This is a genomic window from Moraxella sp. CTOTU49097, from assembly GCF_032064105.1.
In the GTDB taxonomy this organism is placed as follows: domain Bacteria; phylum Pseudomonadota; class Gammaproteobacteria; order Pseudomonadales; family Moraxellaceae; genus Faucicola; species Faucicola osloensis_B.
On sequence record NZ_DAMBOA010000004.1, the window covers coordinates 134,648 to 180,868 of the forward strand.

Sequence of the window (46,221 nt, forward strand, 5' to 3'; positions counted from 1 at the left end):
ATGGTAAAAACGGTCTATCATGTCTTATCAACATGAACACGCTGCCACAAAAAATTACTTTACGCCCGCTACCTGGTTTACCCGTAGTGCGCGACTTAGTGGTAGATATGAACCAATTCTATGAGCAATATGAAAAAGTTCATCCGTACTTGATTAATGACCAGCCAGCGCCACCGACTGAACGTTTACAATCACCTGAAGACCGTGAAAAGTTAAACGGTCTATATGAATGTATTTTATGTGCGTGTTGTTCAACCAGCTGTCCATCATTCTGGTGGAACCCAGACAAGTTTTTAGGTCCATCTGCGTTGTTGAATGGTTACCGCTTTGTAGCAGATAGCCGTGATACTAGCACTCAGGAACGTTTAGCACGTTTAGATGACCCATTTAGCTTGTTCCGTTGCCGTGGCATCATGAACTGTGTATCAGTTTGTCCAAAAGGCTTGAATCCTACCAAAGCGATTGGTCACTTACGTAACATGCTGCTAGACCAAGCAGGTTAGTACCACAGTTTAGTGACAAAAAAGCTCTGTATCGACAGGGCTTTTTTATTGGGATGTGATAAATTAATAGTAATTGGCTATCTATTAATTAAAGTAATAAATCATATCCAAATACCATAATATTTTTTATACCTTTTCAGCCTAATGAATGAGATAAATTATCATTAATTTTGTATAATATACGATAGGTATCTATAGGGAATATTCATTTAGGTCTTCTAAGGAAGGAGAAAACTAACTTTCACCTTACTCTTCTTTTACTGCCATTTGATAGCCATTTATCCACACGCCAAGCGGCGTGAGTCGCTATATTTAGTAAATGAATGGTAACTATTACCTTAACAAAATTTTTTGTTAATTATAAAAATGCTAGGCTATTCCCTAAAATTTTTATTTCCACCTTTAAATACTACAGTAGAAAGAATCATGGCTAACCAAAACCAAACTTCTGTCTCATCTGCTCAGTTTACTGAACTATCAGCAGATAACGCAGTCTATCTTGAATCACTCTATGAACAGTATCTTCAAGATCCACAAAGCGTTGATGAAAAATACATTCCTTACTTTGCGCAGTTTGCCAAAGAGGATGATAAAAACGCCCTTCACCATACTATCCAAGACCAATTTTTGCTATTAGCTCGCAACACCACTGCCCACAAAGTTACCGGTCAATCAGGGGCAGGCGCCGTCAGCCCTTCTGAAATTCGCGAATTTGCGGACAACCAAATGGGCGTGCAGAAACTGATTACCAGTTATCGCCGTCGTGGTCATCGTATTGCTAATCTAGATCCCCTAGGACTCATGCCACGTCCAGAAGTTGAAGAATTGACTTTAGCTTACTATGGCCTATCTGAAGCGGATTTAGACACTGTCTACCCTGTCAGTGACCTAAATATCGGTAAAGACAAAGCCACACTACGTGAAATTATTCAAGTGTTAGAGCGAGTTTATTGTAGCAGTATCGGTGCAGAATATTTCCATGTGACCACCGCCAAAGAAAAACGCTGGATTGAAAAGTACCTAGAACAAAATCTTGGCTATGTCAAATTTGACAATGAAAAACGTAAATCTATCCTTGAGCGTTTGACAGCAGCGGAAGGATTAGAAAAATACTTAGCGCGTAAATATACCGGTGTGAAACGTTTTGGTCTTGAGGGTGGCGAAAGCTTTATCCCGATGGTCAATGAGATAATTCAGCGTGCGGGTGAAAACGGTACCAAAGAAATGGTTATCGGTATGGCGCACCGTGGACGTTTAAACTTATTAGTAAATATCTTAGGTAAAAACCCTAAAGATTTGTTTGATGAGTTTGATGGTAAAAAACAACCGACCGTGGGTTCAGGTGACGTAAAATACCACAATGGTTATTCATCTAACGTAATGACACCGGGCGGCGAAGCGCATTTGGCATTGGCATTTAACCCCTCGCATCTTGAAATTGTATCGCCTGTATTGATTGGATCAGTGCGTGCCCGCCAAGTACGCCGTCAAGATAAGACGGGTGATGCCGTTTTGCCAATCGTGGTACACGGTGACGCCGCGTTCGCCGGTCAAGGTGTCAACCAAGAAACTTTCCAAATGTCACAAACCCGTGCGTATTCAACAGGTGGTACGCTGCATATTATTATCAATAACCAAGTCGGTTTTACCACCAGCCGCTTAGAAGATGCGCGTTCAACTGAATACTGTACCGACATCGCCAAAATGGTACACGCACCGATTTTTCATGTAAACGGTGACGATCCAGAAGCGGTAGTATTTATGGCGCAGCTTGCCCACGACTATCGCCGAACTTTCCACAAAGATATCGTGATTGATATGTACTGTTACCGTCGTAACGGTCACAATGAAGCGGATGAACCTTCAGCCACTCAGCCACTGATGTATTCGGTCATCAAAAAACTACCAAGTACTCGTGAACTATTTGCCAATAAATTGGTTGCCGAAGGCGTTATTAGCAAAGCAGAAGCTGTGGCATTTGAAGATGACTACCGTGAGTCACTCGATAAAGGCGAATATGTTGCTAGCGCCCTCGTGCGTGAGCCAAATAAAACGCTGTATGTAGATTGGACCCCTTATATTGGGCATAAGCTTGAAGACAATTGGGAGACGGGCGTTGATATCAATCAATTAAAAGCGTATGGCGAAAAAATGGCGCAAATTCCGGAAGGCTATGAGCTACAACGCCAAGTACAAAAAGTGGTTGAACAGCGCAAAGCCATGCAAACCGGTCAAGAGCCATTGAACTGGGGCGCGGCAGAAACCTTGGCTTATGCGTCACTGGTCGAAGAAGGCTACCCTGTGCGTATTACGGGTGAAGACGTGGGTCGTGGTACTTTCTCGCATCGCCATGCAGAACTGTTCAACATGAAAGACGGCAGTATGTATGTACCGCTTGCCAACATGAGCCCTAACCAAGCACGCTTTGACATTTTTAACTCATTATTGTCAGAAGAAGCAGTGTTAGCGTTTGAATATGGTTACGCAACGACAGTACCCAATGCGCTAGTGATTTGGGAAGCACAGTTCGGTGACTTTGTCAATGGCGCACAAGTGGTCATTGACCAATTTATTTCTTCAGGTGAAACCAAATGGCAACGTCTATGTGGTCTGACCATGCTATTACCACACGGCTATGAAGGTCAAGGTCCTGAGCACTCATCAGCGCGCCTAGAGCGTTTCTTACAGCTATGTGCTGAAGACAATATGCAAGTGGTAACCCCAACTACACCTGCACAGATTTTCCATGCCCTACGTCGTCAAGTGGTTCGCCCAGCGCGTAAGCCGCTGATTGTGATGTCACCAAAATCACTGCTACGTCATAAATTGGCGGTGTCAACGCTTGAAGAGCTTGCGCAAGGTCAGTTCCAAACCGTGATTCCAGAGATTGACCAACTTGATAATAACCAAGTGACGCGTTTAGTGTTGTGTGGCGGTAAAGTATATTATGACTTGCTTGAAAAACGTCGTGAATTGGGTCTGAACCATGTGGCGATTGTGCGTATCGAGCAGCTATATCCATTACCTGAAGCGCGTATTTTGGAAGAAGTGGCGAAATATCCAAACCTTGAAGGCATTGTCTGGACACAAGAAGAGCCACGTAACCAAGGCGCTTGGTACTATCTAGCACCGCACTTATTCCGTTTGATTGCACCGCCAAAACCCGCGACTCGTCCGACAAAAGCTTACTTGCTAGAGCCAGTTGCTCGCCCACCATCGGCGGCACCTGCGGCAGGTTCGATGCAAATGCACATAGAGCAGCAGCAAAAGGTTATCAACGAAGCATTGGGTTTGCCAAAGAATGAAGATTCAACCGAAGATAAGCTAGAAGCTAAAGCGGAAATCGCAGAAAAACAAGCGACTGACTAAGCGTTTTAAAGGATTAGTACCCAATAGATGCGTACTAATCCTTCTTGGTTTTTGGTATAGGCAATTGTGCCGAGTGCTAAGACAACAATGAATTTAACCCATTAAAAATGAAAGAATGTGAAATTAACTAGGAGTTTTCCATGAGTGAGATTAAAGTCCCTGTATTCCCAGAGTCCGTTGCTGACGGTACAATTGTTGCTTGGAATTTTAATGAAGGCGACCAAGTAAGCCGTGACGCTGTATTGTGTGAAATCGAAACCGATAAAGTTGTGATGGAAGTGGTGGCACAAGCTGATGGCGTGCTTAGCAAAATTCTCAAACAAGTTGATGACACAGTGCTTTCTGCTGAAGTCATCGGTGAGCTGACTGAAGGCGCAACCGCGGCTGCACCAGCAAGCCAACCTACTGAAACCCAAGCACCGGCTGCCCAAGCTGAAGCCGCACCTGCAGCTGCACAACAAGCACCTACCGCTCAAGCGACTTCTGAAGCAGATTATAAAGACCAAAGCCCAGCGGTTCGTAAAGCAGCGAATACCACAGGCGTCAATCCTGCAGATGTTGAAGGTTCAGGTCGTGGCGGCCGTGTGACCAAAGAAGACATGGCAAACCCAACCTTAAAAGCCAACAATGCAATTAAAGCAGACAACGGTCAAGTAGTTGCCAATGCCGTCGGTCAACGTGCAGACAAACGTGTGCCAATGACGCGTTTACGCGCCCGTGTTGCTGAGCGTCTGTTAGCCGCTACCCAAGAAACTGCGATGTTGACGACGTTTAATGAAGTGAACATGAAACCTATCATGGACTTACGTGGTGAGTTCAAAGAGCGTTTTGAAAAACGTCACGGTGTAAAACTAGGCTTCATGTCATTGTTTGTAAAGGCTGCTACTGAAGCGTTAAAACGTTTCCCAGCGGTAAATGCCTCTATTGATGGTAGCGATATCGTTTATCATGGCTATTATGATGTAGGTGTTGCGGTATCTAGCGACCGTGGTCTTGTGGTACCGGTATTACGTGACACCGACCAAATGGGTATGGCAGATATTGAACGCGCGATTGGTAACTATGCGTCAAAAGCGCGTGAAGGCAAATTAGGCATTGAAGACATGACGGGTGGTACTTTCACCATTACCAATGGCGGCGTGTTTGGTTCACTCATGTCAACCCCAATCATCAATCCACCACAAACAGCGATTTTGGGTATGCACGCGACTAAAGAACGCCCAATGGCGGTTAATGGCGAAGTGGTAATTCTACCTATGATGTACTTGGCATTGTCGTATGACCACCGTTTAATCGATGGTAAAGAAGCCGTACAATTCTTGGTCACGATCAAAGAATTGGTTGAAAACCCAGCGATGCTACTTCTCGATTTATAATGAAAAAAGCCTGTATTGGCAAAGGTTGATACAGGCTTTTTTGTTTAACAACTTTAACAATAACAATTCAAATTTTTGGTGAAGATTATGAAAGAAAGCTATGATTTGGTAATTATCGGTGGTGGCCCTGGTGGATATGAAGCAGCTATCCGTGCAGGCCAATTGGGTATGAGCGTGGCTTGTATCGAAAAACGTATTAATAAGGGCGAGCCAGCGTTAGGCGGTACCTGTTTGAACGTTGGTTGTATTCCTTCAAAAGCATTGCTAGACAGCTCACATCGCTATGAAGCAACCAAGCATGATTTAGCCGACCACGGTATCACCACAGGTGAAGTGGCGATTGACATCAGCAAAATGTTAAGTCGTAAAGACGCTATCGTTAAACAATTAACCGGTGGTGTAGCTGCATTGTTAAAAGGTAATGGTGCTGACTGGCTACAAGGTACAGGTAAATTACTTGATGGTAAAGGTGCGGATAAACACGTTGAATTTACCCCACTAGATGGTTCTGCGCCTACCACTATTACCGCTAAAAATGTGATTTTAGCCTCTGGTTCTGTGCCTATTGATATCCCTGTTGCCCCGATTGATAACGAATATATCGTTGATTCAACGGGTGCTTTAGACTTTACCGAAGTACCTGCGCGTCTAGGCGTCATTGGCGGTGGTGTGATTGGTCTTGAACTGGGTTCAGTATGGCGTCGTTTGGGTAGTGAAGTGGTAGTATTTGAAGCCATGCCAGAATTTTTAGCAGTGGCAGACAAAGCCGTGAGCAAAGAAGCGGCAAAACTACTAAAAGCCCAAGGCATGGATATCCGTATTGATACCAAAGTTACTCAGGCTCAAGTAGAAAATGGTCAGGTACTTGTATCGTTTGACGCTAAAGGTCAAGCAGGACAAGAAACCTTCGATAAACTCATCGTTTGTGTGGGTCGCCGTGCTTATAAAGAAAACCTACTTGGCGAAAATTCAGGGGTAGAGCTTACTGAACGTGGTTTGGTAGCGGTGAATGACTTCTGTCAAACCAACCTTGATGGCGTCTATGCAATCGGTGACTTGGTGCGTGGTCCAATGCTAGCACATAAAGCGATGGAAGAAGGCATGATGGCAGTTGAACGCATTCATGGTGAAAAAGTTCAAGTCAATTATGACACCATTATTAGCGTGATTTACACACACCCAGAAATTGCATGGGTTGGCTTAACTGAAGAACAAGCCAAAGAGCAAGGTCATGAAGTCAAAACGGGTCAATTCAGCCTAGCCGCCAATGGTCGTGCGTTAGCCGCTGGTGAAGGCCAAGGCTTCATCAAAGTGGTTGCCGATGCCAAAACTGACCGTTTACTGGGTATGCATGTCGTGTCAGCGGGTGCAGGCGATATCGTTCATCAAGGCATGATTGCGATGGAATTCGTATCAAGCATTGAAGATTTGCAGTTGATGACGTTTGCTCACCCAACCATTTCTGAAGCAGTACACGAGGCGGTGCTGTCAGCGGATGGTCGTGCAATTCATGCAATTCAACGTAAGCGCAAATAACCTAGTGCACAAGTAATTTGGCTCACAAGTAACTTAGTTTACAAGTAAATGGGCTAATTAGCTTATGCATCAATAGTTTGAATAAGGTAAGTGAGCTAACCTCATTATCAACTAGGTTAGCTCACTATTGACCACACTATTCAAAAATAATTTTAAAACAATGTAAACCAAAACCGAGAGGATAAATTCATGAATTTACATGAGTATCAAGCCAAAGAATTATTAAAAAGCTATGGATTGCCCGTACAAGAAGGTATCATCGCTAAAAATGGTGACGAAGCCGCCGCAGCGTTTGACAAAATGGCAGGCAACGCCGGTGCCGTGGTTGTTAAAGCCCAAGTACATGCCGGTGGCCGTGGTAAAGCGGGCGGCGTAAAAATCGCTAAAACGCGTGAAGAAGCCAAACAAATTGCTGAAGAATTAATTGGTAAAAACTTGGTAACTTACCAAACTGATGCCAACGGTCAACCTGTTAACAGTGTGCTTATCGCCGAAGACATGTACCCAATCGCAACTGAATTGTACTTAGGTGCAGTCGTAGACCGTTCAGCCCGTCGTGTGGTATTTATGGCGTCAACTGAAGGCGGTGTTGAAATTGAAAAAGTTGCCGAAGAAACCCCAGAAAAAATCTTGAAAGTAGAAGTTGACCCACTGGTGGGCTTACAACCTAGCCAAGCTCGTGAAGTGGCTTTCAAACTGGGTCTCAAAGACAAACAAATCAACGAATTTGCCAAATTGATGACAGGTGCTTATAAAGCCTTTACGGAAAATGACTTTGCCTTATTTGAAATCAATCCACTAGCGGTTCGTAAATCTGGCGAATTAGCCTGTGTTGACGCCAAAATCGGTATCGACTCAAATGCGCTTTATCGCCTACCAAAAGTCGCTGAACAACGTGACAAATCACAAGAAAATGAGCGTGAATTAAAAGCCTCAGAGTTTGACCTAAACTATGTTGCACTTGAAGGTAACATCGGCTGTATGGTGAATGGCGCTGGTCTTGCAATGGCAACCATGGACATCATCAAACTATACGGCGGTCAACCCGCTAACTTCCTAGACGTAGGCGGCGGTGCGACCAAAGAACGTGTGGTTGAAGCGTTCAAATTAATTCTTGAAGACAAATCAGTCCAAGGCGTACTCATCAATATTTTTGGTGGTATCGTACGTTGTGACATGATTGCCGAAGCGATTATCGAAGCGGTGAAAGAAGTCAACGTCACCGTGCCTGTGGTTGTTCGCCTTGAAGGTAATAACGCTGAAAAAGGTGCGCAAATCCTACGTGATTCAGGTCTTAAATTAATTCCTGCTGAAGGTCTTTCTGAAGCCGGTCAAAAAATTGTTGATGCGGTTAATAATGCCTAATGAAGAAAGTATAGGTATGAGCGAGTAGGGCTATGTGCCCTACTGGTTAATCGTTTAAATCAAACATAAAAAGTAAAAGGAAAAACAATGAGCGTATTAGTTGGAAAAGACACTAAAGTATTAGTGCAAGGTTTCACAGGTAAAAACGGTACTCTACACTCAGAGCAATCAATTGCTTATGGTACCAACATCGTTGGCGGTGTTACCCCAGGTAAAGGCGGGACAACCCACCTTGATCGTCCAGTATTTGATACCATGAATGAAGCAGTAACAGCAACGGGTGCCAATGCCTCTGTTATCTTTGTACCAGCACCATTTGTATTGGACTCAATCGTTGAAGCGATTAACTCTGGCGTAAAATTGATTGTGGTCATCACCGAAGGCGTACCTACCCTAGATATGCTAAAAGCCAAACGTTACCTAGAAAACGTCAACGCTGACCTACAAGCCAAGGGCGAAGAAATCATCCGTATGGTAGGTCCAAACTGTCCAGGCGTCATCAGCCCAGGTAAATGCAAAATCGGTATCATGCCAGGTCACATTCACCAAGAAGGTAAAGTCGGTATCATCTCACGTTCTGGTACATTGACTTATGAAGCGGTGGCTCAAACTACTAAACTTGGCTTTGGTCAATCAACCTGTATCGGTATCGGTGGTGACCCAATCCCAGGTATGAACCAAATCGATGCATTAAAATTGCTTCAAGATGACCCACAAACCGAAGCGATTGTATTGATCGGTGAAATCGGTGGTACGGCTGAAGAGGAAGCGGCTGCATACGTTAAAGACCACGTGACTAAACCCGTCATTGGTTATATCGCAGGTGTCACAGCACCAAAAGGTAAACGTATGGGACATGCCGGTGCGATTATCTCAGGTGGTAAAGGTACAGCAGAAGAAAAATTCAAAGCCTTTGAAGAGGCTGGTATTGCTTATACCCGTGACCCTTCAAAAATCGGTGAAAAAGTAAAAGAAGTCACTGGTTGGTAATCATCAGCTATGTTGACTAATCAAAAGCAGATAATCATTGGGTTATCTGCTTTTTTATTATCCGCTGGTGTTAGCAAAATACCCTCAATCAATGTCAATAATGCGTTTAAAATATTCCGGCAGATAAAATATTTGCCATAAAAATATGTTAAGCTTGATATAAACTATTTGAACAACTTGTCTTATTAAGAGTCACTATGTCGAAAAAAATCACTCACGCTGTTATTCCTGTGGCAGGGTTTGGTACGCGTATGCTACCACTATCAAAAGCCGTGCCAAAAGAGTTACTACCACTTGGCAATAAACCAGCCATTCAATACGTCGTTGAAGAAGCGATTGCCGCAGGTTTAACCAATATTGTCTTGGTCAATCATGCGCAAAAAACCGCCATTGAAAACTATTTTGACATCAATAGCGAGCTTGATACCCAGTTACGCGGTAAAGGTAAAGCGGCGCTAGCCGATAGTTTAAACTGGCTACCTGCAGGGGTCACGGTTACCAGTGTGCGCCAAGGCAAACCGTTAGGATTAGGGCATGCCGTCTTGCAAGCCCGTCCCATTGTAGGTGATGAACCGTTTGCTGTGCTGTTACCGGATGTAATTTTAAACCCCTATAACACTGACTATACTCAGCAGAATTTAGCCTACATGCTGCAGCAGTTTGCCAAGCAGCAGCATTCACAGATATTGGTTGATCCAGTGAAAGAAAGTGATATTCATAAATATGGCATTGCCAAGTTAGCCAGCACACAAATGGTAGCAAAGTCTGAACAAAACCAGTCGTTTGCTGTGACGGGGTTTGTGGAAAAACCCAAAGCTGAAGATGCGCCCTCTAACTTAGCTGTCGTTGGGCGCTATGTATTTAATAATGCTATTTTTGATTATCTAGCCAACACGCAGCCAAGTGTGGGTGGGGAAATTCAGCTGACCGATGCCATTGATGCGCTTATTAGCGCGCAAGGGGTAGACGTGGTTAGCATGGTGGGTAATAGCTTTGATGCAGGTGATATGAGTAGCTACTTGCAAGCCGTGGGTTACTTTGCCACCCAATTGGGTCACTCAATTGGGCATTGAAGCGTTTCAACATACAGCAAATTAATATAGGGTCATAGGCGAATGTCAACCGATACAAGTGCGAATCGTACATGGCAAACACTGTCTGCTCAAGCAGATAGTATGCCCACGCTTAATCAACTGTTTAGCCAACAATCCAATCGCGGCTTACAGTACCGCGTTGCCGCGTGCGACATGATCATGGATTTTAGTAAACAAAAAATTGATGAAGCGGTGCTCAGCAATTTAATTAAACTGGCAAATGAGCGTGAGTTAGCGCAAGAAATCCGTCGCCTGATGACAGGCGAAATCGTGAATGATACTGAGCATCGTCCTGCACTGCATACCGCACTAAGACAGCCGCAAGGCGAGCAAGTTTGGGTCGAAGGTATCAATGTCATTGAGCAGGTGCATACCAGCTTACAAAAAGCGGAAAAGTTGGTGGAGCGGATTCGTAATGGGGTCTGGCGTGGTTATTCTGGTCAGGCAATCACCGATGTCGTGAATATCGGCGTCGGCGGATCAGATCTAGGGCCAGTGATGGCAACAACGGCACTAAAAGAATGGACAGATACCCCTATCAGTGTGCATTTTGTCTCCAATATGGATGGCACCCAGCTCGATAGTTTGCTTAAGGTATTAAATCCGCAAACCACGCTGTTTATTATCTCGTCGAAATCATTTTCCACCATTGATACGCTGTCCAATGCCAAGACGGCGATGTCGTGGTTGTTAGCCAGTCATGATAACAAAGCCACTATTTTGCGTCGTCATTTTATTGGGATTTCTACCAAAGCGGATAAGATGTCAGAATGGGGTATCCATGTCGATAACCAACTAATGCTCTGGGATTGGGTTGGGGGTCGATTCTCCATGTGGTCGGTGATTGGACTGGCGATTGCCATAAAAATTGGCATGCATAATTTCTATGAGCTGCTAGCAGGTGCTTATGATATGGATCGGCATTTTGCCACCGCCGATTTTGCTCAAAACATGCCTGTGTTGTTAGGGCTACTCGGTGTTTGGAATAGTACGTTTTTACACATTAACGCCCATACGGTGTTACCTTATGATGGTCGGTTATCTTTTTTTCCCAACTACTTAACCCAACTTGAGATGGAGAGTAACGGTAAATCTGTTAATCGCCAAGGTGAGGCAGTGACTTACAGTACTTGTCCGATTTTGTGGGGTGATATTGGCTCCAATGCGCAGCATGCGTTTTATCAGTTGCTGCATCAGGGCACACAGGCAGTCAGTTGTGATTTTATTGCGCCCATCAAACGCTACGCAGATGCCCAAACAATCAATAAAAACTTGCTTGAGCAGCACGGACTTTCGCTTGCCAACTGCCTAGCGCAAAGCCAAGTGCTCGCGTTTGGTAATGCCGCCATCAAAGACAGCAATAATGGTATGGATAAATTCAAACATTATCGTGGCAATCAGCCGTCAACCACCATCCTACTCAAACAGCTGACCCCAAAAACGTTAGGGTCACTCATAGCACTGTATGAGCACAAAGTATTTGTTATGTCAGTCATTTGGCAGATTAACCCATTTGACCAGTGGGGGGTTGAAGTGGGTAAAGTGATGGCTAATGCCGTGTTTGATGCCTTAGTATCAACGCAAGAATTATCGCCGCAACAAGCACAGCCATTTGACAGCTCAACCAATCAGTTACTAAATACCATTAAAACAACCTTTGCAAGCTGATGATAGATAGGGATAAAAGAAGAAAATAATGACAAAAACTGTATATATAATTGGCAGTACCAATGAATCCATCAATGCCTGTATTTTGCTTGCCACCCTTGAATATCAAGTCAGGCTATTGACCGATGAAGATAGCCTTCAGCAGGTCATGAATGATTACCAGTTTGATCGGCAGATGGTGCTGCTGTGGCAGTTGTACCAATCTCAAGGCAACATCATTACCCAGCCTTTGCCAACCCATGATTTTTCAGCCTATGTCAGCGCAGATGATATTTGGTTGTTTGTCGATGGTGTATCAGCGCAGGCGCTTGAGCAATTTGGCTCATTTCATTTTAACCCAACGACCCAGATTATCATCAGCGGTGTCAAAGCCATGGGTGAGATTGAACAATTCGCGCGCAAATTGACGACTACTTGGGTGTATTATCTTCCGTTTATTTTTATGAAAGACGGGGCGAATTTTAGTTCTTTTTTCCAAGCCGATTTGGCACTGATTGGTGAAAAAACGCAAGGCAGTAGCGCGCACAACAACATTTTGCTGTTCTTTATTGAAAAAAGTGACAAGCACTTTATTACGGATATCAAAACGGCAGAATTTGCGCGCAGTAGTATCATGGGAATGCTAGCAACACGCTTGTCTTTCATGAACGAAATGGCGCGTCTCGCCGCCAGTGAACAGGTCAATATCAAACAAGTTGAGCAAATCCTTGGGCTTGATAAACGCATTGGTAAAGATTATCTCAAAGCGGGTTGGGGCTTTGGTGGCAAGTCATTGCCGCTGGAATTGGATTTTTTGATTGATGGTTTTAAGCACAATCAAGTAGAGACATCGCTGCTCGAGGCGGTAAAATCCATTAATGAAGACCAAAAAGAACTGATTTTCCGTGAATTTTGGCAATATTTTGATGGCTTTATCGAAAACAAAACGGTGATGATTTGGGGTTCAGGCTATCGTAATGGTACAGGACGCACCACCCATTCAGCGTTTCACCCACTCATTAAATTGTTATGGTCATACAATATCAAGACGATTGTGTATGCCAACAATACCAAAGAAGAATTGTTAGAGTTATACGGTAATCATCCGCTGTTTTCCTTGACCGACGATGCCTATGCGCCGCTTACACAAGTGCAAGCGTTGTTTATTGTCAATTGGTCGCTACCGATCAAGCCGGATATCAATCGTTTAAATAACATTGCATTACCCATTTTTGATGCAAAAAATACGTTAACCGAACCACAAATTCAGCAGCTCGTTGGTTTTTATACGGGTATAGGCTGTAAAAAATAGGCAAAACAATGACCAATCAAAGCAAAAAAATCTTAGTCACGGGCGGGGCAGGTTATATTGGCTCGCATACATTAATTGAGCTAATTGCCGCAGGATTCACCCCTGTAGTGTATGATAATTTATCCAATAGTAGCCAAAATTCGTTGGCGCGTGTCCAGCAAATTGTAGGGCAGTCCATTGAGTTTATCGAAGGCGATATTTTGGACACACAGCTGCTTGCCAAAACCTTTGCCGCGCATGACTTCACTGCGGTAATTCATTTTGCAGGGCTAAAGGCGGTCGGTGAATCGGTTGCCAAGCCACTGTGGTATTATCAAAACAATGTCGCAGGCACGCTCAATCTACTCGATGCGATGAAAAACTCCCAAGTAAAAAACTTGATTTTCTCGTCATCAGCAACCGTGTATGGTGACCCAGAAGCCTTACCGATTGTCGAATCCTCACCGCGTTCTGCGACCAATCCGTATGGGCAAAGCAAGCTGATGATTGAACATATGCTCGAAGACTTGGCAAAATCAGATAACCATTGGCAATTAATTTCACTGCGCTATTTTAATCCCATTGGTGCCTACCATACCGGAACCATAGGTGAAAATCCAAATGGCATTCCAAACAATTTGATGCCGTATGTCAGCCAAGTGGCAGTGGGTAAGCTGCCGCAGTTAAGCGTGTTTGGCAATGATTATGATACCGTGGATGGGACAGGCGTGCGAGATTACATCCATGTGGTTGATTTGGCAAAAGGGCATGTCGCCGCTTTACAGTATTTGGAACACCAAACCCAGCTCGGATTTGAGCCGATTAACTTGGGTACAGGTAAAGGAACATCTGTATTAGAATTGGTCAATGCCTTTATCAAAACCACTGGTCAACCCGTGCCTTATAGCGTAGCACCAAGACGACCTGGCGACATTGCCAGTTGTTATGCCAGTAGTGATAAAGCCAAGCATCTGTTGGGCTGGCAAGCTGAGTTTGATATCGAGCGTATGTGTACCGACACCTGGCGTTGGCAAAGCCAAAACCCTAATGGCTATGACGATTAAGCACCCCTTTAATATTATTGAACATTAACGAATATTAACGACGGTTTTATGACCGTCTTTTTTATCGGTAGGTTTTATCAAAGATGAGCATTTTTATCATAAAACTTAGCCAAGGTTATGATTTTACTTGACCCTAGGCCCGCTTCAGCGATAATAGGGGATTAGATAAATTATGATTTTTATTTGTTTTACCCTAGCGATTGTTTAGCGAATTTCTTTTTTCTTATTGTCCCATTGAGCCTGTTATGACCATTAGCGCACCTGAATTTATCCATGAAACTGTTTTGCTAAAAGAAACGGTGGCAAGTGTGCTCAATGTAACTGTAGCGCAGTTAGCAGCAGAAACCGTCAAAAAAACGGGCACCTTTGTCGATGCGACATTTGGGCGCGGTGGGCACAGCCGATTGCTGTTAACTTATTTGAATAAAGACAGTCGTCTGCTTGTTTTTGATAAAGACCCCCAAGCCATACAAACGGCGCAAGCATTGGCAGCCAGTGATGCGCGCGTGATAGTGATTCATGATAGTTTTGCCAAGCTGCAAGAAAATCTACAGCGATTAGGGATTGAACAGGTCGATGGGATTATGGCAGATTTGGGCGTGTCCTCGCCGCAGCTTGATGACGGTAGCCGCGGCTTTAGCTTTATGCGCGATGGGGCAGTGGATATGCGCATGGATACCACCCGCGGCGAATCGGTCGCCCAATGGTTAAAACGCGTGGATGAAACCGTGCTTGCCGATGTGCTGTATAACTATGGCGAAGAACGACACAGTCGCCGTATTGCAAGGGCAATCAAACAAATGGAACACTACGATTCTACCCTGGCGCTGGCAGAAACCATCAAACAGGCGCATCCCAATTGGCAAAAAGGCAAGCACCCTGCCACCCAAAGTTTTCAAGCCATGCGTATTTTTATCAATAATGAACTCGGTGATATTGACAGCTTTTTGGATCAATCGATCATGGCGCTTAAGATAGGAGGACGCTTGGCGGTGATTAGTTTTCATTCGCTAGAAGACCGTATCATCAAGCAGTTTTTGCAAAAACACAGTAAAGGTCAATATCCTGAAGATGCCAATTTGCCGATGCCACCCAAACGCCCCAAGCTCTTATCTAAACCTGAGCGTGTCGCTCCGTTGGATACGGAAATAAAAACCAACCCGCGCGCCAGAAGTGCTTGGCTTCGTTCCGCCACCCGACTGTAAAAGTCGCCGTTTTTGTAACATGATATTTATAACAAACAATAAAAAACGATTGCATTAACCAAACTTAGATGGGTTGCGTTATAATGACTTGTTTTATTTTGATACCCTGCTCTTTGATATAAAAAGCTCTTTGATATAAAAATGCCAAAATCTCAGCCCCTGCCTCCCATGACGAGTAATCCCATGCCGAATGGCCGCGATAACCAAAATTCGCCGAAAAAAACGCGTCTTTTCTCCGCCAAAAATAACCACGCAACGGTAAAGAATAACACGACGATAAAAAAAAGCAGTGAAGGCTTGGGTGCCAGTATTAGCGAGATGCTCGATACTGAGTATCGCGGCGTTAGTCTATATACGGTTGCGATGATGCTATTAGTGATTGCGATTTTGTGGACAGGGGTGAGCGTCGTCGAGCAAATCCAAACTTATCATCAACAATATGGCGAGCTGCAAAAACTCAAAAAACAATTTCGCCAGCTGCAAATGGAACACCAACGCATGCTGATTGAGCAGCAAACCTTTAGCGCTACCCCGCAAGTGACCAACCGCGCGGTGACTGAACTCAATATGTTTTACCCTAACTTGTCCGATCGTATGATTATTCACGACAATAAAGTCACGGTATTTACTAGTGACGCCAGCAGCAACGAGTCAAACACTCCAGCTATCAATCCAGAAACGCAGCATTGATGAGGCAACCGCGTGAATACTCGCAATAAAAAATCGATAACCACCAAAGTTGCCAATGCCATGTCAGGGCGACCCACCAAAGTGCCTGTGCTCAAAGTCACTGCCCCTAAAATCAATGCGTCAAAGCGTCGTAGTGGTGCCTCACGCCAAGGCAGTATTGAAGAAGATGCTATTCGCTTTAAGTCCATTTGGATAGCGATGGGGCTGGTGTTTGTGGCGATTTTTGGACGATTGGCATACATCCAAGTCATTAATAAATCTTACTATCAAGGTAAAGGTAATTCGCTCATTACCACCGTCAAAAAAGAGCCGTCTTACCGGGGCATGATTACCGACCGCAATAACATGCCGCTTGCGATTTCAGCCCCGTTAACCTCGGCGTACTTTAGTCCGCATGAATATGCGGTTGAATACTATGAGCTCAAAGCGCGCCAACAAGACCTGCAAAAGTCTAAACCGAGTAAATCGGTCAATCGTGAGCTTGAGCGCGTTGCAAAACGCTTGCAGAACATGGATTTAGCCAAACTTTCGGCATTGACAGGCATTAGCGTCAGCGAATTTAAAAATGCGGTGCGTATCAATGACAACATCAATCTTGCCGATAAAGAGGCAATCAAAGCTGTATTGCCCACGGGCGCAGGGTCGCATTATTTTCCATTAATGAAAAATGTGCAACCTGAAGCAGCACAGCCGCTTATCGATGCCAATTTTGCTGGGGTCAGTACCGACACGTTTTATCAGCGCTACTATCCACAGCCACAGCCGAATGCCCAATTATTGGGCTTTATGGCGCGTACCAACATGACAGATGGCACGCATTATCAAGGGCAAGCAGGGGTAGAGCGCGTATTTAATGACATGCTATCAGGCAAAGATGGCGAAGTCATGGTCATGCGTGATGCCAAAAACAACAGCATTAAAGAAATCGAACAAGTCAAACCTGAAGTCGCTGGCAAGGATTTACAATTAACCGTTGATTCACGGCTACAATATATCTTGTACCAAGAACTTGAAAAAGTTGGACGTGTGCAGCAAGCGCGCTGGGCAGCGGGCATGATTGTCGATGTCAACTCCGGTGAAGTGATGGCGATGTCCAACTGGCCGTCGTTTAACGCCAATGACTTAAATAGCTTATCCAATGAAAACCAGCGTAACCATGCCTTGATGGATGTATTTGAACCAGGTTCGGTGATGAAACCCATCACCGTTGCTACGGGCTTAAAGTCAGGACAATACAATGCCAATTCGATGATTAATACCAGTCCAGGTAGCATGGTGGTGCAAGGGCATACTATTCGCGACCATGGCAATTTAGGTACCATTAGTTTGCGTACCCTACTGCAAAAATCGAGTAATATCGGCTCAGCAAAAATTGCCCTTTCTTTGCCTGCCACCGCGATGAGTGATACACAAAAAGCCTTTGGGTTTGGCGCAAAAACCAACCTAAAATTACCCGGTGAATCTGCAGGTCTAGTGCCAACGCCTGAGCAAAATGAAATCGCACGCCGCGCAACTGTGTCATACGGTTATGGTCTACAAGTCACGCTAGCGCAGCTTGCGCAAGCTTACAGTGTGCTAGGTGCAGGGGGCGTGATGCATCCGTTGACGCTCCTTAAAAGTACCCGTGATAACGCACTCAATAGCAGTAGTACCAATAATGTCTCCGTCCCTTTTGCCAAACCTGCCGCCAAGCAAGTCATCAAAAACAGCGATGCACTTACCATTGTCGATATGATGACGTCAGTCACTGAGCCTGGTGGTACGGCAACCTTAGCCGCTATCGATGGCTATCGTGTGGCGGGTAAAACCGGTACGGCAAGACGTACCAATCCCAAAGGCGGCTACTATGATGACCAATACCGCACCGCGTTTGTCGGTATTGCCCCTGCTTCTAACCCACGTTTTGTGGTGGCTATCATGGTTGAAGACCCGCGTGTTAACAAATTTGGTGGTTTGGTGGCAGCGCCCGTGTTCCGCAGTGTGATGAAAGAAGCCTTGCGTTTGTACAATGTGCCGTTTGACAAGCCGCTGTCAGGTAAAGAAACCACTGCCACCAGCATCGAAAGTGTCAATGACTTATAACAACCCTATGGAAAAAGCTATGATTACGTTGCAAGCGATGATGTCTGCGCTATCGCTACCAGAAAGCGTGCGACAACTGTTAAACCCTGTCATGAATCAACCATTTGGGCAGTTTGTGGTCGATAGCCGTCAAGTGGGTCAGGGCGATGTATTTGTATTGCTAAAGAGTCAAAACGCGACCGACAGCCTCGATTTGGAAAAAGTTGCAGGTTATCTTGCCCAAGTCACAGACAAAGCGGTGTTTGTGTTGTCAGAAATTGATGTATCCGCGATCCAGTCGCAGTTTATGTTGCCGATTATTTATTTGCCCACCATTCGTGATTTTTTAGGTTCTTTGATTCAAACCAGTTTGCAACAGCAACATCCCACCAAGTTACCGGCGGTCATCGCGGTGACAGGCACCAATGGCAAGACCACGGTAAGCCAACTGGTCGCCCAACTCATCAGTCAATCGGGCATCAAAACTGCGGTCATGGGCACGGCAGGCAATGGGGTTTTGCCAAATTTGACCCCAAGTACCCACACCACCCTAGAAGTCTTTAATCTGCAACATGCGATTGATGATTTTGCCAAGCAAGGCGTACAAGCCTTAGCCATTGAAGCCAGCTCTCACGGGTTACATCAACAGCGGCTGCAAGGGGTACCCATCAATGTGGCGATTTTTACCAATTTAAGTCGTGATCATCTCGACTATCATACTGACATGGACGATTATGCGCAGGCGAAAGCGCGACTGTTTGATAAAGCACATTTTCCCACCCTCACTCACGCGATTATTAATTTAGATGATGAATTTAGTGCGTTGATGATTGAGGCAGCCAACGCATCCCATTTAACCGTGTGGACGTATAGCTTGACCAATGAGCAAGCCGATTTTTTTGCCAAAACTATCCTGCCTAGCTTGCAAGGGGGTGATTTGACCATTGCTCTTTCAAAAGCTGTCACGCCACAAGGTGAATTAACGGTGAATAGTCCACTGTTAGGGCGATTTAATGTGGCCAATTTGCTGGCGAGTATCGCAGGCGCCTTAGCGTTATCGCAAAGTGCCGCGATGGGATTGGGTGTGGCGCAAATCCAAGCGGCAGTGCCAACGCTTCGCGGCGCCACAGGTCGTATGGATCGGGTGCCATCGACCGGCAGCTGTTTTATCGTGGATTATGCGCATACGCCAGATGCGCTAGAGCAGGTGTTGACCAGTTTAAAATCGCACTGTACAGGTGAGCTGTGGGCAGTATTTGGCTGTGGTGGCGACCGTGATAAGGGTAAACGTCCACTGATGGCGCAAGCAGGACTGCGCCTAGCTGACAAAGTGATTTTGACTGCCGATAACCCACGCAGTGAAGACCCCAATGCGATTTTGAACGATATGCAAGCGGGCATGACTTGTGAGCAGCACTATCAAGCCATTATCGAGCCAGACCGTCAAAAGGCGATTGAATATGCGGTGCAACATGCCAAGCCTAACGATATCGTGGTGATTGCAGGCAAAGGGCATGAAACCTATCAAGAAATCAAAGGGGTACGCCACGACTTTGATGATAAAGTGGTGGTAAAAAATGCCATTGACAAATTTGGCAAATAACTTAGCCTAGCATCATGAAAAAAATCTACCTAATCCGTCATGCCCAAAGCGAGTCCAATGCAGGGCAAGCGGTGCGCCCCAATCATGCCATCAATCTTACTGACGTTGGCAAGACGCAAGCACAAGCATTGGCGGATTGGCTCACTGACCATATCAGCGAGTCAGTCACCGAGATTTTTGTCTCTCAGTATCTTCGCACCCAGCAAACGGCTCAGCCTTATCTACAAATTACTAAGCGCACAGCCACTGTCATCGACGAATTGCACGAATTTAACTTTTTGGATTTTGACACCATCAAGGATTTGTCATTTGATGACATCCGTGTGATTGCCGATGATTTTTGGCAACAGCATTCTGCGCACCGAGCCAGTGAGCTGACGGACAGTTTTGAGCAGTTTGTTGAGCGAGTAAAAAAGGTGCGCGCGTATTTTGACGCCTTGCCCGATGGCACCTATCTAGTATTTACCCACGGCATGTGGATTGGCATGCTTATCTGGCAACTGCTACTTGGCGATAGCCCGCGTCTATATAATATGAAAAAATTCCGTGAGTTTGAACTGGCAACGCGCCCCAAAAATTGCGAAGTGTTGTTGCTCGCTCCTGTAGGAATCAAGAAATTATGGGTGCGTAATGATGGGCAAGATGACGAGATTCGCTAGTAATAAACTATAAAGAGACCCCAATAAAGAGACCCGAATAAAGAGACGACAATGACTGCATATATTTGGCAATCTGCCAACCTAACCGAAGCGCTAAAAGATCTAAACCCAACCTTTCACAGTGATTTTACCCAGACATCCACAAGAATTATCACCGATACCCGCAAAATCGAACAAGGCGATATCTTTTTAGCCATCCAAGGCGATAACTTTGACGGACATGATTATGTAAAAACTGCCAAAGATAAAGGCGCGGTCTTAGCGATTGTCAGTCGTGCAGTCGAAAGTGACTTGCCGCAACTCGTAGTGACTGACACCAAACTGGCACTCGGCAAATTAGGTGCTTACCGACGTGACCAACATCCCAATCTAAAAGTCGTCGCGATTACAGGCTCTAGTGGTAAAACCACCGCCAAAGAAATGCTTGGCAGTATTTTAAACCGTATTGCGCCGACACTTATCACTCGCGGTAATCTCAACAATGATTTGGGCGTGCCGATGATGCTACTAGAGCTGACCGACGACCATCGTTACGCCGTGATGGAGCTTGGCGCCAATCATGTCGGAGAGATCGCTTATACCACCCAGCTTGTCAAACCCGATGTCGCTTGTGTGCTCAATATCGGCACGGCACATTTGGGGGAATTTGGTGGGCGTGATAATATCGCTAAGACCAAATCTGAGATTTATCAAGGATTAAGTGACACAGGTACAGCGATTGTGCCATTTGGTGATGATTATTTTGATACGCTACTCAACAATGCGCAACAATTTACCCAAAATATTCTCACCTTTGGCGAGCGTGACGTGTCCTTGGCGGATGCTGACGTGGATATGCAACAAGCCAAAGAAATTGGCTTAACAGATGAAGATACGGTGCTACTGATGGGCGATGTGTTTGCCGATGATGTGGAAGTCGGTAATACTAGCACCTTTAGCCTAAATTTCAATTTTGAAATTGATGAAATCGAAAGCCAAAACGTCACTTTAAACTTTGCAGGTGAACACAACATCAGCAATGCCTTAGCCGCCGCGGCCTGTGCGCAAGCCTTGGGGCTGTCGATTGATGATATCGCCAAAGGACTCGATGCCGCCAAGCCTGCCAAAGGTCGACTCAATTTTATTGAGTTTGGTAAACATACTTTAATTGATGACACTTATAATGCCAATCCCAGTGCCGTCGTTGCTGCCACGCAAGTGTTGGTGAGTCAAGGTACGCCAACCCTGTTGGTGTTGGGCGATATTGGTGAGTTGGGTGACGCTGCCCAAGAGGAGCATCGCAAGCTAGGTGAGGCTATTGCCGCCTCGGGCGTGACTGTGCTGTATACGGTGGGGGAGTTAACGCCTGTTACCGTCGCGCAAGCGCAAGCATCCGGCATGCAAGCACAGGCATACCCAGATAAAGCATCCCTACTTGCGGCGATCAAAGATACCTTAGCGAGTAGTGATGACGCCTGGCATATCTTGTTTAAAGGCTCGCGCTATATGAGAATGGAGCAAATAATTGACGAGTTAACCCGTCAGCCATCCTAGCTAAAAACAGCGCTTTCATCAGCCATTCGATAAAAATTGGCTGATTTTTTGTGAATTTTTACTTAAAATAGTCAACTTTTCATGATGGGTTTTTGATTATGAGAGCAAGTGATACGGTTTTCATAGTGAGTTTTCATAGCGAGTTTTCATTTATTTCATCATGATAATGACAGGGACCTTAAGCCCCTGTTTTTACCCAGAACCCTCTAAGGAGTCCACTCGTGCTATTGTGGTTATTTGAATGGCTAAGCCAATTTTATTCCCCATTTTCGGCTGTGTCATCGCTGACCTTACGTGTTTTATTAGCGGTGCTGACTGCGTTGGGTATCAGTATGGTGTTTGGTGGTCGTGTCATTGAACGGTTGCGGGCGCTCAAATATGGACAAGCCATTCGTAACGACGGTCCACAAAGTCACCTTGCCAAAACAGGCACACCCACCATGGGCGGAATTTTGATTTTGGGCAGTATTTTGGTAACCACGCTACTGTGGGCGAATCTAGCCAACCCCTACGTATGGATTTTGATGGTGGTGTTGGTGATTTTTGGCGCGGTGGGCTGGGCAGATGACTGGCTAAAAATCAAATATAAAGACCCAAAAGGCTTGATTGCACGCAAAAAATATTTTTGGTTGTCAGTTGGCGCTTTATTTGTGGGTGTGTCCTTGTACTGGATTGCCAGTCAGCAGCCGCATGTGGCGACAGCTCATGCCATGCAAGATTTATTGATTCCGTTATTTAAAAACGTGTCGATTCCTTTCTCCGCTGTACCATTGGGTTTGGCGTTTATTATCTTTACCTATTTTGTGATTAATGGCACCTCAAATGCGGTCAACTTAACCGATGGTTTGGATGGTCTTGCCATTTTTCCTGTGGTGTTGGTCGCCGCAGGTTTAGGGGTGTTTGCTTATGTGTCAGGGGATTTTCGCTTTGCTGAATATCTCCACGTGCCCTATATTGCTTATAATAGCGATGTGACAGTGGTGTGTGGTGCCATGGTTGGCGCAGGACTTGGGTTTTTATGGTTTAACGCGCATCCCGCCCAAGTGTTTATGGGTGATGTTGGTGCATTAGCCTTAGGCGCGATGCTTGGCACCATTGCCGTGATGACGCGCCAAGAGATTGTGCTGTTCATCATGGGTGGTTTATTTGTGGCAGAAGCGGTATCGGTCATGCTACAAGTAGGCTCTTACAAACTTCGTAAAAAACGCATCTTTCGCATGGCGCCGCTGCATCACCATTTTGAAGAAGGCGGCTGGAAAGAAACCCAAGTGGTTACCCGTTTTTGGATTATTACCATTGTCTTGGTGATCTTAGGGCTGATGACGTTGAAACTTCGCTAACTTTGCTACGTCCGAACGGCGCTTTGCATCAAATGGCATCTTCGGATGTCATTTTTTTTGTCTGTATTTATTTGCCCATGTGCAAAAAATTAAATATGCTATAATTTTTATATTTGCCATCCCTGCATCAACCTGCACATCACAGCAGCATCCGATGGCAGATTCAGCACTGGCATTAAAAATACCTGAGGCACTGCAACCAAAAATGGGGCAAGTGCATGAAGATATTATGATTTTGCAAAGTCTGATAGACGACTGATGTTGCGCAGTTACAGCGGGTTACACGCTTTGGGTTGTTAATAGTTGTTTTTGAGATATTTTTATGGTGGCACTCCCTTCGACATTTTCTGCAAATTTTCGCTGCCCGATTTGCCAAAGTCCGCTAAAGGTGGGTGAAAAAGTTTGGCAATGCACGGGTGAAAATCCGCAGCAGCGGCAACATGGCTTTGATGTTGCCAAACAAGGGTATGTAAATCTACTGCCGGTGCAAAATAAGCATAGCAAAAACCCTGGCGATAGTGATGAGTCGATTATGGCGCGGCGTCGTTTTTTGCAAGCGGGGTTTTATCAGTCGCTGCAAGATGGGCTGTATGACTTTTGCAAAGGGCTATTATCCTCCCAACCATCGGTAAATTGGCTAGACATTGGTTGTGGCGAAGGCTATTACACTGAGCGATTTTTACAGCTTAACCCAAGTAAGTTAGTCGCGCTTGATATCAGCAAACCTGCCGTACTTGCTACTGCCAAACGACTTAAACCAATTAGCACGACCACGCAAAAATATTGTTTAGTGGCATCTGCTTCGCAAGTACCATTGGCCAATCAGGCGGTGAGTATGTTGACCAGTATTTTTAGCCCGATTTTGGCGGATGAATTTCATCGGTTGGTCAGCGACCAAGGCTTTGTAGTGATTGCCAAGCCCGCCGTCAATCACTTGATTGAGATGCGTGATGGGCTATTTGAACAAATCGTGGCGCACGACTCAGACAAATTTATCGATGAATTAGCACCGTATTTTGAGTTGGTTAAGCAAACGCGGGTGGAAACCACCATTTCGCTTACCGCTACGCAGTTACAAGATTTATTGACGATGACGCCCTATGCTTTTCGGGCGCAGCCAGCCAGACGTGAGGCATTAATCGACCGCTGCGAGCAGGCAGGGTCAATGCGCTTTACGACCGATTTTATGATTTATGGGTTTCAAAAAATTTGTCTATAAACAAACAGCCCTAAGCGCGCGGATGATGCAGCTGATGCAGCTGTTGCAGTCTTGCCGTAGCCACATGGGTATAGATCTGGGTGGTTGATAAATCGCTGTGACCCAATAACATCTGTACACTGCGCAAGTCAGCGCCGTGATTGAGCAAATGGGTGGCAAAGGCATGACGTAAGGTATGTGGAGAAATTTCGCTTTCGATGCCGGCTTGCTTGGCGTAGCGTTTAATGACATACCAAAAGTTTTGGCGGGTCATGTAGCCGCCTTGTTGGGTCAAAAATACCGCTTGGCAGCGACTTTCTCGCCCATTTTTCATGATACATAATTGCGGTCGCGCCAGGGTCAAATAATCGGTCAATACATCAATCGCCACTTCGCCAAGGGGTACCAACCGAGTCTTATCGCCTTTACCGGTAACCTGTAACCAGCCAGCATTGAGATTGACTTCACTTAACGATAAATGAATAAGCTCAGAGACACGTAGCCCACAGGCATACAGCACTTCAAACATGGCTTGGTCACGCATGCCCAATGGGGTCGATGTGTCTGGGCTGGCGAGTAGGGCGTCGACATCACTTTCGGATAAATCTTTGGGCAGCGCACGTCCAAGTTTTGGGGTTTTGATATGCTCACACGGGTTGTCATCACGCTGATTGGCGTTGATTTGCCATAAAAAAAACTGTTTAAGCGATGATAAGGCACGCGCTTGGCTGCGCGCTGTTTTGCCTTGTTTATAGAGCGCCGCTAGGCAAGCTAACACGTCACTGGCATCCCAACGGGTGATAGCTTTGCTACAGGTGGTTTCGCACAGCATCAAGTCACGAATATAAGCATTGCGCGTATTGGTGGCAAGTCCCCGGGTTAGCAATTCTTGGCGAAACTGCTGAATATAACTGGGCTCATCATCAAGGTGTAAGGCTTTGACTTGGCGGGGTTGGCGCGCGGCGACTTGGGACATAAATGACTTGAAATCTCGGGATAAGGGGTCGTTTTTTTAACCAGCTTTTTTCTTAATCCAGTAATGATACACATTGGCATACGGATCGGGGTTTTGGTGTTGTTGGGGGTTGATGATGTCTTGCTGCTCAATAAGTTCATGCCCCAGATGGCGACAAAAATTGGGGATATCGCGCGTGGTCGCAGGGTCAGTGGCGATGACGTGAATCACCTCTCCCGACTGCGCTTTACGAACGGTTTTATGCAGCAGCATAATAGGCTCTGGGCAAATCAGCCCTTGGGTATCGAGTTGGTAATTGGCATCAGGCATGTTGAGTCTCTGTTTTTCGACTTTCTTGGATAAAATTAAAAAAACGGGTTAAATTGGCTTTAAACATAAACGCCACCCCAATCCAGGCGGCTAGGGCAACATAGCTACTGATAACAAACAAGCCAAATCCCATACCGATACACAGCGCAAGCATGCTTGGCTGGCTTAAACGGTAACGGTATAAAATAAACGCCACATAGCAGGATAGCGGTATGGTGAGTCCAACGAGTCCATAAGGCACCCAATGAAACAAAGTATAAATTGTTTGACTGTGCTTAAACTGTGACAAGCTCTTTAGGGTACCAAATAATAAAAATAGCGCAATTGCCAAATAAACCAGATAAATTGACCATTTGTTGAGTCGCTGTGCGTGCTCAATCAAACCAAGAACAGGGGCAGAAAAGCCTTTGGTCATTGGCGTAGCAGGCGCGTTTAATTGAGTCATGATAACAGCGCTCCTTCGCCACTTCTAAGCCAACTGCCAAGCATAATCGCTGAGGCGATACTATCAATCGGCTCTTTGTCACTTTTGATTAACCCATATTCCCAAGCCAAACTTTTGGCTTCACGGCTAGTTAAGCGCTCATCCGCCAAAATAATCGGGCGTGGTCGATGCGCTTCCTCGAGCTGGTGCTTGAGCCTACGAGCAAATTTTTTGGCACGATTGCCAAGCTCAGATGCAGTGCCATCCATATTCAGTGGCAAACCGATGATAATGGTACTTACTTGCCATGACTCGATAATTTTTAGCAATTCATCCCAATTGGGTTTGCCATTATCCATTTTAAACTGCATCAACGGGCTTGCGGTTTGGGTTAAGGTATTGCCCAAAGCGATACCCATTTTTGCGATGCCAAAATCAAGCCCCATCACCGTTTCGATAGTTTGGGTGTGATGGGTATATTGCGGCTTATTTAGGTTAAGCATGCCCGATATCCGTACTTAGTTTGTTAAAATCAACGCCCAACTGCTGAGCGGCGACTTGCCAGCGAGTCTGATGTTCGATATCAAACAATAGCCCCATTGATGCCGGCAAAACAAACCAATCGCCTTGGTTAATTTCTTCTTCTAGCTGCCCTTTTCCCCAGCTAGCATGACCCAGACAAAGCTCAAAATGCTCAACGCCTTGACCATTGGCGATACTTTGTAAAATATCCTTGCTAGTGGTGATACAGACGTTTTCGGTGATGGCAAACGAAGATACCCAATCGGGCTGTCCCGTATGCAGCACAAACCCAACTTCCGGGTTCATAGGGCCTCCATCTAAGGGTAATTTTCGGTGCAGGTCGCTGATGGTCACATCAATATTTAATTCTTCAAACAATTTGGCGACGTTGCTAGTTTCGATAGGTTTGTTAATTACCAGCCCTAACGTGCCTTGTTGGTCTTGACGGCAAATATAGACCAAGGATTGATAGAAAATCCCGCCGTCAATATTGGGCGACGCTATCAAAAAATGGTTGGTAAGATTTTGGTTTTTTGACATTCAGTGGCATACCTAATTAAAAGCGACATACATTAAAAACGATAAGTATTAAAAACGATAAGTATTAAAAACGATAAACATTAAAATCGACAGGCGATATTAAATTAACTGACACGGCGACTTGCTAGCAAACTGCGCGCGTGTTTGAGCGTGTCTTTGGTGATATTGACCCCGCCCGACATGCGCGCTAATTCCTGCACTTGGTCATCGCCCGACAGGATTTTTAAGTGAGACTGCGCTTTCTCTTGCTGGGTTTTGTACACCAAAATATGCTGATGGGCTTGTGCCGCGACTTGCGATTGGTGAGTGATCGCAATGATTTGTTGTTCTGCACCCAGTTCACGCAGTAACTCGCCCACCACTTGCGCCGTGCCACCACTGATACCCACATCCACTTCATCAAATACCAATAGCTGACGGGTGGTGGTTGCCATATCGGTCGTCGTATTACGGCAAAGACCTTGCGCATCAATGACTTGCATGATAAGGGCTAGCCGTGATAATTCACCGCCTGAGGCAATTTTGTGAATCGGTTGCATCGGCATACCGACATTGGCACTAAATAGCAGTTCAATTTGCGATAACCCGATACTTTGCGGTTTATCAAGTGGGGTAAATTCAAATGCCGCTTGCACATTGGGCAATGCCAATGCTTTTAACCGTGCGACTAGGGCTTCAGCTAACGTCGTGGCATTGGCTTGGCGACTGTCATCCAACGCTTGGGCTTTTTGCAAGTAGGCTTGATAAGCTTCTTCAATTTGCTCTGCCATCGCTTCAGGCGACATCACCGATTGCAAATCATCTAATTGCTGTTGCCATGCTTGGCTGTCTTCAACAAGGCTTTCCGGCGTGGTGTGATATTTACGCGCCAATCGGTGGAACGTCGATAACTGCTCATCAAGTAGTGCTAACCGCTTGGGGTCAAGGCTTTGCCCCTCAGCATAATTGCTCAGGGTGCTAGCGACTTCAGCGATTTGGGTATGTGCTGAGTACAACTGTTCAACACAATCAGCATAGGTTTGGCTAAGCTCGGTCTGCGCTTCACACAGTTTAATCGCCCGATTAAGCAGGCTTACCACATCGGGCTCATCGCTGTCATTATCGAGTAATTGCACCGACAAAGCGGCTTGCTGCATGAGGTTTTCAAGGTTAGATAATTCATCGTATTCAGCTTCAAGTTCACTGTATAAGACAGTGGCAATTGGCTCAATATCGGCTAATTGATTGCTCAATAGCTGAATTTGCTGCTGGCGCAATTGCTCATCTTTGGCGTGCTGCGCGGCTTGTGATTTAAGCCGTTCGTACTGCAAAAACGCTTGTTTAACGTCGCTTGCTTGGCTATTTAATCCCGTGGCGCTATCAAGCCATTCCATCACAAATTGCGGACGAAGCAAACTTTGCTGGGCATGTTGGCTGTGAATATTGACCAGTAGCCCACCCAAAATTTTAAGCTCATTCATACTAATGGGCATGCCATTGAGCCAAGCTTTACTACGAAGCGTACCGTTTTGGTTGGCAAGTTGCCGGCGAATCAGCAGCGTATCGTCTTCAAATGGGTAATTTTGCTCACCCAGCCATGCCATGACTTCGGGTAATTGACCGATATTAAATTCTGCAAAAGCGTCTGCCGTGGTCTGTCCATGCCGAATCAAACCTGCGTCACTACGACCACCCACGCACAAGGTTAAGGCGTCAAGCAATAGTGATTTACCAGCACCTGTCTCGCCAGTGATAATGTTAAATCCAGCATTCATCTCAACCTCAGCATTAGTGACGAGTGCTAAATTTTGTAAGGTTAACTGTGTCAGCATATCAATCCTATCATTGATGTTAAGAGTGGCACATTGGCGGTCGAATTTGCAAAAACTTTATTGTAACCTTGTCATGAAAAGCTCACAATAATCCTAGACAAGTCTTCAAAAATCAGTAAAAATTCCATCTAGCTGTTTCACACTAAACAATAGCATAATTGGGACAATTACAAAATAAGCAACGCAAAAATCCAAATTTCCGTCAGCTGGCTATCTTTGATGGGTATCTGTGTCTAGCAATCTTCGCCCAGTGAAGTTGAGGGCGGTTTCATCGATTGTCATAAAACATAGGTTGTTATAATAGATTGTCATAAAAGTTGACTAAATTTGATGATATCCTATTGGTCTAAACAACGTCTGCATAAGGATAACGGAACATAATTTTTTATCAACCGTTAACAATATATTAGCAATACCATTGGCTGATTGCGACAAGTCACGGACTGCGTTTGATTATAAAACCCATTTGTCGACTAAAAAAAGCGGGTTGCCGCAAAACGACCTGCCCATCTTTATAATTCTTTATAATTTTTTATAACAAGGCAGCGTTATCAAGTCAACTGACTGTGTATTTTAAGGAGAATCTCATGACGTCACCTAATCGTTTCGACCATGTATCGGTAGAAAAAATAGCGAATGTTTACTATGAAGGTCGTACTTTTAGTCGGACCGTTTGGTTTGAAGATGGACGCAAAAAAATGCTAGGAATCGTGCTACCTTGTGATGCCAATGTGCCCGCCTATGAATTTAAAACCGACTCATCTGAACGTATCGAAATCTTGGCAGGCGAGTGTGAAGTCAAACTGGCAGGCGAGGAAGAATTTACCTATTACCGTGCCGGTCAAGCATTCTTGGTCGAAGGGCATAGCAGTTATGAGCTACGTAATGAAGCAGTCGTGCAGTACATTTGCCACCTAGAAGGCTAGCGGCAAGGCAAATATAAAATCGAAAAAAAGGGTCATCAATCATGGCAAAACCGAGTTATTTTTATGGCATTCATGCCGTGCAATCCATCTTGCAACACCGCGGTATCGATGGGTTGACACTCTTTATTCAAGGCGGTAAAAAACAAGATGATGCCACGGTAGCCAACATCACCGAGCTTGCCCAAACTTATGGGATTGCGATACAAATCAGCGCCAAAGACAAACTCACCAAACTTGCAGAAAGTCCGCAGCATCAAGGCGTGGTATTGCAAGCCCGCCCTGCTGAACTCCAAGATGAGGCAGATCTCAAATACCTCGTCGACAAACACCAAACCGAGCGAAAACCGCTATTACTACTGGTGCTTGATCAAATCACTGACCCGAACAACCTTGGCGCGTGTTTGCGTACCGCCGTGGCAATGGGCGTCTCAGCCGTCATTATTCCCAAAAATCATAGCTCAAGCATTACCCCAGCCGTGGCAAAAGTCGCCGTCGGTGCGGTGGAATTAATGCCTTTTATCCAAGTCACTAATCTTGCGCGTACCCTCACTGACATCAAAAAACAAGGGGTGTTTGTGTTTGGTACGGCACTTGATGACACGGCAAAGCCCGTGCAAGACTGTGATTTGACAGGTGATGTGGCGATTGTGATGGGTTCAGAAGGTGACGGTATTCGCCGTTTGACCGCAGATACCTGCGACCAGCTGGTTTATATCCCGATGCCCGGCAATGAACATGGACAAATCCAAAGCTTAAATGTCAGTGTCGCCACTGGCATGGTGCTGTATGAAGCCAGTCGTCAGCGTGCTAAAAAATAATAAGAAAATATGTTATCTGTATTGATGATTTAAAAAAAATTGCTCAAGAAATGGGCTAAGAAAGGAAAAATCAAAATGCAATTTGCCATTATTGGACTGGGTGTTTTTGGTATTACCTGCGCTAAAGAGCTTGAAAAATTGGGCAACCAAGTCCTAGCGATTGATATTGATGAAAAACTGGTCGATGACATCAGTGAACATGTCACCCGTGCCGTGATTGCTGATGCCACCGACAAAGACACCATAGAAGAGCTTGACCTTGCAAGTTTCGACGGCGTGCTCGTCAGCATTGGTGATAACCTTGAAGCCAGCTTGCTATGTACACTCAACCTACTAAGCCTGAACGTACAAAACCTATGGGTGAAAGCCAAAACCGACTCCCATCACCAAATCCTACAAAGCTTAGGGGTGAATAATATCATTCACCCCGAACAAGACATGGGGATTCGTATTGCCCAAAAGATGAACTATCCGATGGTCAAACAATACATGGCATTGGGTGACGAGCAGTTTTTGGTTCGCCTAGACCCACCTGAGCAGTGGCGAGGGCATCCGTGGTCGGATGTACAGCACAGCCATCCTGATATTACCTTTATCATGCTAAAACGCAACCAGCAAATCTTTAACCAATTACCCGATGGCTTTTTCTTTCAAGGTGGGGATAAATTGGTGGTGGGTGGTGATACCCAGGCGCTGCGTCGCCTTGCCAAAGCCATTCGGCAAACGGCTATTTAGCCCGCTATTCACGCAAAAAAGGTAATTGTAGATATGCCGTTTCGTGAAGTCAAAAAAGGCGACAAACCAAAGATTGTTGATAAATCAAAACCCAGTGCTCACGACCTAGAGCCACCTACCAAACAGGGACTGCAGTTGTCTTCGCCTGCGATTTTGTCCTTGGGGTTTTTAGCGTTAATCGTGATGGGGACGGTTTTACTGTCATTGCCAATCGCAACAATTCAACCGATTAGTATCCTAGCGGCAGCCTTTACTGCGACGTCTGCGGTGACTGTCACAGGGCTAAATGTCGTAGATACCGCTAACTATACCACGTTTGGACAACTGGTGATTGCCGCGCTGATTCAATTTGGTGGTCTAGGCTTTATGACCTTTGCAATTTTGGTATTGACCAGTTTGCAAGGTAAAATGGGGTTATCAGGCTCAATCACGGCGCAAGAAGCGTTGGGTACTCATAGCAACCAAATTGGCAGTACAGCCAAAGCGGTAATCAAAATTGCCTTTATCACCGAGAGCTTGGGTTTTTTAGGGTTAACGCTATTTTTAGCACCGCTAAAAGGGCTAAAAGATGCGATGTATGAAGCGTTTTTTCTGTGTATTTCAGCGTTTAACAATGCAGGTTTTGCGCTAAATGGCAACAATATGACTGCCTATGTGCACCAGCCGATGATTAGTTTTATCATAAGCTTGCTTATTATCACGGGCGGTATCGGGTTTTTGGTGATTTTAGATATCATCAAACACAAGCGCTGGCAAAAATTTACCCTGCACACCAAAGTCATGGTTTTGGGCACGCTAGCGCTCAATGTCATCGGTTGTATGCTGTATTGGTTACTTGAGCGTCATAACGCCAAAACGATTGGCGGATTGAGCGAAGCTGGGCAGTGGTTTGCGTCTTGGTTTATGGCGGTGACGTCACGTACCGCAGGCTTTAATAATATTGATTATAGCCAAGTGACAGATGCCAGTACGTTATTGACTTTTATATTGATGTTTATTGGCGCAGGCTCAATGTCCACAGGTGGCGGTATTAAAATCGGTACCTTTGTGGTTATCCTAGCATCGACTAGGGCATATTTGCGTCAGCACCCGCAAGTGACGATTTTTCATCGTGCTATCTCTGATCATTTGGTAAAAAAATCGTTTGCGGTGATGAGCACCTCGATTTTGATGATTGCTTTAGCGGCGTTTATTTTAACCATATGTGAGCCAGAAGGGCATTTGGTTGATATCTTATTTGAAGTGATATCGGCATCGTCAACCGTCGGCTTATCGCGAAATTTTACCCCGATATTGAGTGAGCCTGGGCAATGTGTGATTATGTTTATGATGTATATGGGGCGTCTTGGACCGTTAACCTTGGCGTATTTTATCGCCACCCCTAAACCGACCCGGATTCGTTATCCTGAGACCCATACCCTTGTTGGTTGAGTTGGCGCCCTTATTGGCTAAGCTGGCTAATTTAACAGGGTTAGTGAAGCAAAAAATCCCAAGCAAAAATTTTACCCAGCGGTTGGTGCACCCAAGATACTGAAAATAAGATACTTAAAACCTAGGATAGCGAAAACTCAAGATACTGAAAACCTAAGGAAGCTATCGCCAAATCGTGTATGATGATTGTCTACAACTAATGAATTGAGCGATTTAGTAAGTTTTAAGGTTATGAGTAGTTATATTTTAGATACAGAAGCGCATGGATTGGTTGAGCCACATGCGACCGAAATCGCCTACATTGGCGTGGTGTTTAGTCCAGCAGGCGAGCTGATACTACAGACCCACAACGCCTTTGAGCAGCGCTTTAACCCACACAAAAAAATTACTTTGGGCAGCCAAGCCATCACAGGGATTTTTGACGACGATGTGGCAGACAAGCCGCCGCATACTGATTTTGAGTTACCAAAAGACTGCGAGTATCTGATTGGGCACAATATCGACTTTGATGCTGACGTGCTCACCAATGCCAACTGTGATTTATCAAACATCAAGCGTATTTGCACTTTGGCACTGGCACGGCATTTTTTCCCGCAGTTAGATAGTCATAGTTTGGGTGCGCTACTGTGTTTTTTTGAGCCGCAGGTTGCCAAAAAAAATATCAAATTCGCGCATGGTGCCAAATACGATATTTGGTTTACCTTTTTGGTATTAAAAGCTATCTGCTATCAGCATCGCATCACCGATATGGCTCAGCTGTATCAAGCCAGTGAACATGCCCGAAAACCCACGGTAATGCGCTTTGGCAAACATAAAGGGGTTGCCATTAAGGACTTGCCGGCTGATTATGTCGATTGGCTGCTCAAACAAGCTGACCTTGACCCGTATTTACACCTTGCGCTCACCGAACATAGCGCAGGCAATCATGGCAACCTTCTATGATTGAGCCCTTGCGCTGTGATTTAACCTATGAAGTGTCAAAATGATTACGCGCCAAATTGCGGTTTAACAATCACCAAAATCACCACGGCGACCAAAATAAACACAGGCACCTCATTAAACCACCGCCAAAAAACATGGGTTTTATAATTAGGGTTATCAATCAGTTTTAAGCGAAATCGACCGCAAGCCACATGATATACCGTCAACGCAATGACGCAGGCTAGCTTGATATGTAGCCAAACTTGGGTTTTATAACTGTCCCAATTGGGTAGTAGCATACACAAGCCAAAAATCCAAGTGGCAATCATCGCAGGTGTCATGATGCCGCGATACAGTTTACGCTCCATCAATGCAAATCGCTCTTGGCTGATTTTATCGGCACTCATTGCATGATAGACAAACAAGCGTGGTAGATAAAAAATCGCGGCAAACCAACACACCAATGAAATCACATGCCAGGCTTTAAACCATAAAAAATATTCTGTCATTGCTTACCCCGATGATGATGCAACTCAACAAGCTTACCCTAAATAAGTTAATCTAAACAACCTTGCCCTAAATCAGCTTACTCTAAATAAACTTGCCCTAAAAAAGTCTGCAAATAGCCGTTATTTTAAAGTCTGCATGACGGCAAGTAAATCCGAGATTTGTTGTTCGCTATGACGAGCACTCACGCAAAAGCGGAGCCGTGCTGTGCCTACAGGCACTGTAGGTGGGCGGATGGCTGAGACCCAAAAACCGCGAGATTTTAACGCGTTGGCAAGCTGCAGGGTTCTGTCATTATTGCCAATGACCACAGGAATAATGGCGGTGGTCGGTATTTGATTATCAATAGCTACTTGCCAATTTTGCTGCAATAGCCCTTGACTAAGCTGTTTGATGTTGGCAAGTAATTGGTCACTGCGCAAAGTATCGGTGTGCGACATGGCAATGCTAGTTTCAGTCACGCTGGCAAGCACAGGGGGCATTGCCGTGGTGTAAATAAATGAACGGGCAAAATTGGTCACATAGTCAATCAACTCACTCGAACCTGCGACAAATGCGCCACTGGTACCTATCGCTTTACCAAAGGTGCCGATATAGATATCCGCTTGCGGTTGGGCTTTTTTATAAGCCTGATAGGGCAAACCAAAACCGTGGGCATCATCTACCATCAAGGCGCATTCATAACGAGTAGCTAACGTATGCAGCGCATCCAAATCGGCAATGGTACCATCCATACTAAAAATATGATCGGTGACAATCAGTTTTTGCTTAGCGCTACTTTGCGAAAGTAGCTGTTCTAATTGGCTATAATTGCGATGCCCAAAACGCATGACTTTGGCACGGCTAAGGATTGCCCCATCGACAATGGAGGCATGATTGAGCTTATCGCTAAAAATCACGCTGTCTTTACCACACAACGCTTGAATCACACCGACATTTGCCATATACCCTGTGCTAAAAGTTAATGCCCGTTCATAGCCTGTCTCTTGGGCAAGGGTGGTATCCAACTGTTCATGCCAAAGCGTATGCCCCGTAATCAGGTGCGACGCGCCACTACCGACTTGCTGGATGGTTTTTGCAGCTTGGCTAAACGCTTGTATGAGTTGCGGGTCGGTGGCAAGTCCCAAATAATCGTTGCTGGCAAAGTTGACGTAGATTTTGCCATCTATGTCAATGGTGGGCGTCACCCCTTGACAAATGGGGGTCAGTTGACGATACAGGTCTTTTTGGCGCTGTGCATCAAGGGCTGATTGAAGGGCAAAATTGGCTAACATACTGTTGAACTCTGTTAAAGCATCGTTAAAGCATCTAAGAAAAAACCGCCACTTCGGCGGTTTCTTGGCATATCAAACGACAGCCAAACTCCCGATGCGACCATTCATCGCATTGGTCACCGGGATTTGTCTAGGCTCGGCTTGTTCAACCGTCAACCCTAAATCGGCAATCAACTGATCATCATGATTGGTGGTAGCATTATCGGTGGTCAATAAACGATTCCCATAAAAGAAAGAATTGGCACCTGCCATAAACAACATGGCTTGCTCGGCATCGGTTAAGCCTTCACGACCTGCGGCAATACGCACATAGCTGGTTGGGCAAGCAAGGCGCGTGACAGCAATGGTACGAATCCACTCAAGCACAGGCAAGCGTGTGCCTTGCAGCTGATCTGCAATCGGCGTGCCTTCAATGGGTACCAGCATATTGATTGGGACTGATTCAGGGGGTTTTGGCAGATTAGCCAGTTCTGTCAGCAGGTTGATGCGGTCATCACGACTTTCACCCATACCGATGATACCACCTGAGCAAATATTTATGCCTGCTTGACGCACATGGTCAAGGGTAGTTAGACGGTCATCATAACTACGGGTGGAGACGATATGGTTGTAGTACTCGCGTGAGGTATCAAGGTTGTGGTTATAGTAATCCAGTCCCGCTTCAGCAAGTACTTGCGCTTGGTTACCCGATAACATGCCAAGCGTCATACAAGTTTCTAACCCTAATGCTTTGACTTCTTTAATGAGCTCAACCACATAGGGCATATCTCTATCGTTTGGGTGCTTCCATGCCGCACCCATACAAAAACGGCTAGAGCCAGCGGCTTTGGCTTTTTTGGCCTCGATAATCGCTTTTTCTACTTCGATTTTCTTTTCAGGTTGTAAGTCGGTGCTATGGTGTCCTGACTGTGAGCAATAGCCGCAATCTTCAGGACAATTCCCTGTTTTTATTGATAACAGGGTACTGACTTGTACCGCATTGGGTGGAAAGTGTTCGCGAAGTTTATTTTGTGCGAGCAACAGTAAATCCATCAAAGGTAGTTCAAACCAAGCTTGTATTTGCTCGCGAGTTGGGCGGCTTTGGGGGGTCAGTATGGTGCCAATCGGTTGTTGTGATTGTTGAATTGCTAATAAGTCTGCCATGACAGCTATAATCCTAATTAAAACAAAGCTTAAAATGATAAAAGGTGTCTCATCATACCAAAAAAAAACAACCACCTAAAGTGATTGTTTTTTATAATTTAATGACAATGGCTTATTTGTCTTGTGAGCTATCACCACGAGTGATTGAAATATTGGTGATGGGTGATTTATCATCAGTGACTGCGCTAGTTTTGACATTGTCGGCAATGACCTCATCAGACGCATGCTTTGCCTCAATTTCAGCCGATTTACGCAGCGCAGGCGTTAAGTTGTCATTATCCGCTGATTTGGCAAACACGTTGTCAGGACGGATACTATCATCATCTGGCGTACTATCTTTAGCCTTACTATCTTCATCGTTAGTAGTATCTTTAGCTGCTGCATACTTCTCTTCGATGGCTTTATTATCAGATGCATCAGAATCACTCGTCGTTTCGTCGGTCAGCTTTTGCTTAGCTTGTTCGACTTTATCTTTTGCCTCGCTGACTTTTTCTTTAGCTTCATCGTTTAATGCATCTAGTTTGTCATCGGCTTGGGTTTTTAATTCTTCAACCTTTGATTTAGCATCGTCCAGTTTTTCACCCGCCAAGCTCTTAACATCGGCTAATTTTTCAGCCGCTTGGTCTTTGACGTCTTCCAGCTTGGTTTTAGCGTCCGCAAGTTTATCATCTTTGGCTGCTTTTGCTTCATCAAGTTTTTCAGCGGCAGTTTCTTTAGCGTCGTCAATTTTATAAGCCGCTTGCGTTTTAACCTCATCCAGTTTTTCTTTGGTTTCGCCAAATTTTTCATTAGCAGTGTCTTTAATATCCGCTAATTTTTCGCTCGCATCTTCTTTAAGTGAATCGATTTTTTCTTTAGCTTCGGTTTTTAGCTCATCAAATTTTTCCACCGCATCATCTTTGATTTCAGCCGCTTTCGCCTTAAGGGTGTCTAATTTCCTCGTAGCTTCAGAATCGCTGTCAGCATTAACGTCTTTGGTATTTGCTTCATTAAAGTATTTGCTGCTACCAGATGCTTTACCTGCGCTCGCGCTCCCAATCATTGCCAGGGCTTTGCTGCAAAGTTCTTTGGCAAAAGGGGTGGCTTTTTCAATCAAGGGTTTCGCTTGTTTAACCACAGGTTTAAGTGGCTCAGGTACTTTTGGCACAATAAATTTTGCGATTTGGTTAAACCACATCAGCAGTGAATAATCACCAGACATTTTTAAATCGCCATTTTGGATGCCCGTCATAAATGCCGTCGCTTCACCTTTAGTGAGCAATTTTACACCCGTCATTGAGTCTTTAAAGGTAATTGTCAACGTTGGCTCTTTGGCTGGACCTGCATGTTGGCTAAAAGTACCGTTATTGATTTGGTAATAACGTGACGTTTGTTCCGCGTCGCTGCCTAGTTGAATGGTAAAATTACGGTTTTCCAATAAGCCTTTAAATTTGTCATCGCCCATTTTGGCAAGTTGGGTTAGACGCAAGCCAACGGCAAACAATAATACGTCAAGGGGATCTGATTTGATTTGGGTTAATTGAGATAACATACGTGTCCTCCAAAATTATAGATTTTATAGATATTGCAATGCGCAAGGTCTTGAAATAAATGAAGATGCTTAAGTCACTCATTTCAAAGCAATTATAATTCGCTATTACAAAAGATTTAATAGCTTTGTTATACAACATATTATAAGGTCATCGATGCCAAGTTACAGTAATGTTTAACATATCAGTATCATTTTTTGTAATCAAAGCGTTTGATTTGTGTATTTAAGCAGTGTTACACAGAACATCTTTTACCTTTTATCAAGCTAAAGTGCATAAAGAACCCATCAACATGATGGGTTAAATAACTTGCTGCTAATTAGCAATAAGGGGATAGAGTTGTTATTACTGTTTTGAGTCAAACACGGAGGCATGACGAACAAAGTTTTGATGAAAATCGGTATCTTTTTCTAACACCACAGGACGATGACCAGCACTCATTTGGACACTACTTTTTAACATGGTTTGGTTGGTAGCAGCTTGACTTGCGGCTTTGTTGAACTTGGGTTTTCCATTTAACGCTATCACAATGGGAATCATCGATAAGCCAATTGCCGCCACATACGCATCCGTACCAGTCAATGATGACAGCGTGACCACTGCCCAATGCAGCCCTTCCACCGAAATCCAATACACCATACCTAACATAAAATAGCCCAATACAAAACGGTAAGGGGTAAACGCAATCGCTAGCATACCGACAGTCACTAGAACGATTAAAAACAACCAATTAGAAATTAACGACGTAGCAGCTAATAATAGACTTGCCGAAATAAGCATGGTTGACCTCATGAAAATTTATTGAAAACAAATACTTAAGATAAATTAAGTAAAAGCTTGTACGGGGTATTATGGCGGTAAAAAATGAAAATTAAAAGTCAAAACCCAACTAAAACGACAATGGATGACGTATCAAATTTGGCTAATTTATCTTAAAAAAAAGCGATTAAAAAGGCTAAAACGGTATAAAAAAAGCTAACAATCAATCGTCGAAATTACTTGTTCAAGGGTAACAGGAATTTTCGTAAATCTAGTAAAAAAGTGCTAAAATGCGGTAACTGATTTGTCGCGAAATGTATATTGTTTTAATGCTTTGTAGTTTTGCTCACCCCTTAATTTGCTCAATAATCATGGCTATATATCTAGCTAAAAAATTGGATAAGTTTGCTATTTTGGGCGTTTTAAGTAAAAATATCGTTCGGCAATTGTACCGCCTATTTTAAGGGCTATTTGCGACGCAAAAAAATTTAAATTTTTAATGTGACTAATTAAAAAAACTGACGTTTTATCAAAATCACGTGGACAACTATTTTGATAAACACGGTTTGCCTAATCACCGACTATATAGTGGTAATTCTCGTATGATGACGTTTCAACAATTGATTTTAACTTTACAAAATTATTGGGCAGAAAAAGGCTGTGTGGTGTTACAGCCTTACGATATGGAAATGGGTGCAGGCACGTTTCATACCGCCACTTTCTTACGAGCATTAGGTCCAGAGCGTTGGCATGCCGCCTATGTGCAGCCATCACGCCGTCCCACGGATGGTCGCTATGGCGACAACCCAAACCGTTTACAACATTATTATCAGTTCCAAGTGGTACTCAAACCCAATCCACCTGATATTCAAGAATTGTACTTGGGGTCACTCAAAGCAATTGGTATCGATACCTTAACGCATGATGTCCGCTTTGTAGAAGACAACTGGGAATCACCAACGCTTGGCGCTTGGGGGCTTGGTTGGGAAGTTTGGCTCAATGGCATGGAAGTTACCCAGTTTACTTACTTCCAGCAAGTCGGTGGTATTGAGTGTTTCCCAGTGACAGGAGAAATCACGTACGGTCTTGAGCGCCTTGCCATGTATATCCAAGGCGTGGACAGTGTATATGACTTGGTATGGACGGATGGCGAATTTGGTCGTGTCACCTATGGTGATGTATTTCACCAAAATGAAGTAGAGCAATCAACCTACAACTTTGAACATGCCGATGTGGCAAAAATGTTTGAGTTGTTTGATTTTTATGAAAGCCAAGCCGACAAATTGGTCGGTCTTAATCTGCCGCTGCCTGCGTATGAAATGGTGCTCAAAGCGTCACATACCTTTAACTTGTTGGATGCGCGTGGGGCGATTTCAGTCACTGAGCGTCAGCGTTTTATTTTGCGTGTGCGTACCTTGGCGCGTAAGGTAGCGCAAAGCTATGTAGAAACGCGCGCCAAATTGGGCTTCCCATTGGCGGATGACGCACATAAAGCCGATGCGTTAGAAAAATATCTACCAAAAGAAGCTATTTCAAAACAACAGATGACAGAAGCGGATAAATCACAATAGTTTCATCACATCGACGAAAAAATTTTTTTGAACGGTCAAACTAAAAAAGGCAATAGATAGTTTCTATTGCCTTTTTTATTGCCCTATTTTATTGTCAACGCTAATAAAAAATATCAAATCATTAGAATATTCTAATCTCGCATATTTATATCAAAAATCGCCACAGGGCAACAACGCGCTATTCTACTACAATAGCCGCAGCAAGTAAGCCATGTAACAAGGGGCGGTGAGTGGAACTTTATTTTATTTTAGCGGGTATTTTTGTCGGATTCTGCGTAGGTGTGACGGGTGTGGGCGGTGGGTCACTGATGACGCCGATTCTGATTTTACTGCTAAAAGTAGAGCCGCATATTGCTGTCGGCACCGATTTGCTATACGCCGCTATTTCCAAGTTTTTTGGTGGTGTGGTACATTTTAAAAAATCAAATGTCGTTTGGCCAATCGTGCTATGGCTAGCGATTGGTAGTATTCCAGCCTCTATTGTCACCAATTATCTCGTCGCTACTTACTTGGGTAATATCAACGCCATCAAACTAATCATGACCTTGATATTGGGCGTGATGTTGACCATTACCGGGATTTCGCTGATTTTTCGCAACCGTATCGAGGCGTTTTTTGACAAATACCGCAAAAATGACCAAACTGACAGCCTCACCTCCCAAATCCCCAAATATAAATTGGTGCTGATGGGCATATTGCTCGGGGTAGTAGTGACCTTATCGTCGGTTGGGGCAGGGGCATTTGGCGTCATGGCGCTGGTGCTAATTTTTCCCCAATTGCCCCTCATTCGTATCATCGGCTCGGATGTGGTGCATGCGGTGCTATTAACTTTGGTCGCAGGTCTCGGGCATTTGCTGTCAGGCAGTGTGGATTTTCACATGCTGACCTTTTTGCTCATTGGCGCGATTCCTGCCATTATTGTAGGCACATTATTGAGCAGTAAATTACCTGAGAAAAAATTGCGCCCGATTTTAGGGGTGACGCTCTTGTTGTTAGGCATTAACTTTGTCGTCAATCCTGCCAAAGCCAAACCAAAAGCGGCGGTCAATACGCCAGTCGCTACAACCGCTGTAACGACTTCGGCAAGCGCCATTCGATAAGTTTAATTTTCGTTTTATGATGATGGTTTTCTTGATTTGCCCCGCTGATGGGGCATTTTTATGGCTTAAATTTCTGCTATAATCGCCTATATTTACCCTATTTGAATCAACAAGGCTTTAGCATGTCTACTATTTTATTTGAACTTGGCACCGAAGAATTGCCCCCAAAAAATCTAAAAACATTGCGCGATGCACTTAACGACCATGTCACCCAATCGCTAAAAGATGCCAATATTCGCTTTGATACCATTAAAAGCTTTGCCGCCCCGCGTCGCCTTGCCTTACAGATTCAAGGAATTAGTGAAAAACAGCCCGATAAAATCGAACAAAAACGCGGTCCTGCAGTCAAAGCTGCCTATGACAAGGACGGTAATCCAACCAAAGCGGCACAAGGGTTTGCCCAAGGCTTGGGTATTGACGTCAAGGATTTGATTACCATCAAAGGTGATAAAGGCGATTATATCGGCTATGAAATGAATGTCATCGGTCAGCCTGTGGCTGAGTTACTGCCGAGTATTTTTCAAAAAGCCTTAGATGAGTTACCGATTGCCAAACGCATGCGCAGTGGCGCAGAGCGTTCTGAGTTTGTTCGCCCTGTCAAATGGTTGGTGCTACTAAAAGATGACAAAGTGCTATCAGCGACAATTCAAGGATTAACGTCAGGTGAGACAGGGTCGCAGGGCATTGAACTGGGTCGTTATAGTCTTGGACATCGTTTCCATCATCCTGATAAGGTTAGAATTGACACGGCGGACAGCTATGAGCAAAACCTTGCCGAGGCGCACGTCATCGCTGATTTTGACAAACGCCAACAACAGATTAAAACGCAAGTCCAACAGCTTGCCGATGAAGTAGGTGCGACCGCTATCGTACCGCAAGATTTGCTTGATGAAGTCACTGCGCTGGTCGATTATCCAGTAGCGCTACGTGCAAGCTTTGAGCCACGATTTTTACAAGTGCCACAAGAGGCCTTGATTAGTACCATGCAGGCGGATCAAAAATATTTTTGTTTGACTGACAGCCAAGGTAAATTACAGCCTTATTTTATCTTTATCAGTAACATTGACAGTAAAGATAAAGCGCAAGTGATTGCCGGTAACGAAAAAGTGGTACGTCCACGCCTTGCCGACGCTGAGTTTTTCTTTTTACAAGACCAAAAACAGCCATTATTTGCACTGACTGAAAATCTTAAAACCCGCGTATTTCAAGATAAGTTAGGGACAATTTGGGAAAAATCTGAGCGTATTGCCAAGCTAGCTGCTTTTATTGCGGCTCAAATTGGCGAAGACATTGAGCAAACGGCACGGGCAGGCTTGCTGTCAAAAGCGGACCTTGCCAGTACCTTAGTGGGTGAGTTTCCAGAATTGCAAGGCGTGGCAGGGACTTACTATGCACATTTAAACCAAGAACCAGAAGCGGTAGCGGCAGCAATTGAAGAGCAATATCTGCCAAAATTTAGCGGCGATAGATTACCCGCGACCAATATTGGAACGGCACTGGCATTAGCGGACCGTTTGGATACGCTGGTCGGTATTTTTGGCATTGACCAAGCGCCGACCGGTTCAAAAGACCCGTTTAGTCTGCGCCGCGCGGCGATTGGGGTACTGCGTATTTTGATTGAGAAACAACTGCCACTAAATCTAGTAGTATTGCTTGAGCAAGCTTTATTGGGTTATGTAGGCAAAATTGACGACTTACCAAAAACTTTCAAACAAGTGATGGAGTTTATCAATTCGCGCTACCGTGCCATGTATGAAGACCAAGGCGTGAGCGTGGATACAATTATGGCGGTACAGGCGCTACAACCGCAAGTGCCAATGGATTTTGACCATCGTATCAAAGCCGTACAAGCCTTCCGTGATTTGCCACCCGCCAAACAACTTGCCGAAGCCAATAAACGCGTTGCCAATATTTTAGCCAAGGCTGAGGGTGAGATTGCAACCCAAGTACAAACGGCTTATTTACAAGAACCTTCCGAAAAAGCATTGTATCAAGCAGTGCAAACTGCGGCGCAAAGTATTGAGCCTCACCAACACACTGACAACGCCAACTACACCCAGATTTTACAATCGCTAGCCACACTGCAGCAGCCATTGGATGACTTCTTTGATCAGGTGATGGTGAATAGTGAAGATGCTAACCTCAAAGCCAATCGGTTGGCGCTGCTAAAAAAAGTGCGTGGGTTATTTTTAACGGTTGCAGATATCAGTGAGTTACAGCTATAAGCTAATTTAGATACGAGTTAACGTTTTAATCATATGGCTTCGATACTGTTGCCTCGATACTATGGCTTTAATACGCCTGCTTTAATATCATTGGTTAAACCCATACTGACAACGGTCATTATGGGTTTTTTTACAAGCTAAAGATATTTTTACACTTGTTTTCACTAAATTGGCAGGCTAGTTTACGCGTATTTGATATTATTTTAAGGGTGTTTTTGTCTGAATTGCTCTCTAGGGTTTATGATTTATAAAGAGTATAACCAAACCAGGTTCAAAGTTTTTGGTAGATTGTGTATTTAACGGTGAGGTTTTACCTATTATTTATTTTTTCTAATTTATCTTTTCTAATTTATCTTGGTCTAGGGTAATTACGTGAAAGTCAGCAATAACGATAGCTTGTTTCAATATATGGTGCGTACCAAAAGGTATCGGCTTCTTTTACAAAGCTTAGTGGTGCTGTGTTTGTTTGTGCTATCGTTCGTGATTATCAATGTATATATTGCGCGTTTCTTAACCCAGTCTACCCAGCATATGGATATCATCGGTAATATCAGTGATTTGACGCTTGAGATAGCAACCGGTGCGCAGTATCTGACGATAACGCCGCACAACGATAGACAACAGATCATTCAGACCTTACAAAAACAGGCGGCTGAGTTAGACGGCTATATGGCACAGTTGTCCCGCTATCCAAAGCAGGAAACGGCGATGGATGAATTTGCCATTATTTGGCAGGACTATCGCCAAAGAATCGCGCAAATCTCTGAGCAAGATGAAAAAGGCAAAGTTGAATTGGCTGAGTTTGCTTATCATAACCAAGCCAAAATTTGGTCGTTGATGAATATTGGTTATGACACTTATCTCAATGACACCTACCGTACCGCAGATTATTCGCGCTATTTGACCTATTGCAGTTTCTTTGCCTTGATAGCCTATATCATCTTTTTTATCCATTACACCATCAGACAGATATATCATGATGACGTGGCGATTGATAAAGCGCAGACCGATATGCGCGATATCATGAACACAGTCAAAAAAGGCTTGTTTCTCATCGATGATAAAATGGTCATTGGTGAGCATTATTCCAAAAAACTAGAGCAGTTATTGGGGCGCAAGCAGTTAGCTGGGCTGACATTACCCCAGTTGTTACAAAATATGGTCAGCGAAAAAGATATCACAGCGACACAGCATTTTATCAATTACTTGTACCAATCCAACGTGGATGAAGAGTTGATTCAAGATATCAACCCACTTAAAACAGTCGAGTTGATTCTTTTAGATGAAACAGGCGTTACCAATAAAAAATACCTGCATTTTGAATTTTTACGGGTGGTTAAGAGCGCGAATAAAAAATCTATTCATCTATTTGTCAGCGTGGTAGATATTACCGAAACGGTGCTTTTAACAAAGCAAATTGATAAGGTAAAAGATGAATACCATAAATTTATCAGCCGTGCCGTCTATCTGTTAAGTTTGGATACGCAAACAGTTGATGATTTTATTGCAACCAAAAGAGCCACTGTCGCGGCTATAACCGATATCTTATATGGTCAGGTATTGGACAAAGAGCAGTTAGTGACAAAAGCCAAGACCTTGCTAATAGTGACACAAACACTAGCAGATGATACCCAAGTTTTACGTCTCAAACAATATGATGATGTTGTCAATAGTTTGGTGTATGAGCTAAAACATTTAACTCGGTTATCTCACATTCAAACCAATGATTTTACTAGCTTTATCCTTAAATTTGATTCCTATCAAGAGATGTTAAATTTAACTGATCATTTAATCAATGAACAAGCCGAGCAAGCCTGATTGATTATCTAAAAAAAATTAAAACTTCCATTAGCTATAGTTTGTGAGGTATTTCTGTGTTAAACGCGGGCTTTTAAACGCCAATTCACCACGAATAGATATTCCAAAACACAGCATTAATGTTCCAATAATGCTCTATTGTGAATTTGCAAAACTGATTAGCAACTCGTTACAATGCAAAAGAGAGTTTTTTACCGCTAATTAAACTAAATTAAAGGAATATGTATGAGCCCACCGCATCGCCCAGAAACGCTCGCCATTCATGCAGGCTATGAACCAGAACCGACCACCAAAGCCGTCGCCGTCCCTATCTACCACACCAGTTCGTATGCCTTTGATAACACCCAACACGGTGCTG

General features: G+C 44.5%; 39 protein-coding genes (1 of these 39 running past the window's edge). 28 read left to right on the forward strand and 11 right to left on the reverse strand.

Features of this window, described 5'->3' with window-relative positions; all coding sequences use genetic code 11:
- The 18 genes from RT064_RS04325 to RT064_RS04410 all read left to right on the forward strand — a co-directional run.
- On the forward strand, positions 1–503 hold the 3' portion of the coding sequence (locus RT064_RS04325) for a succinate dehydrogenase iron-sulfur subunit (RefSeq protein ID WP_007115066.1). Its footprint begins 208 nt before the window's first position; the window shows 503 of its 711 coding nt (coding positions 209–711); its start codon lies off the left edge, out of view; it ends in the stop codon at positions 501–503.
- 426 nt (positions 504–929) lie between these two features.
- Complete coding sequence (locus tag RT064_RS04330) at positions 930–3,872, forward strand: 2-oxoglutarate dehydrogenase E1 component (protein WP_313061867.1); 2,943 nt, start codon at positions 930–932, stop codon at positions 3,870–3,872.
- A 140-nt stretch (positions 3,873–4,012) separates the two neighbouring features.
- Positions 4,013–5,248, forward strand: coding sequence for a 2-oxoglutarate dehydrogenase complex dihydrolipoyllysine-residue succinyltransferase (gene odhB / locus RT064_RS04335; RefSeq protein ID WP_159768318.1), 1,236 nt, complete (start codon positions 4,013–4,015; stop codon positions 5,246–5,248).
- A gap of 87 nt (positions 5,249–5,335) precedes the next feature.
- Positions 5,336–6,784 carry a dihydrolipoyl dehydrogenase gene (gene lpdA, locus RT064_RS04340; RefSeq protein WP_313061872.1) on the forward strand — a complete coding sequence of 483 codons (1,449 nt, stop codon included), beginning with the start codon at positions 5,336–5,338 and terminating at the stop codon, positions 6,782–6,784.
- A 189-nt stretch (positions 6,785–6,973) separates the two neighbouring features.
- Positions 6,974–8,149, forward strand: a complete 1,176-nt coding sequence (sucC, locus tag RT064_RS04345) for an ADP-forming succinate--CoA ligase subunit beta (RefSeq protein WP_007115062.1) — start codon at positions 6,974–6,976, stop codon at positions 8,147–8,149.
- Between the two features lie 87 nt (positions 8,150–8,236).
- A complete protein-coding gene (gene sucD / locus RT064_RS04350; RefSeq protein ID WP_062332365.1) occupies positions 8,237–9,139 on the forward strand; it encodes a succinate--CoA ligase subunit alpha in 903 nt (300 codons plus the stop codon).
- A gap of 197 nt (positions 9,140–9,336) precedes the next feature.
- Entirely contained in the window at positions 9,337–10,212 is an 876-nt protein-coding gene (locus tag RT064_RS04355; RefSeq protein WP_313061876.1) for a UTP--glucose-1-phosphate uridylyltransferase, read from the forward strand.
- 42 nt (positions 10,213–10,254) lie between these two features.
- Complete coding sequence (pgi, locus tag RT064_RS04360; RefSeq protein WP_313061879.1) at positions 10,255–11,901, forward strand: glucose-6-phosphate isomerase; 1,647 nt, start codon at positions 10,255–10,257, stop codon at positions 11,899–11,901.
- A gap of 28 nt (positions 11,902–11,929) precedes the next feature.
- Positions 11,930–13,192 carry a UDP-glucose 6-dehydrogenase gene (locus tag RT064_RS04365; protein WP_313061880.1) on the forward strand — a complete coding sequence of 421 codons (1,263 nt, stop codon included), beginning with the start codon at positions 11,930–11,932 and terminating at the stop codon, positions 13,190–13,192.
- A gap of 8 nt (positions 13,193–13,200) precedes the next feature.
- Positions 13,201–14,235 carry a UDP-glucose 4-epimerase GalE gene (gene galE, locus RT064_RS04370; protein WP_313061883.1) on the forward strand — a complete coding sequence of 345 codons (1,035 nt, stop codon included), beginning with the start codon at positions 13,201–13,203 and terminating at the stop codon, positions 14,233–14,235.
- Positions 14,236–14,480: 245 nt separating this feature from the next.
- Positions 14,481–15,440 carry a 16S rRNA (cytosine(1402)-N(4))-methyltransferase RsmH gene (rsmH, locus tag RT064_RS04375; RefSeq protein WP_313061885.1) on the forward strand — a complete coding sequence of 320 codons (960 nt, stop codon included), beginning with the start codon at positions 14,481–14,483 and terminating at the stop codon, positions 15,438–15,440.
- A gap of 141 nt (positions 15,441–15,581) precedes the next feature.
- Positions 15,582–16,130 carry a cell division protein FtsL gene (gene ftsL, locus RT064_RS04380; RefSeq protein WP_313061888.1) on the forward strand — a complete coding sequence of 183 codons (549 nt, stop codon included), beginning with the start codon at positions 15,582–15,584 and terminating at the stop codon, positions 16,128–16,130.
- A 12-nt stretch (positions 16,131–16,142) separates the two neighbouring features.
- Positions 16,143–18,212: a peptidoglycan D,D-transpeptidase FtsI family protein gene (locus RT064_RS04385; protein WP_313061890.1), complete on the forward strand. Its 2,070-nt coding sequence runs from the start codon at positions 16,143–16,145 to the stop codon at positions 18,210–18,212.
- Between the two features lie 19 nt (positions 18,213–18,231).
- On the forward strand, positions 18,232–19,794 hold the full coding sequence (locus tag RT064_RS04390; protein WP_313061892.1) for a UDP-N-acetylmuramoyl-L-alanyl-D-glutamate--2,6-diaminopimelate ligase: 1,563 nt from the start codon (positions 18,232–18,234) through the stop codon (positions 19,792–19,794).
- 14 nt (positions 19,795–19,808) lie between these two features.
- Positions 19,809–20,453, forward strand: coding sequence for a histidine phosphatase family protein (locus tag RT064_RS04395; protein ID WP_313061894.1), 645 nt, complete (start codon positions 19,809–19,811; stop codon positions 20,451–20,453).
- Between the two features lie 51 nt (positions 20,454–20,504).
- The gene (locus RT064_RS04400) at positions 20,505–21,986 is read left to right on the forward strand and encodes a UDP-N-acetylmuramoyl-tripeptide--D-alanyl-D-alanine ligase (RefSeq protein ID WP_313061896.1); all 1,482 of its coding nucleotides are present in this window, start codon (positions 20,505–20,507) and stop codon (positions 21,984–21,986) included.
- 221 nt (positions 21,987–22,207) lie between these two features.
- Positions 22,208–23,326, forward strand: coding sequence for a phospho-N-acetylmuramoyl-pentapeptide-transferase (gene mraY / locus RT064_RS04405; RefSeq protein ID WP_313061898.1), 1,119 nt, complete (start codon positions 22,208–22,210; stop codon positions 23,324–23,326).
- A gap of 322 nt (positions 23,327–23,648) precedes the next feature.
- Positions 23,649–24,545: a putative RNA methyltransferase gene (locus RT064_RS04410; RefSeq protein ID WP_313061901.1), complete on the forward strand. Its 897-nt coding sequence runs from the start codon at positions 23,649–23,651 to the stop codon at positions 24,543–24,545.
- Positions 24,546–24,555: 10 nt separating this feature from the next.
- Here RT064_RS04410 and xerD read toward each other — a convergent pair whose 3' ends face one another.
- From xerD to recN, 6 genes are all read right to left on the reverse strand, one after another.
- Positions 24,556–25,500, reverse strand: a complete 945-nt coding sequence (gene xerD / locus RT064_RS04415) for a site-specific tyrosine recombinase XerD (protein WP_313061903.1) — start codon at positions 25,498–25,500, stop codon at positions 24,556–24,558.
- A gap of 36 nt (positions 25,501–25,536) precedes the next feature.
- Complete coding sequence (tusA, locus tag RT064_RS04420) at positions 25,537–25,809, reverse strand: sulfurtransferase TusA (protein ID WP_050324895.1); 273 nt, start codon at positions 25,807–25,809, stop codon at positions 25,537–25,539.
- Positions 25,802–26,254 carry a hypothetical protein gene (locus tag RT064_RS04425; RefSeq protein WP_313061908.1) on the reverse strand — a complete coding sequence of 151 codons (453 nt, stop codon included), beginning with the start codon at positions 26,252–26,254 and terminating at the stop codon, positions 25,802–25,804. The genes tusA and RT064_RS04425 overlap by 8 nt, the downstream gene beginning before the upstream one ends.
- Complete coding sequence (ruvX, locus tag RT064_RS04430; RefSeq protein ID WP_313061911.1) at positions 26,251–26,736, reverse strand: Holliday junction resolvase RuvX; 486 nt, start codon at positions 26,734–26,736, stop codon at positions 26,251–26,253. The genes RT064_RS04425 and ruvX overlap by 4 nt, the downstream gene beginning before the upstream one ends.
- Positions 26,729–27,295 (reverse strand): YqgE/AlgH family protein, encoded by a 567-nt coding sequence (locus RT064_RS04435; protein WP_313061914.1) that lies wholly within the window; start codon positions 27,293–27,295, stop codon positions 26,729–26,731. Before RT064_RS04435 ends, ruvX begins: the two co-directional genes overlap by 8 nt.
- Before the next feature lie 104 nt (positions 27,296–27,399).
- Positions 27,400–29,106 (reverse strand): DNA repair protein RecN, encoded by a 1,707-nt coding sequence (recN, locus tag RT064_RS04440; RefSeq protein WP_313061921.1) that lies wholly within the window; start codon positions 29,104–29,106, stop codon positions 27,400–27,402.
- A gap of 587 nt (positions 29,107–29,693) precedes the next feature.
- Here recN and ppnP point away from each other — a divergent pair.
- The 5 genes from ppnP to RT064_RS04465 all read left to right on the forward strand — a co-directional run bounded on the left by ppnP (position 29,694) and on the right by RT064_RS04465 (position 33,958).
- A complete protein-coding gene (gene ppnP, locus RT064_RS04445; RefSeq protein WP_313061927.1) occupies positions 29,694–30,032 on the forward strand; it encodes a pyrimidine/purine nucleoside phosphorylase in 339 nt (112 codons plus the stop codon).
- Positions 30,033–30,073: 41 nt separating this feature from the next.
- A complete protein-coding gene (rlmB, locus tag RT064_RS04450; RefSeq protein WP_313061931.1) occupies positions 30,074–30,850 on the forward strand; it encodes a 23S rRNA (guanosine(2251)-2'-O)-methyltransferase RlmB in 777 nt (258 codons plus the stop codon).
- Positions 30,851–30,925: 75 nt separating this feature from the next.
- A complete protein-coding gene (locus RT064_RS04455) occupies positions 30,926–31,585 on the forward strand; it encodes a potassium channel family protein (protein ID WP_313061933.1) in 660 nt (219 codons plus the stop codon).
- Between the two features lie 33 nt (positions 31,586–31,618).
- Positions 31,619–33,016, forward strand: coding sequence for a TrkH family potassium uptake protein (locus RT064_RS04460; RefSeq protein ID WP_313061935.1), 1,398 nt, complete (start codon positions 31,619–31,621; stop codon positions 33,014–33,016).
- A gap of 231 nt (positions 33,017–33,247) precedes the next feature.
- The gene (locus RT064_RS04465; RefSeq protein ID WP_313061937.1) at positions 33,248–33,958 is read left to right on the forward strand and encodes an exonuclease domain-containing protein; all 711 of its coding nucleotides are present in this window, start codon (positions 33,248–33,250) and stop codon (positions 33,956–33,958) included.
- 44 nt (positions 33,959–34,002) lie between these two features.
- Here RT064_RS04465 and hemJ read toward each other — a convergent pair whose 3' ends face one another.
- The 5 genes from hemJ to aciT all read right to left on the reverse strand — a co-directional run bounded on the left by hemJ (position 34,003) and on the right by aciT (position 39,182).
- Positions 34,003–34,446, reverse strand: a complete 444-nt coding sequence (gene hemJ, locus RT064_RS04470) for a protoporphyrinogen oxidase HemJ (RefSeq protein WP_007115035.1) — start codon at positions 34,444–34,446, stop codon at positions 34,003–34,005.
- A 120-nt stretch (positions 34,447–34,566) separates the two neighbouring features.
- A complete protein-coding gene (locus tag RT064_RS04475; RefSeq protein WP_313061941.1) occupies positions 34,567–35,718 on the reverse strand; it encodes an aminotransferase class I/II-fold pyridoxal phosphate-dependent enzyme in 1,152 nt (383 codons plus the stop codon).
- A 72-nt stretch (positions 35,719–35,790) separates the two neighbouring features.
- A complete protein-coding gene (bioB, locus tag RT064_RS04480; RefSeq protein WP_313061943.1) occupies positions 35,791–36,861 on the reverse strand; it encodes a biotin synthase BioB in 1,071 nt (356 codons plus the stop codon).
- Between the two features lie 112 nt (positions 36,862–36,973).
- Positions 36,974–38,392, reverse strand: coding sequence for a hypothetical protein (locus tag RT064_RS04485; protein WP_313061945.1), 1,419 nt, complete (start codon positions 38,390–38,392; stop codon positions 36,974–36,976).
- A 343-nt stretch (positions 38,393–38,735) separates the two neighbouring features.
- Positions 38,736–39,182: an AciT family ciprofloxacin tolerance protein gene (gene aciT, locus RT064_RS04490; RefSeq protein ID WP_313061947.1), complete on the reverse strand. Its 447-nt coding sequence runs from the start codon at positions 39,180–39,182 to the stop codon at positions 38,736–38,738.
- Positions 39,183–39,754: 572 nt separating this feature from the next.
- On the opposite strand from aciT, the gene glyQ reads away from it, so the two are divergent.
- From glyQ to RT064_RS04515, 5 genes are all read left to right on the forward strand, one after another.
- Positions 39,755–40,720 carry a glycine--tRNA ligase subunit alpha gene (glyQ, locus tag RT064_RS04495; RefSeq protein ID WP_065263241.1) on the forward strand — a complete coding sequence of 322 codons (966 nt, stop codon included), beginning with the start codon at positions 39,755–39,757 and terminating at the stop codon, positions 40,718–40,720.
- Positions 40,721–40,950: 230 nt separating this feature from the next.
- Positions 40,951–41,820 carry a sulfite exporter TauE/SafE family protein gene (locus tag RT064_RS04500; protein WP_313061950.1) on the forward strand — a complete coding sequence of 290 codons (870 nt, stop codon included), beginning with the start codon at positions 40,951–40,953 and terminating at the stop codon, positions 41,818–41,820.
- A gap of 122 nt (positions 41,821–41,942) precedes the next feature.
- Positions 41,943–44,045 carry a glycine--tRNA ligase subunit beta gene (glyS, locus tag RT064_RS04505; RefSeq protein ID WP_313061953.1) on the forward strand — a complete coding sequence of 701 codons (2,103 nt, stop codon included), beginning with the start codon at positions 41,943–41,945 and terminating at the stop codon, positions 44,043–44,045.
- Positions 44,046–44,417: 372 nt separating this feature from the next.
- Positions 44,418–45,863 (forward strand): hypothetical protein, encoded by a 1,446-nt coding sequence (locus RT064_RS04510; RefSeq protein WP_313061956.1) that lies wholly within the window; start codon positions 44,418–44,420, stop codon positions 45,861–45,863.
- 225 nt (positions 45,864–46,088) lie between these two features.
- Positions 46,089–46,221: PLP-dependent transferase (locus tag RT064_RS04515; RefSeq protein ID WP_313061981.1), on the forward strand; the 133-nt coding region annotated here is incomplete at its 3' end.

What these genes read in the sequence shown, in the direction of transcription:
- RT064_RS04330 (WP_313061867.1), top strand. Translation starts at nt 930, where the DNA reads ATGGCTAACCAAAACCAAACTTCTGTCTCATCTGCTCAGTTTACTGAA.
- odhB (WP_159768318.1), top strand. Translation starts at nt 4,013, where the DNA reads ATGAGTGAGATTAAAGTCCCTGTATTCCCAGAGTCCGTTGCTGACGGT.
- lpdA (WP_313061872.1), top strand. Translation starts at nt 5,336, where the DNA reads ATGAAAGAAAGCTATGATTTGGTAATTATCGGTGGTGGCCCTGGTGGA.
- sucC (WP_007115062.1), top strand. Translation starts at nt 6,974, where the DNA reads ATGAATTTACATGAGTATCAAGCCAAAGAATTATTAAAAAGCTATGGA.
- sucD (WP_062332365.1), top strand. Translation starts at nt 8,237, where the DNA reads ATGAGCGTATTAGTTGGAAAAGACACTAAAGTATTAGTGCAAGGTTTC.
- RT064_RS04355 (WP_313061876.1), top strand. Translation starts at nt 9,337, where the DNA reads ATGTCGAAAAAAATCACTCACGCTGTTATTCCTGTGGCAGGGTTTGGT.
- pgi (WP_313061879.1), top strand. Translation starts at nt 10,255, where the DNA reads ATGTCAACCGATACAAGTGCGAATCGTACATGGCAAACACTGTCTGCT.
- RT064_RS04365 (WP_313061880.1), top strand. Translation starts at nt 11,930, where the DNA reads ATGACAAAAACTGTATATATAATTGGCAGTACCAATGAATCCATCAAT.
- galE (WP_313061883.1), top strand. Translation starts at nt 13,201, where the DNA reads ATGACCAATCAAAGCAAAAAAATCTTAGTCACGGGCGGGGCAGGTTAT.
- rsmH (WP_313061885.1), top strand. Translation starts at nt 14,481, where the DNA reads ATGACCATTAGCGCACCTGAATTTATCCATGAAACTGTTTTGCTAAAA.
- ftsL (WP_313061888.1), top strand. Translation starts at nt 15,582, where the DNA reads ATGCCAAAATCTCAGCCCCTGCCTCCCATGACGAGTAATCCCATGCCG.
- RT064_RS04390 (WP_313061892.1), top strand. Translation starts at nt 18,232, where the DNA reads ATGATTACGTTGCAAGCGATGATGTCTGCGCTATCGCTACCAGAAAGC.
- RT064_RS04395 (WP_313061894.1), top strand. Translation starts at nt 19,809, where the DNA reads ATGAAAAAAATCTACCTAATCCGTCATGCCCAAAGCGAGTCCAATGCA.
- RT064_RS04400 (WP_313061896.1), top strand. Translation starts at nt 20,505, where the DNA reads ATGACTGCATATATTTGGCAATCTGCCAACCTAACCGAAGCGCTAAAA.
- RT064_RS04410 (WP_313061901.1), top strand. Translation starts at nt 23,649, where the DNA reads ATGGTGGCACTCCCTTCGACATTTTCTGCAAATTTTCGCTGCCCGATT.
- xerD (WP_313061903.1), bottom strand. Translation starts at nt 25,500, where the DNA reads ATGTCCCAAGTCGCCGCGCGCCAACCCCGCCAAGTCAAAGCCTTACAC.
- tusA (WP_050324895.1), bottom strand. Translation starts at nt 25,809, where the DNA reads ATGCCTGATGCCAATTACCAACTCGATACCCAAGGGCTGATTTGCCCA.
- RT064_RS04425 (WP_313061908.1), bottom strand. Translation starts at nt 26,254, where the DNA reads ATGACTCAATTAAACGCGCCTGCTACGCCAATGACCAAAGGCTTTTCT.
- ruvX (WP_313061911.1), bottom strand. Translation starts at nt 26,736, where the DNA reads ATGCTTAACCTAAATAAGCCGCAATATACCCATCACACCCAAACTATC.
- RT064_RS04435 (WP_313061914.1), bottom strand. Translation starts at nt 27,295, where the DNA reads ATGTCAAAAAACCAAAATCTTACCAACCATTTTTTGATAGCGTCGCCC.
- recN (WP_313061921.1), bottom strand. Translation starts at nt 29,106, where the DNA reads ATGCTGACACAGTTAACCTTACAAAATTTAGCACTCGTCACTAATGCT.
- ppnP (WP_313061927.1), top strand. Translation starts at nt 29,694, where the DNA reads ATGACGTCACCTAATCGTTTCGACCATGTATCGGTAGAAAAAATAGCG.
- rlmB (WP_313061931.1), top strand. Translation starts at nt 30,074, where the DNA reads ATGGCAAAACCGAGTTATTTTTATGGCATTCATGCCGTGCAATCCATC.
- RT064_RS04455 (WP_313061933.1), top strand. Translation starts at nt 30,926, where the DNA reads ATGCAATTTGCCATTATTGGACTGGGTGTTTTTGGTATTACCTGCGCT.
- RT064_RS04460 (WP_313061935.1), top strand. Translation starts at nt 31,619, where the DNA reads ATGCCGTTTCGTGAAGTCAAAAAAGGCGACAAACCAAAGATTGTTGAT.
- RT064_RS04465 (WP_313061937.1), top strand. Translation starts at nt 33,248, where the DNA reads ATGAGTAGTTATATTTTAGATACAGAAGCGCATGGATTGGTTGAGCCA.
- hemJ (WP_007115035.1), bottom strand. Translation starts at nt 34,446, where the DNA reads ATGACAGAATATTTTTTATGGTTTAAAGCCTGGCATGTGATTTCATTG.
- RT064_RS04475 (WP_313061941.1), bottom strand. Translation starts at nt 35,718, where the DNA reads ATGTTAGCCAATTTTGCCCTTCAATCAGCCCTTGATGCACAGCGCCAA.
- bioB (WP_313061943.1), bottom strand. Translation starts at nt 36,861, where the DNA reads ATGGCAGACTTATTAGCAATTCAACAATCACAACAACCGATTGGCACC.
- RT064_RS04485 (WP_313061945.1), bottom strand. Translation starts at nt 38,392, where the DNA reads ATGTTATCTCAATTAACCCAAATCAAATCAGATCCCCTTGACGTATTA.
- aciT (WP_313061947.1), bottom strand. Translation starts at nt 39,182, where the DNA reads ATGAGGTCAACCATGCTTATTTCGGCAAGTCTATTATTAGCTGCTACG.
- glyQ (WP_065263241.1), top strand. Translation starts at nt 39,755, where the DNA reads ATGACGTTTCAACAATTGATTTTAACTTTACAAAATTATTGGGCAGAA.
- glyS (WP_313061953.1), top strand. Translation starts at nt 41,943, where the DNA reads ATGTCTACTATTTTATTTGAACTTGGCACCGAAGAATTGCCCCCAAAA.